This is a genomic window from Blautia ammoniilytica (assembly GCF_025566965.1).
Taxonomy (GTDB): domain Bacteria; phylum Bacillota; class Clostridia; order Lachnospirales; family Lachnospiraceae; genus Blautia_A; species Blautia_A ammoniilytica.
In genome coordinates this window covers 1-57,671 of sequence record NZ_JAOQJL010000019.1, presented here as the reverse complement: position 1 = coordinate 57,671, position 57,671 = coordinate 1, and the positions used below count along the sequence as shown (strand labels likewise).

Sequence of the window (57,671 nt, the reverse complement as noted above, 5' to 3'; positions counted from 1 at the left end):
ACAGTAACTGTGACCGAAGGACCATCCGGCGGCAGTGGAAACGGTGGTTCAGGAAATGGCAGCTCCGGCGGCTCAGGTTACAGCACCAATTCTCCCAAGACAGGGGATGCCAGCGATGCCGCTTTGTGGCAGACATTATTATTATTGGCTATGGGTGCGATCCTGCTCACTGCTATGAGAATTGTTAGAAAACAGAAAGAAATGTAAAACAACCCGCAGATATCATAGTTGGGGGCAAAAGCCCGCAACTATGTATGAAAGAAAGAGAAACCGCCTCGGCTGCTTCCAACAGATAGAGTTTGGATCAGCCTGGGCGGTTTTCTTAACTATAACTACAGTGAATTTTCATTTAACAAAAACTCATAAAGTCCGAGATGTAGAATTCCGTCTTCATCTGTCCAAGGCTTCATTGAGGTTTTGCTGATAATGATTTTTTTGAAAAAATCTTTTGTATTTTTTAAAGAGTGCTGGAAGATCCTTCCTAGAATATCAGAATGCAAAAGGCTTCTGCTTTGGTGTTGTAGAAAAAATCGATGATAAATATGTAACCTATGTAGCTGCCTATAAGCTGGGATCTCAGAGGGCTGCCAACAGTCGCCAGATCTGTGCGGTGCTTGGCCCATGTGCAGGAGGGGCGGCTTATTCCCCTGCCATTATGGATTTTATTTTCACGGTTAAAAATATCAGTCAGATGTATATTACAGATCCCAAGGTGATCAAGGAAGTGATCGGGGAAAACGTAACCATGGAGGAGTTGGGAGGCAGCCAGATCCACAGCCATGTGAATGGAAATGCGGATTTTGAATATGATTCAGAGGCAGAATGCCTGAAAGGGATCATCCGTCATGGCGCAAAGCTTTTATATGCTTTTGCAGAGGCAAGCGTGCCCAAAGGGAATATCAGGGGTATATTGACCATGTAATTTATCCGGAAGAGACAAGAAAAGCATTGTCCGACTGGCTTCGTACCAGCAGTCATGCAAACAGAATAGGGATGAGAAAGAAACATGGTGATATTCCTCTCTGATCCCTGCAAATCCGGTTAAATGCCCAGAAGAAGCTGTGCATTCCCATGAAGGATCTGTTTTTTTTCAGTAAGGGACAGTCCTGTAAAAGACATAAAGCGTTCAATATCTGCCCTCTGGTCTGTCCAGGGGGCATCGCTGCCGAACAGTACTTTGTCTGCGCCATGAAGATGAATCATGCGTACCAGCTGCTCCTCGGACATATGCTGAATAGAATAGGCGGTATCAAAATATACATTCTGACCGCACAGCTTGGCTTCAGCCTCGTCATAGTGTTCGTTGCTTCCCATATGGGCTAGCACCAGCTTTGGCGGGGCTGTTTCTTCTATTACATGTAGGACCATATCCGGGGAGCAGAACTGTTCTCCGGGAGTATAGGGATCCTCTCCTGTATGCACCTGCACGATCAGACCAAGTTCGGAAGCCGTATAGACGATCCGCAGATACCGGATATCGTCAAAGCATGTGTCCTGGTAATTAGGATGAAGCTTGATTCCGGAAAAGCCCTGGGCTGCGATCAAGTGGAGCAGATCTTTGTAATTATCCATAGCCGGGTGGATTCCTGCAAAAGAGATCAGTCTGGGATAGGTATTGTCCTGGCTTTCATTGATACTGGAAGCAAAGCGGATGATGGAATCAAACTGATGTGGATCTGTGATCACCGGCAGGATCACGCTTGTGTCTACCTTGGCCCTGTCCATGGAATCAAGAAGCCCCTGGATGGTACCGTCCATGCTGGGAGAGATATTTATAACAGAAGCAAGCTTGGGGATGGCGGCAGCAGCCACCTTATCCGGAAAAATATGGGTATGAAAATCTATGATCATGAGAACCTCCTGTAAGTTTAAAAGGTTGTATGAAAATACAACAGCTGAATCGACCATTTCCTATACACTCTAGCAAAAATCAGGCTTTCGTACAAGATAAAAAATGTGAAAAAATCAGCAATTCACAAGTACTCTTCTTTCCTTTGCCAACTGAGTATTGGATATCCGCAGAAAGTATGATACAATCAAACGGATTTCCCGGCAAAAATGCCGGATAATTAGGAAAAGGAGAGAAAAATGAAATCATTTAAGAAAATCCTGTCCAATATTTTTATTGACGGATTAAGCGGTATGGCGCTGGGACTTTTTTCCACGCTGATCATCGGTACCATTTTAAAACAGATCGGTGATCTGATGGGAGGAACCTATGGCCATTATCTTAGTGCCTTTGCAGTGATCGCACAGAGACTTACAGGTGCAGGCATTGGTATTGGAGTAGCTTATAAGTTTAAGGAATCCACCTATGTTCTTCTGTCTGCAGCAGCTGCAGGTATGATCGGTGCTTATGCTGCCAATATTCTGGCAGGTACATTTTTTTCAGAGCAGGGAGCCATAGTGCTGTCCGGCCCTGGAGAGCCTTTAGGTGCCTTTATTGCTGCTTATGTAGGAATTATGGTAGGACATCTGGTAGCAGGAAAGACTAAACTGGATCTTTTGATCACTCCTGCAGTGACCATTATATCCGGTGGTGCTGTTGGAATGCTGTTAGGGCCTAGTATCTCTCAGTTTATGAGCTGGATCGGAGGAATGATCAACTGGGGTACAGAGCAGCAGCCTATCCTTATGGGAATCGTGGTTTCTGTCCTTATGGGTATGGCTCTTACACTGCCCATCAGTTCTGCAGCCCTTGGGATCATTCTGGGATTGAACGGAGTAGCAGCAGGTGCAGCTACCGTAGGATGCTGCTGTCAGATGATCGGCTTTGCTGTAACCAGTTTTAAAGATAACGGAGTAGGTGGTCTGTTTGCCCAGGGCGTTGGTACGTCTATGCTGCAGATTCCCAATATTGTACGCAGACCTTTGATATGGCTGCCGCCTACATTGGCATCTGCTATTTTAGGACCGATTGCGATCATAGGGCCTTTTCATATGACGAATAATCCTACAGGCGCAGGAATGGGTACTTCCGGACTGGTAGGACAGATCATGACTTATCAGACTATGACTGCAGCAGAAGAGCCTTTGATGGTACTTCTGAAGATTCTTGTTTTCCATTTCATTCTTCCGGCAGTAGTTTCCTATGTGATCTATCGGGGCATGAAAAATATGGGCTATATTAAAGACGGTCAGATGAAGCTGCAGGTGTGATGCTTTTGATGTAACAGATGCCCTTGTCAGACCGGATAGAAATGTGTTAGTATTTTTATAGCGGAGGATAATTTACTACAGATTGCGGATATTAAACAAAAAGGAGAATTAAATGAGAGGATTATATTCGTCTAAGACGAAAATAAGACATCAGATCTTCACGGAAATTGCCCGCATGGCATATGAAGAAGACGGAATCGAAAATCTGGAAAAGCTTCCTTACAAGATCATTCCAGGCGAGATTGCCACATACAGGGACAGTATTTTCCTGGAGCGTGCAGTTGTAGGCGAACGTCTTCGTGTTGCCATGGGAATGTCCCTTCGGAGTATTTCAGAGCATGCCCCTATTTCTCAGGGGGTAGAGGCAAGTGTAATCGAGGAAAAGTATTATGAACCCCCGCTGATTAATGTGATCAAGTTTGCATGCAATTCCTGTGCAGAGAAGAAAGTGATGGTAACAGAAGGATGTCAGGGCTGCCTGGAACATCCCTGTGTGGAGGTCTGTCCCAAGAAGGCCATATCTATGGTGAAGGGCCATTCTTATATTGATCAGGCAAAGTGTATCAAATGTGGGAAATGCGTTAGTGCCTGCCCATACAATGCTATTATCAAGCAGGAACGCCCCTGTGCTGCAGCTTGTGGAATGGGAGCGATCCATTCAGATCAATATGGAAGGGCAGAGATCGATCAGGATAAGTGTGTGTCCTGCGGAATGTGTCTGGTAAGCTGTCCATTTAGTGCCATTGTTGATAAGGGTCAGATATACCAGACCATTATGGCGATCAAAAGTGGTAATCCGGTATATGCCATTGTTGCACCGGCAGTTGCAGGCCAGTTTGAAGGGCTTAAGGATACAAAGATCCGGGAAGCCTTTAAAGCACTTGGGTTTAAGAATGTGCGGGAAGTAGCCGTTGGTGCAGATTTGTGTGCCATTGAAGAAGCCAAAGATTTCATAGAAGAAGTTCCGGCAAAGATTCCGTTTATGGGAACCTCCTGTTGTCCAGCCTGGTCTGTGATGGCAAAGAAAATGTTCCCAAAGCAGGCTGACTGTATTTCCATGGCATTGACACCGATGGTACTGACAGCAAGGCTGATCAAGCAGGAAGAACCGGAATGCAAGATAGTTTTTGTGGGACCATGTGCTGCCAAGAAATTGGAAGCAAGCAGAAAATCCATCCGAAGCTATGTGGACTTTGTACTTACCTTTGAAGAGGTGGCTGGTATGTTTGAGGCAAAGGGCGTAGACTTTGATTCTCTGCCTGACGGAGAGCCTTTGGTACGTGCCAGTGCAGATGGAAGAGGCTTTGCTGCCAGCGGCGGTGTGGCAGCAGCAGTTGTGAATGCCATTCACCGTTTGGATCCGGAGCGAACCGTAAAGACTGCCAGTGCAGACGGTCTTGCAAATTGTAAAAAAATGATGCAGCTGGCCAAAATGGGCAAATATGATGGATATCTGCTAGAAGGTATGGCTTGTCCGGGAGGATGTATTGCAGGAGCCGGAACGATCCAGCCTTTGAAAACCTCTGCCTCTGCCCTCCAGAAAATGCAAAAGGAGGCTGTTTTCCAGGAATGCAGCGATACAGAGTTTGGTGATAAGCTTTCCTCTTTGGAAGAATTTCAGATTTAACTGTAAGAAATTCGGATAGGACAGATATTGACATATTACTTTTGTTAGTATATACTAACGAAAGAAACATAAGTCAGACTTTTAAGTGTCTGTTCAGGAAAAGGAGGAATTTCCATGGGAACAGTGATCGTAGGCGCTGTATTGGTTGTGATTGTAGGCCTGATCGTTCGCAGTATGATCAAGGATAAAAAGAATGGTAAAGGATGCGGCGGTGACTGTGGGCATTGCAGTGGCTGCCATTAAGGTATTCTGAATTAACTTCATAGTGTAAAATGTGAGATATATAGTTACTGTGAATGGTGTGATCAGTAACTATATATTTTTTATATGACAATAATATGAACGATACATTTTACATTTTGACAGAAGGCAGGTATTATATGAACTAATAGCTAAACAGCCTTTGCTCGACTTGAATTGGACAGGCTGTGTAAAACAAAAGAGGATGGAGATATATTTTTCATGGAAACAAAACACCACGAACATCATCACCTGTTTTCTGATGCTTCGGATGTACAGATGTCCGAAGCTTTTGTAAACAGTGCATTCCTGGCTCTTTCAGGAGGATTCCAGGATGCGTACACCTACAATGTGAGAGACGAAGTCTTTTCAAATGCGCAGACAGGAAATGTGGTGCTGCTTAGTCAGCATCTGCTTGCCGGTGACTGGGGGATTGCCCTTCGGTATCTGCTTCCGGTACTGTCCTTTGCATTAGGGGTTTTCTTTGCTGAGAAGATTCAGGGCAAATTTAAAAATGCCAGACGTCTTCACTGGAGACAGGGGATTCTGGCAGCAGAGATTGTGATCCTGTTTTTGGTTGGCTTCGTTCCATCTACGATGAATATGCTGGCTACCATACTGGTATCCTTTGCCTGTGCCATGCAGGTACAAACATTCCGGAAGATCCACGGATATTCTTATGCAAGTACCATGTGTATCGGTAATCTGCGAAGCGGTACAGCTGCCCTTTCAGCTTACTGGCGGCGCAAAGATCCTAAGAAGCTGGAACAGGCAGGTTATTATTTTGGAATTATTTTCCTGTTTGCCCTTGGCGCCGGAGTAGGCGGTAATCTGAGTATTGCCTATGGATATAAAATGATCTGGGTGTGCAGCGGCCTTCTGCTGATAAGCTTTTTCCTGATGTTTATTGAGCGGTTTAAGGCTTCTAATGATTAGGATCAAAATATAACAATGGTTATAATATGAGAACTGTAGCATAGGATTTTCCTGTGTTACAGTTTTTTTATGTAATTCACATGAAAAAAACACTAAAAACAACACAAATCCACAAAATACAACAGATATGATGTGTTGATTCTGTTGACATTTGCGGAATGATTCGATATAATAGAGGAAAATAAGGTGGGGAGGGAGTATCCTGCCACAGCGAAAAGACTTTGGAAAGCATCTGTGATTGCGGAGCATAGGCGCGGTCCTTTGGGAGAGGAGTAACATGGAGAAATATAATACAAGCGATATTCCAAAATCATCAAGGATTCCAAGACTGGTGGAGCATCTGTATGCAGAGATGCCAAAGATCGAATCAGCAAGAGCCAGACTTCTGACAGAATCCTATCAGCAGACAGAGGGAGAACCGATCATTCAAAGAAGAGCAAAGGCATTTGCACATATCCTGCATCACCTTCCCATCGTGATCCGTGAGGAAGAACTGATCGTAGGAAGCAGCACCCTTGCACCCAGAAGCTGCCAGACATTCCCGGAGTTTTCTTATCAATGGCTGGAGGATGAACTGGATACGGTTGCAGGCAGAAGTGCAGACCCCTTTTTCATAAAAGAAGAGACTAAGGAAGAACTGCGTCAGATCCATCAATATTGGAAGGGCAGGACCACCAGTGAGCTTGCCACTTCCTATATGGCACCGGAAGCCATCCGGGGGATTGAACACAATATTTTTACACCAGGGAATTATTTTTATAATGGTGTGGGGCATGTAACTGTTAAGTACTGGGAAGTTCTGAATATTGGCTTTGAGGGGATCATGGCAAAGGCAAAAGCAGAGTTGGCTCAGTGTAATGTGGGAGATGGTGACTATGCAAGAAAGTCCCGTTTTCTGGAGGCTGTGATCATAAGCTGTCAGGCTGCTATGGATTATGCTGCCAGGTATGCCGAACTGGCACAGCAGATGGCTGAAAAGTGCACGGATCCGGACAGGAAGCAAGAGCTTCTGGCTATTGCTGACAACTGCAGCAGGGTGCCTGCCAAAGGCGCAGAAAGCTTTTATCAGGCCTGTCAGTCTTTCTGGTTTGTACAGCTTCTGATTCAGATCGAATCCAGCGGACATTCTATTTCACCTGGAAGATTTGACCAGTACATGTATCCATATTATAAGAAGGACGTAGAAGCAGGAAAGATTACCAGGGAAGCTGCCCAGGAGCTGATCGATTGTATCTGGGTGAAGCTGAATGACCTGAATAAATGCAGAGATGCTGTATCTGCGGAAGGATTTGCAGGATACAGTTTGTTCCAGAATCTGATCGTAGGAGGTCAGAATAAAGATGGGGAGGATGTGACCAATGATCTGTCTTTTATGTGTATTCAGGCCTCCATGCATGTAAACCTGCCTCAGCCCTCATTGTCCATCCGGGTATGGAACGGTTCGCCCCATGATCTTCTGATCAAGGCAGCAGAGCTTACCAGGACAGGGATCGGTCTGCCAGCATATTATAATGATGAGGTGATCATCCCGGCACTGATGAACCGGGGATTAACTTTGGAAGATGCCAGGGAATATAACATCATCGGATGTGTGGAGCCACAGAAGGCGGGGAAGACAGAAGGATGGCATGATGCTGCATTCTTTAATATGTGCCGCCCGCTGGAGCTTGTTTTCTCCCAGGGTATGGACAAGGGAGAGATGGTGGGAGTTCCTACTAAGGACATCAGTGAGATGCACAGCTTTGAAGACTTTTATGATGCATATAAGCAACAGATGGATTACTGTATTTCCTTGATGGTGAATGCAGATAATGCAATTGATGTGGCTCATGGGGAGAGATGCCCGCTGCCATTTTTATCCAGTATGATCGATGACTGTATCAAAAAGGGCAAATCCACCCAGGAAGGTGGAGCTGTCTACAACTTTACCGGTCCTCAGGGATTTGGGATTGCTAATATGGCAGATTCTCTTTATGCTATCAGGAAGCTGGTATTTGAAGAGAAGCAGTTTACCCTTGGGGAATTAAAGGAGGCACTGATCTGGAATTACGGAAAAGGCCTGGATCAGCAGTCTGTACAGGATCTTGCCCAGGGCATACTGAAAGAAGCTGAAAATGCAGGCAGGCAGGTTGATGAAAAGATGACAGAAGCAGTGGTTCAGTCTGTGCTTTCCATGAAGCTTTCAAAGGAGAAGATCAGCCGGTACGAAGAGATCCGGAACAAGATCCTGGAAGTACCTAAGTTTGGAAATGATATTCCAGAAGTGGATTATTTTGCAAGAGATGTTGCTTATACATATACAAGGCCTATCCAGCAGTATAGCAACCCAAGAGGAGGCAGCTTCCATGCAGGTCTTTATCCTGTATCTGCCAATGTTCCGCTGGGAGGACAGACAGGAGCTACCCCGGACGGCAGATATGCCCATACACCGGTTGCTGACGGAGTTTCACCATCTGCAGGCAAGGATGTGAACGGTCCTACAGCAGCAGCTACTTCTGTATCCAGACTTGATCATTTTATTGTATCCAATGGTACATTATTTAATCAGAAATTCCATCCCTCTGCCTTGTCAGGAAGAGAGGGATTGGAGAAATTTGTGGCATTGATCCGTACCTTCTTTGACCAGAAGGGCATGCATATGCAGTTTAATGTAGTAAGCAGGGAAACACTTCTGGACGCACAGGCGCACCCGGAGAATTATAAGCATCTGGTGGTGCGTGTGGCAGGATACAGCGCTTTGTTTACCACATTGTCCAGATCTTTGCAGGATGATATCATAAGAAGGACAGAGCAGGGATTCTGAGAAACAGGAGAACATAATGGATTACTTGAAAACAACAGGCAGGATTTTTGATGTACAAAGATATTCCATTCATGACGGGCCAGGGATCCGCACCATTCTTTTTCTGAAGGGGTGCATCCTGCGGTGCAGGTGGTGCTGTAATCCGGAATCCCAGGAGTTTGCCATTCAGAAGATGATCGTGCAGGGGGAAGAGAAGATCATCGGCAGGGATGTGACAGTGGAAGAAATGCTTCAGGTAGTGGAAAAGGATCGGGCATACTATTACCGTTCAGGCGGCGGGATGACTCTTTCCGGAGGGGAATGCCTGTGCCAGCCTGAGTTTGCCAGGGATCTGCTTCGCGGTGCAAAGGAAAGAGGAATCCATACGGCTATAGAAAGTATGGCAGGCATGCCCTGGGAGAATATCCAGATGGTGTTGCCCTATCTGGATCTGTACCTGATGGATATCAAGCACACCAATCCTGAAAAGCATAAGGCTTTTACCGGAAGATCTAATGAACGAATGCTGGAAAATGCAAGAAAAACAGCACTTTCCGGGATGACCCGCCTGGTGATACGGGTGCCTGTGATCCCTGGGTTTAATGATACTGTGGAAGAGATCCAGGGGATTGCCAGATTTGCAGCAACTCTTCCAGGGGTGGATAAGATTCATTTGCTGCCTTACCACAGGCTGGGACAGGATAAATACACTGGTCTTGGTCGTGAATATTTGCTGGACGGGGTTCTGCCCCCATCAGCGGAACATATGGAAACATTAAAAAAGGCAGTCCATGCAGTATGTGGCCTGGACTGCCAGATCGGAGGATGATCCTGCATTTTGCAGGATCATTTTTGGCAGTGATGATTATGCGGTGATGATCGTGCGGACATCTGTTTCATGCAGGATCATTCTTTTAATGCGGCGATCATTTTGCGTACAGCAATACTTTGGGGCCGCGTGCTGTCCCGTACCAGATAAACATCCCTGGCTGGGATCTCTTCTGCCAGGGGGATCTGGATCACCTGACCACGGCGCAGGGCATCCTGGGCAAGCATTTCCGGGAAAAAGCCAATGCCAAGATTATGCATGATCATAGGCAGGATCTGGTCAGTGGCAGATGCTTCCATATCCGGCTGGAAAGGAAGGCCCCGCTGGAGGAAAAGCTCCATATAGGTTTCCCTGGTGGAAGTCCGTCCCCCAAGAGAAATAAAGGGATAATCCCGAAGATCCTGCAGGTGCAGGGGTGTATTGGCTGCCTGGGCGAATTTAGGACCTCCCAGAAGAATTTCCTTAAAAGATACAAGGAGGGTTTTCTGGAGAGGCTTTTTTGTGTGGGCAGGGCTGGAAACCACTGCAAAATCCACAAGTCCGTTTTCCAGGGCAGTAAGAGCTTCCGGGGTAGAGTGACTGGCAATCCGTAGACGTACATGAGGATATTTTTTGTGAAAGGATTCCAGCTTATCTAAAAGCAGAAGACGTAGGGCTGTCTCACTGGCACCAATGGAAATCAGGCCGCTTTCCAGACCACGATCCTTTTCCAGTTCCTTTTCGCCAAGGGAAATCTGCTCATAAGCTACGGAAATATGTTCATACAGACGTTTGCCCTCAGGGGTAAGGGAAACTCCACGGTGAGTGCGGACGAACAGCTTACAGTTCAGTTCGCGCTCCAGGATATTCATGCAGCGGGTAATGTTGGGCTGATTATTATTCAGGATTTCTGCTGCTTTGGTAAAGCTTTTGTACTGGCAGACAAAATAGAAAATGCGGTAATAATCAAAGTTGACCAAGATTCACGACTCCTTCTGGCTGCACCTGTTTGTGGCAGCCATTCTTTTTATCATCATTTTGCAGGTTTTTGACCGGGATGTCAAGGAAAATACCATAACTGCAGCGTTCTTTCACTTGTCTTTTCTTGTGCTAAAGTGTAGAAATGAGAAAAGTTACTTGATTAAAGCAAAAAAGGGTGCTATAATTTCTGCATATTTTATGGATGGATGTTCTATCCGTAGTAAAGAGCAATACTTTCCTAACAGACATAGTAGAGAGCTTATGAAGTAGAACGGAATTGATTTGGTCTTTGAAAAAAGAAGTTTTCGGAGACTTTTTTTGTTTTATTTGCAAGAATGGTGTGTCAGGGGAAAAGAAAACAAGGAGGAAAAATGGGCAAATATTTTGTAAAAAGGCTTGGAATGGCAATACTGACCATCTTTCTGGTGGCATGTCTTACCTTCCTTTTAATGAATGCTGTGCCAGGAAGTCCCTGGCTCAGTGAGAAAACGCCGTCGGAAACAACTCTTGCGGCACTGAATGCAAAATACGGTCTTGATAAACCGGTTTACGTTCAGCTTTATATGTATCTTAAGAATATTCTTCATGGTGATTTTGGTGTATCTTTGAAAATGCAGAAGAACCGTGCGGTTCTTAGTATTATCACAGAGATGTTCCCGGTATCAGCAAAGGTTGGAGCCATTGCTTTGTGCTGGGCAGTGCTGGTAGGTATACCCATTGGCTGTCTTGCTGCTTTTAAACGAGGCAAATTCACAGATAGTGTGCTTCGCATTATTTGTACTCTCGGCATCTCTATGCCCAGCTTTGTTGTAGCATCTGTACTTCTGGTTACACTTACAGGAACAAACGCTTTCAGTCTGTTTCCTTCAATCTTTGATGCTTCCCAGGGATGGAGGGCATATGTACTTCCCTGCTTTGCACTTGGATTTTACCCTATGTGTTATACTGCAAGACAGACCAGATCAGCCATGCTGGATTCATTCAGCCAGGAATATATCAAGACGGCAAGGGCAAAGGGCCTTAAAAATAATAAGATCATTTTCAAACATGCCCTTAGAAATGCCCTGATTCCGGTTATTACATATCTGGGGCCGCAGGTAGCATTTACCCTGTGCGGCGGCTTTGTAGTGGAAAGCGTTTTCTCCATTCCGGGACTTGGACGTTATTTTGTACAGTCCATCCAGAACCGTGATTACCCAGTGATCATGGGTACAACGATTTTCCTTGCAGCATTTATTATTTTGATGAACCTTGTGGTAGACCTTCTTTATAAAGTAGCTGACCCAAGGATCAGCCTTACGAAAGGAGGAGAATGATCGTGGCAGAACAAAAGAAGAAAATGAAGCGCTGTCCTGTCAGTATGCAGCCGGATATTGAGAATTTGTTAAACGATCTTTCCCCGGATGATTTCTCAAAGGCATCAAAAGAAGAAAAGGATGACTTTATTCAGGATCGTAAAAGCGTATCCTACTGGAAGGATGCATGGCGCAGACTGAAAAAGAATGTGGTAGCCATGGTAGCCCTTGGTGTGATCGTTTTGCTGTTTTTATTTGCTTTTTTGGGGCCGGTTCTGGTTCCATATGGCTATGACGAATTTAACAAAGGCGCAGAGAACCTGTATCCTTATCACTATACTCTGGAAGACCAGCAGAAGCTGGATGCAGAGATTGCCTCAAGAACAAAGACAGATGTGGTTGATGTGGATGAGATGATTGCCAAGGCTAAAGAAGAGGCTGAAGCCAAGGGAGAGAAATTCACCAAAAAGGACGAAGCTGTGATCCGTGCCCAGGCAAAGGTTGCTGCTAAAAAGGGAAACTCCTCAGGCAGTGACAGTGAAGAAGAGATCGATCAGGATGCACTCCGTAAGGAACTTGGCATCAAAAAGCATCTGTTTGGTTATTCCCAAAAAGAACTGGAGCGTAAGGCTTCCGGAGAAAAAGTTTTTCCACATGTATTTGGAACTGATATGTATGGCCGTGACATTTTGGTACGTGTTATGTACGGAGCCAGAGTATCCATGTCCGTAGGTGTGTTTGCAGCACTTCTTGTGCTGGTGATCGGTGCAGTTTATGGTGCAATTTCCGGCTACTGCGGCGGCAAGGTGGATGCTGTGATGCAGCGTATTGTAGAACTGATCTATGCAGTACCTGAGATGCTGGTGGTACTTCTGATCGCCACAGCTATGAAACCAATCCTTACAGAATATGTAAATTCAGCAGGCAACAGTCCTATGAAGTCCTTTGTGTCTGTATTGGGACCAAACCTGATTTCCATGTTTATCGCTTTCGGTATGCTGTACTGGGTAACAATGAGCCGTATTATCCGTGGCCAGGTACTGCAGCTGAAGCAGCAGGAATACGTAACAGCAGCAAGGGCACTGGGAGCATCCGGCGGCCGTATTATCCGTCGTCATCTTCTTCCCAACTGTATCGGGCAGATCGTTGTTACCACCTGTCTGCAGATTCCATCTGCTATTTTCCTGGAATCCTTTTTGTCCTACCTTGGAGTAGGTGTGTCCGCACCGCTTCCAAGTCTTGGTTCCATGGCAACAGATGCCCTTGGCGGCATGTATACATATACCTATCGTCTGATCGTGCCTTCTGTGATCCTTAGTGTGATGATCCTTGCTTTCAACCTGTTTGGTGACGGCCTGCGTGATGCTTTGGATCCTAAGCTGAAGAAATAAGAAAGGAGGAGAACAATGTCTGAAAAGAAAGAAAAATTATTGGAAGTAAAAGACCTGAAAGTCTCCTTCTTTACACCAGCCGGTGAGGTTAAGGCAGTAGGAGGCATTTCCTATGATCTGGATTATGGTGAGGTCATGGGAGTGGTTGGAGAGTCCGGATCCGGAAAAAGCCAGGAGGCTTATTCCATTATTGGTCTTCTTCAGTCACCAGGTAAGGTTGTTGGCGGAAGCATTACTTTTGAAGGACAGGACATGCTTGCCCTTACAAAGAAAGAAATGCAGGAATATCGTGGGAATAAAATCGCCATGATCTTCCAGAACCCTATGACAAGCCTGAATCCTGTTTATACAGTAGGGAATCAGCTTGTGGAGGCCCTGCGTGCTCATGACAGCAAGATCAGCAGGAAAGAAGCTGAACAAAGAGCTATGGAAATGATGGAAATGGTTGGTATCAACAATGTACAGAAGCGTATGAATCAATATCCTCATGAGTTTTCAGGAGGTATGCGCCAGAGGGTTATGATCGCCATGGGCCTGATCTGTCATCCACAGCTTTTGATCGCAGATGAACCTACCACAGCCCTGGATGTGACCATTCAGGCGCAGATCCTGGATCTGATGAAATCCCTTCAGAAGAAGACGGGCATGGGTATTATTTTTATCACCCATAACTTGGGAGTTGTTGCAGATATCTGTGATAAGGTATCTGTTATGTATGCAGGAAAGATTGTTGAGCAGGGGCCTGTAGATGATATTTTCTATGAGCCTGCCCATCCATATACCAAAGGACTTCTCCGTTCCATGCCACGTGTGGATGCCCAGAGCTATGAGAGACTGATCCCCATCGAGGGAACACCGGTGGATATGCTGAATCCTCCGGAAGGATGTCCTTTTGCACCACGTTGTGAGAAATGTATGAAAATCTGTCTGAAGAAAATGCCTCCTTACGTGGAAATCAGCGACAAACACCGTTCTGCATGCTGGCTGTGTGTAGAAGATCTGATGAACAAGGAGGAGAATTAAAATGGCAGAAGATAAGAAACTCCTTGAAATACAAAATTTACGTAAATATTTTCCTATCAAGGGAGTGAAAGGTCCTGGGGTGCAGGCTGTACAGGATGTTTCCCTTTTCATCAAAAAAGGAGAGACGCTGGGTCTGGTAGGAGAGTCCGGATGTGGGAAAACTACTCTTGGAAGAACCATTCTCAGACTGTATGAGCCTACAGGCGGAAAGATCATTTATGACGGACAGGCGATTTATGATAATCCTCTTGGGCCGGACGGACAGCCTCTTGGCAAAGCCAAATCTGTGAATATGCTGCCTTACCGCAGAAAGATGCAGATCATTTTTCAGGATCCATCCGCATCTCTTGATCCTCGTATGACAGTAGGAGAGATCATCGGGGAAGCAATCGATATCCATAAGCTTGCAGCAAATAAGAAAGACCGTGCAGACATGATCAAGGAGCTGCTTGCACAGGTTGGATTAAATACAGAGCATGCAAACCGTTATCCTCATGAGTTTTCAGGCGGACAGCAGCAGCGTGTGGGAATTGCCCGTGCATTGGCTGTTAAGCCGGAGTTTATCGTATGTGATGAGCCGATCTCCGCACTGGATGTTTCTATTCAGTCTCAGATCGTAAATATGCTGGAGGACATGCAGCAGCAGATGGGACTTACTTATCTGTTTATTGCCCATGACCTTTCTGTTGTACGTCATATTTCCAACAGGATCGGTGTTATGTACCTGGGCTCTCTGGTAGAGCTGGGTGAAAGCTATGAACTGAACCGTCATCCCATTCATCCATACACACAGACATTGTTATCAGCAGTGCCGGTGCCGGATCCAAAGCTTAGCCGTACCAAGAAAAGGATCATTCTTGAGGGAGATGTGCCAAGTCCAATGAATCCGCCAAGCGGATGCCGCTTCCATACCAGATGTCCATATGCTACGGAAAAGTGTAAGGTGGAAGTCCCTGTATTCCGGGAGCATGAGCCGGGGCACTGGGCTGCATGCCATATGCTGGACAAATAAGGTATAGAGGATGAATACCATGGATTGCTATGTTGCTGTGCTCTTGCAATCCTGCAAATAGGTTATTGTAGGGAGAGATCCCTCTTTAATAAATGTGTTGTTTCTCATGCAGCACAAAAAAGAAAAAAGGAGGAAAAGTAATGAGAAAGGCAAGAAAAATTATGTCTCTGGCCCTGTCAGCAGCTATGGTTGTAGGCATGGCCGCTACCACACCGGTAATGGCTGAGGATGCTGCTGCATCTGAGGACGGATATAATCTGTCTCTTTGCATCGCTTCTGAGCCTATGTCCATCGACCCTGCATTAAACAGTGCAGTAGATGGTGCGATCATGTGTAATCACATGTTTGAAGGTCTGGTCAAATGGGTGGATGACGGCGACGGAAATGCAGTAACTGCACCTGGACAGGCAGAATCCTGGGAGAAGACAGCAAACGATGATGGTACAGTAACTTATACACTGACACTTCGTGACGGTATTAAATGGTCAGACGGACAGGACGTAACAGCAGGTGACTTTGTATATTCCTGGCAGCGTCTTGCAAATCCTGAGACAGCAGCAGATTACTGCTACATGATCGATATGGTACAGGGCTATGATACAATTGCTGATGGTAGTGCAGAGCCTGACACACTTGGTATCAAAGCAATTGATGACAAAACACTTCAGATCGATCTGAGCTATGACTGCCCGTATTTCGAGGAGATCATGGCATTCCCGGCAACATTCCCTGTTCGCCAGGATAAAGTTGATGGAAATGATGACTGGACATATGATGTAGATTCTTATGTCAGCAATGGACCATACAAGATGAAAGAGTGGTCACACAATGCTTACATCCTGATGGAGAAAAACGAGAACTACTATGATTATGAGAATCTTGGACCGGATACCATCAAATTTGCACTTCTTGATGACAACAATGCTATGCTGAAAGGCTACAACAATGGCGAGCTTGATTTCATCGAGAATCTGCCGGTAGATGAGATTCCAACATATCTTGCTGATGGACAGCTTAACATTGCTGATTATATTGGAACATACTATGTATGCTTCAACACAGAGGACGAGATTTTCTCAGATCCTAACATCCGTAAAGCTTTCTCTCTTGCAATCGATCGTAACTATATCGTAGAGAATGTTTCCCAGGCTGGTGAGGTTCCGGCTGACGGATATGTTCCATCCGGTGTATATGATGCAGCAGGCCCTGGAAATGATGATTTCCGTACAGTAGGTGGTTCTTACTACAGTGTTGCAGATGAGGATTATGAGAAGAACTGTGAAGAGGCTCGCCAGATCCTTGCAGATGCTGGTTATCCTAACGGCGAAGGCTTCCCCACTGTTGAGTATCTGTACAACACATCTGACAACCACAAGAAGATCGGTGAGGCTCTTCAGAACATGTGGCAGGAGCAGCTGGGCGTTACTGTTAAACTGAACAATCAGGACTGGAACGTATTCCTGGAGAACAGAAAACAGGGTAACTACCAGATCGCCCGTAACGGCTGGATCGCAGACTACAATGATCCTTGCTCCTTCCTGGATATGTGGTACACTGGCGGCGGAAACAACGATGCTCAGTATTCCAACCCGGATTACGATGCAAAGATTGATGAAGCAAAAGCTACTTCCGTACAGGAAGATCGTATGAAAGCATTCCATGAGGCTGAGGATATCCTGATCGATCAGGACAGCGTACTTGCTCCGATTTATTTCTATACACAGCCATACATGCTGAAAGAGAATATTCAGGGTATGTACTACACACCACTTGGATACTTCTTCTTCGGTTATACATCAAAAACAGCAGAGTAAATTTTCTTGTAGGAAATCTGCTTTGTAAGCCTTTGGCAGGGGCAGTTCTATCACAGAAATGTGGCAGGGCTGTCCCTGTTTTTTTGCTTCGCATTGACCCGGATTAAGAGGCATGGTATACTTTCTTTAACACGAGAAAGGATGGTAATGAATATGGACGTATTAGATCAGCAGAAGGCTGTGCGGAAAGCTGCAACCGGCAGGATGTGCCTGTTATTCGGCGGTGGATTCCTTTTGTTTACAGCCATTACATCGACTTTGCTGTACGGGATCAATTTTCTGGTGATCGCCTCTAAGGCAGCCGCAGGAACCAAGGAATATGTGGAGATTCTTGAAAAGACAAACATGCAGGTTCCGTTTCTCAGGCTGGTTGGTATATTGTTTGTGATTATGGCAGTTGTGGAGGTTTTTGCCGGGATCAGCAGTGTACGGTACAGTAACCGGGTAGACAAGGCGACTACGATGATCCGGATTGCTCTTGTACTTTTGGTAGTGGAGGCCTTGATGGAAGTCTTTCTTTGTTTCTCCAAGCTGATGAGTCTGGGGATGCTTTTTACAGCAATTGGGATCCCACTGTTTATTTTATGGGGAGCATGGGGCTTTCGGAAGCTTTCTAAGGAAGATCCTAAGCGTGTCTATGCAGTGGATATGAAGAAAAGACAGCAGGCAAGAAGACAGGCAGCAGCCCAGCCGGCGGCACCAAAGAAAAGCCTGCGTGAACGTGCTATGATGCAGGCAGATTACACACAGGATACATCAGAAGAGATCCAGCCGGAAGGCGAAAAGGAGCCTCAGGCAGATGCTGTGCAGACATCAGAAGGGATACAGTCAGACGGCGAAGCAAAACAGGAAGTGCATGATGCTGCAGAGGCTGATAAAACAAAACAGGGAGAAGAGTAATTATGAGAGCGTATGAGCGTTTTTTGAAGTATATCAGGGTGTATACCACAAGTGATGATAACAGTGAGACAATACCTTCCACTCAGAGACAGTTTGATCTGGGAAATGAGTTGGCACAAGAAATGAAAGCGCTTGGGATCAGCAATGTGCGTATAGATGACAAATGCTATGTGTATGGTGAAATCCCTGCTACAAAGGGTTATGAGGATGCACCAGGGATCGGGTTTATTGCCCATATGGATACAGCACCGGATTTTTCCGGAGAAGGTGTGAATCCTCAGATCATCGAGAATTATGATGGCAGCAGGGTAGCACTGGGAAATAGCGGACTTTTCCTGGATCCGGCTGATTTTCCACACCTTTCTTCCCTGAAAGGCAGAACACTGATCACCACAGATGGTACCACGCTCCTTGGCGGAGATGACAAGGCAGGGATCGCAGAGATCATGACTCTGGCAGAGATCCTTCTGAAAGAGGATATCCCCCATGGAAAGATCTGCATTGGTTTTACTCCGGATGAAGAGATCGGCAGAGGTGCTGATTGTTTTGATATAGAGAATTTCGGCGCTGATTTTGCCTATACCGTAGATGGCGGTGTGGAGAACGAACTGGAATACGAGAACTTCAATGCTGCAGGTGCAGAGGTACAGATCAAGGGCTTTCCAGTGCATCCTGGCAGCAGCAAAAATACCCTGGTGAATGCAGTGCAGGTAGCGGTAGAATTTCATAATATGCTTCCTGCAGGAGAGACACCAAGGTATACAGAAGAGTATGAAGGCTTTTATCATCTTTGCGACCTGAACGGGGATATTGCACAGGCAAGTATGGCTTACATTATTCGTGACCATGACAGCCATCTGTTTGAAGCAAGGATTTCTACCATGAAGCATATTGCAAAGCTTCTTAATGAAAAATACGGTGCAGGTACAGTCACATTGACCATTAAGGAGCAGTACCGGAACATGAAAGAAAAAATTGAGCCATGTATGCATCTGATCGAGAATGCAAAGCTGGCAGCCCAGGAAGCAGGTCTGTCACCTGTAACAGTACCTATCCGTGGCGGCACAGACGGGGCAAGGCTGTCTTACATGGGTCTTCCCTGCCCAAATCTTGGCACCGGCGGCTATGCAGCCCATGGTCCCTGTGAGCATATTACGGTAGAGGGCATGGATCTGGTGGTGGAGATCCTGAAAGGGATCGTGAAGCGGTATGCAGAGCCTGTGAAATAATAGGATAAGAACCATTGTGATCTGGCAGTTGTTCAGCAGCATGTAACAGAGAATGTGTTGGGTAACTGTGTGATAATTTTTTATCACAATGGTTCTTTTTTGTAAAAATTTAAAGTGTAAAAGCACCCTATCTGTTTAAAAATATATAGAAATGGACACATGTTGGAAAAAATGATCTTGAATTCTTAATTTAATACAATATGCTTAAAAATTAACGATAAAAAATGTGCAACATGCTGATATTCTTGAAATACAAAAAAAAAACTTGTTAAAATATTATCATTATGGTATCTTAGTAATGCGGAACTGAACTAAATTCTATTTATGCGGAGAAGAGGGAATATGCCTGTATTTGAATGAAAATATTGGTAGAGCAGAAGATGAAAGTTGTGGTTCTGTTTTTTTATTCAGATAATTGTTAAAAAAAAGACGAGAGGAAGAAGGAAGGAACAGGTTATGAGTAGCAAAATTACTATTATTGGTGCAGGTAGCGTAGGTTCTACCATCGCTTATACTTTGGCAAGTGAGGCGATTGCGTCTGAAATCGTTATGATTGATATTAACAAGGAAAAGGTAGAAGGTGAAGTGATGGATATCCTTCAGGGTACCTGTTTTAGAAGTCCGATTTCCATGATCGCAGGAGAATATGAAGATGCTAGGGACTCTGACATTGTAATTATTACATCCGGGATTGCCAGAAAGCCGGGACAGACCAGGATCGAGCTTACACAGACGAATGTAAATATTATGAAAGACATTGCTCCAAAGATCGCAAAGGAAGCTCCAAATGCTATTTACATTATCGTAAGCAATCCGGTAGATATTATGACTTATGTATTTACCAAGATCTCCGGTATTCCGGAGAAACAGGTGATCGGTTCCGGTACACTGCTGGATACAGCACGTCTTCGTTGCGGTATTTCTGAGCATTTCAAGGTAGCACAGGCAAATATCCATGCATATGTATTCGGTGAGCATGGGGATACTTCCTTTATTCCGTGGACAGGCGCTTATATCTCAGGAGTAAGTGTGGATGAATATTATGAGAATATGAAAGCACTTGGAAAAGAGATCCAGCCAATTGATAAAGAGGCAATGTTGAATTATGTCCAGAAGTCCGGCGGTCAGATCATTGCAAAGAAAGGGGCTACTTTCTATGCTGTATCTGTAACCGTATGCAAGCTGGTCAATCTGGTACTTGCAGCATCTGATACTATTACCACTGTTTCTTCCATGATGCATGGAGAGTATGGTATTGAAGACGTATGCTTAAGCACACTTACCTTGGTAGGACCTAATGGTATCCAGGGAAAAGTACCAATGCGTATGAATAAGAATGAAATTGAACAGTTGAGAAAGAGTGCTGACGCCCTGAAAAATGTTATTGCACAGATCAATCTGTAAAATTACGTATATATTGGGAGCCGCTTGCGGCTCCCCTATTATGTCCAAAATAGTCTTGATTTGATTTTAAAATACAAAATAACGTGTTGATTCCTATTAATTTCTGAATATACCAGCAGCCGGAAAACAAGATAAAAAGGTTGCTGTATATATAAATAGATTTGCTGAAAAAACGATAGAAAATGCTAAGAAACAAAGAAAGGATAGCAGGATTATGAAGTACAGTTATTATCCGGGATGTACCCTGAAAAACAAAGCAAAAGACCTGGATACCTATGCCAGGGCTTCTGCCAAGGCGCTTGGATTTGAACTGGAAGAAATCGAAGACTGGCAGTGCTGCGGCGGTGTTTATCCGCTGGGAAGCGATGAAATTGCCACAAAGCTTTCTTCTGTCCGTGCATTGGAGCAGGCCAGGGAAAAAGGCCAGGATCTGGTAACAGTCTGTTCCGCCTGTCATCATGTGATCAAAAGAGTCAATGACGACATGCAAAATGTGGAGGATATCCGCACCAGAGCCAACAATTACCTGAAATTTGAAACACCCTATGCAGGAGAAACAACCGTTCTCCATTACCTGGAAGTATTAAGAGACAGGGTAGGCTTTGATAAGATCAAAGAAAAGGTTGTAAATCCGTTAAAGGGCAGAAAAATAGGTGCTTATTATGGGTGCCTTTTGTTAAGACCCGGGAAAATACTGGGATTTGATAATCCGGAAAATCCTTCCATTATAGAAGATTTTATCCGTGCTATCGGTGGTGAGCCGGTGATCTATCCTTTCCGTAATGAATGCTGCGGTGGATATATTTCCCTGAAAGAAAAGGACATGGCACAGAATATGTGCAAAAAGATCATGGACAGTGCAGAAGGTTTTGGGGCAGAGATGCTGATCACAGCCTGTCCGCTTTGCATGTATAACCTGAAAAAGAACGGAAACGGAAAACTTCCTGTATACTATTTCACAGAGCTTCTTGCGGAAGCACTGGGCGTGAAAGAGGAGGTGGCAGAGTAATGAGTGCTTATACATATGGAAATACTGCAAATGCTGCAGAACGGATCAAAGAGATCTCAGGAGTAAATCCTCTGAAATGTATGAAATGCGGTAAATGCTCTGCAACCTGTCCGGCATTTAATGAGATGGATATCAAACCACATCAGTTTGTATCTTATGTACAGAATGGGGATATCGAGGCACTTGCCCAGTCAAAATCCCTGTGGAAATGTCTTTCCTGCTTTGCATGTGTGGAGCGTTGCCCAAGAGATGTAAAACCAGGAAAACTGATCGATGCTGCAAGACAGATCGTGATCAGGGAGAAGGGACAGAATTATCTGAAAGCAGATGAGATCCCGGAGCTTCTTGATGATGAAACGCCTCAGCAGCTGTTAGTCAGTGCATTCAGAAGATACAGGAGGTGAGAGACTGGTGCAGAGAATAGGTGTATTTGTATGTCACTGTGGTACCAATATCGCAGCCACAGTAGATGTAAAAAAAGTAGTTGAAATGGCAAAAATGGAGCCAGGAGTAGTCCATGCAGAGGATTATCAGTATATGTGCTCTGAAGCAGGACAGTCCAAGATCATTAATGCAATTAAAGAGAAACATCTGACAGGAGTTGTAGTATGTTCCTGTTCCCCACGTATGCATGAGGCTACTTTCCGCAAAGCAGCGGAAAAGGCAGGTCTGAATCCATACATGGTAGAGATCGCAAATATCCGTGAGCACTGCTCCTGGATCCACAAAGATATGGAGGAAGCAACCAAGAAAGCTGTGATTCTTGCAAGAGCAGCCATTGCAAAGGTTAATCTGGATGCGCCTCTTCAGCCAGGAGAGAGTCAGGTTACAAAAAGAGCCCTGGTGATCGGCGGTGGTATTGCCGGTATCCAGTCTGCACTTGATATTGCAGATGCAGGATATGAAGTGGATATTGTGGAAAAGCTTCCAAGTATTGGTGGAAGAATGTCCCAGCTGGACAAGACATTCCCAACCCTGGACTGCTCCGCATGTATCCTTACCCCTAAGATGGTAGAAGCTGCAGCTCATGAGAAGATCAATATCTATACATACAGCGAAGTTGAGAAGGTAAGCGGCTTTGTAGGAGATTTTACAGTAGATATCCGTAAAAAAGCCAGAAGCGTAGACATGAGCAAATGTACAGGCTGTGGTGTATGTTCCCAGAAATGTCCATCCAAGAAGATTCCTAACGAATTTAACCGTGGACTGAACAACCGTAGTGCCATTTATATTCCTTTTGCACAGGCCATTCCAAATGTACCTGTGATCGATCGTGAGAACTGTATTAAGTTCAAAACCGGCAAATGCGGTGCCTGCGCCAAGAACTGTGCAGCAGGAGCCATTGATTATGAACAGCAGGACGAGATCGTAACAAAGAAATACGGAGCCATTGTTGTGGCAACCGGCTTTGATGTGATCAAGCTTGATCAATATGATGAATATGCTTACAGCCAGAGCAAGGATGTGATCACTTCCCTGGAGCTGGAGCGTTTGATGAATGCAGCAGGACCTACAAAGGGTCATCTGGAGCGCCTTTCCGATGGAAAAGCACCGAAGAATATTGTGTTTGTACAGTGTGTGGGAAGCCGCTGCTCTGATAACAGAGGAAAAAGCTACTGCTCCAAGATCTGCTGTATGTATACAGCAAAGCATGCAATGCTGATCAGAGATAAATACCCGGATACGAATGTGACCGTATTTTATATTGATGTACGTACTCCTGGAAAGAACTTTGATGAGTTCTACAGAAGAGCTGTAGAAGAGTATGGAGTAAATTATATTAAAGGCCAGGTTGGCAAGGTCATTCCTCAGCCGGACGGAACTTTAATGGTACAGGCATCAGACCTTCTGGACAATAAACAGATCCTGATGGAGGCAGATATGGTTGTGCTTGCAGCTGCCATTGAGCCAAATAAAGATGTACGTAAAATCGCAACCATGCTTACTGCAAGTATTGATACCAACAATTTCCTTACTGAAGCCCATGCAAAGCTTCGTCCTGTAGAATCACCAACCGCAGGTATCTTCCTGTCCGGAGTGTGCCAGGGACCAAAAGATATTCCGGAAACCGTTGCACAGGCTGGAGCAGCAGCAGTAAAAGCAATCGGATTACTGGCAAAAGACAAGCTGACTACAAACCCATGTACAGCAAAGGCAGATCCTCTTGCATGTAACGGATGTTCCCAGTGTATGAATGTATGCCCATATGGAGCTATTTCCTATGAGGATGTACAGGTGAATGACCATGGAGTACGTGAGACGAGGCGTGTGGCAGTTGTGAACAATGCACTTTGTCAGGGCTGTGGTGCATGTACAGTTACCTGTCCATCCGGAGCGATGGATCTTCAGGGATTCTCCAACAGACAGATCATAGCGGAGGTAGATGCAATATGTCGATAGAAGCAAAAGAAGAATTCAGGCCTAAAATCGTAGCGTTCTGCTGCAACTGGTGCAGTTATGCAGGTGCAGACCTGGCAGGAAGCAGCCGTCTGGTTTATCCGGCAGATGTAAAGATCATCCGTGTTCCATGTTCCTGCCGTGTGAATCCTATGTTTATCCTCCGTGCTTTTGAAAAAGGGGCAGACGGAGTGATCCTTTGTGGATGTCATCCGGGAGACTGCCATTATACAACCGGAAACTATTATGCAAGAAGAAGAATGACACTTTTGTTCTCCATGCTTGATTTTATTGGTGTGGAAAATGGACGTACCCGTGTGGAATGGGTATCTGCAGCAGAAGGTGTTAAGTTCTCCCAGACCATGAATGAGTTTGTGGAGAAGATCCATTCTCTTGGCAAGAATGTAAGATTGGAGGATATAAGATGCAGGAACTGATTAGCCGTGCAAAAGAGCTGCTGGCAGATAATACGGTAGCCCGTGTTCTTGGCTGGAGAGCCGGAGACCTGCCTTACAATCCTGAAGCAGCATATTTTGAAACACCGGAAAGCCTGGATGAATTCGTTTACGATGGCTTTTGCGGAGCAAATTTAAGCAAGATGATGATCGAAGCTTCCAAGCTGGAAGGAAAAACCCTTGTCTGTCTGAAGCCGTGTGACACATACAGCTTTAATCAGCTGATTAAAGAGCACAGGGTAGACCGTGAAAAAGCCTATATTATCGGTGTAGGCTGTAAAGGTAAGCTGGATGTGGAAAAGCTTCGCAAAATGGGAATCAAGGGAATCCAGAAAATCACCGGAGCAAAGCTTACTGATGATTGCGAGAACCTTGAAATTGAAACAATTTATGGCAGCAAAACTGTTTCCTATAAAGATGCAATGCTGGAAAGATGCCATGTATGTAAGGGCAAAGAGCATATGATCTATGATGAGATCATCGGTGAGTCCAAGGATACAAAAGATGCTGACCGCTTTGCAGAAGTGGAACGGATCGAAGCAATGTCTCCAAAGGAAAGATTTGAATTCTTCCAGAAAGAACTGAGTAAATGTATCCGCTGCAATGCCTGCCGCAATGCTTGTCCTGCATGCAGCTGCCGCAGATGCGTATTTGACAGTACCAAATTTGACAGTGCCCAGAAAGCAAATGTGGATGATTTTGAAGAAAAGATGTTCCACATCATCCGTGCATTCCATGTAGCAGGAAGATGCACAGACTGTGGAGAGTGCAGCCGTGTCTGCCCACAGGGAATTCCTCTTCATCTTTTCAACCGTAAATTCATCAAAGACATCGATCAGTTCTATGGAGAATATCAGGCAGGTGCAGATGCTGAATCAAAAGGTCCGCTTACCAGCTTTACATTTGAGGATGTGGAGCCTGGCATTGTGGCAGAAAGGGGATAATGTATGTATAAGATAAAAAAAGAAAATCTGAAGGCATTATTCCAGATGATTTCTGAAAAACAGGATCTGATCCTTCCTGTAAAAAAAGCAGAGCAAACAAATTTTGCACTGTGGACTGAAGATGCAGATGTGGATCTTACAACCCTGAAAACTGTAAAATCAGGAAAAGATGCTTTTTTCCCACAAAGCGAAACTTTATATACATGTGTACGTGATGGCAAGAAGCTGTCTGTAGAGCCGGAAGCATTAAGAGAGCATCCGTTTGTAGTATTTGGAATGAAAGCCTGTGATGTAAAAGGTGTGGAGGTTCTGGATAAAGTATTTCTGTCTGATCCGGTAGACACTTTTTATGCAGCAAGGCGTGAGCATGGGACTATTGTTGCCATGGCCTGCCATGAGCCGGAAGAGTCCTGTTTCTGCAAGGTTTTCGGTACAGATGCAGCAGATCCGGTGGCAGATGTAGCTGTCTGGATGATTGGTGAAGAGCTTTTCTGGAAAGCTGTTACAGAAAAAGGAAATGCTCTTACAGAAAGCGTGAAGGAGCTTCTTCAGGATGCTGATGCAGCAGATGAGGAGGCAGTTTCTAAGGAAAAAGAAGCAATCCGTACCATTATTGAAAAACTTCCCTATACACACCTTTCCCTGGAGGGTTGGGATGGAAATGCTACAGAAGAAAAATTCAATTCTCCTGTATGGAATGAACTGTATAAACCATGTCTGGCATGTGGTACCTGCACCTTTGTATGTCCTACCTGCCAGTGCTATGACATTAAAGACTATGATACAGGCCATGGCGTAAAGCGTTATCGCTGCTGGGATTCCTGCATGTATTCTGATTTTACGCTGATGGCAGGTGGTAATAACCGTACAACACAGCTGCAGAGATTCCGCCAGAGATTTATGCATAAGCTGGTTTATTTCCCGGCAAACAACGATGGCATGTATTCCTGTGTAGGATGTGGACGTTGTGTGGAGAAATGTCCGGAAGCATTAAATATTGTAAAGGTGATCAAAGCCTTTGAAAAGCAGGGAGGAGAAAAAGCATGAGTGAATGTACCTGCCATAAAAACTACAAACTGGATACTCTGATTCCAAAGGTAGGAGTTATCACCAGTATTAACGAGGAAACTCCGGATGTGAAAACCTTTTGTGTGAATGCACCGGATGGAGGAAAGCTTTTTGAACATATGCCCGGACAGTGTGCAATGCTTTGTGCACCTGGAGTCAGCGAAGGAATGTTTTCCATCACATCTTCCCCTACCAATAAAGAATATCAGGAATTCAGTATTAAAAGATGCGGAGAACTGACATCTTATCTGCACAGTCTGCAGGTTGGAGATGAGATCACAGTGCGTGGGCCTTATGGAAATCATTTCCCGGTAGAGGATAAGCTGAAAGGAAAGAATCTTCTGTTTATCGCCGGAGGTATTGGTCTGGCGCCTCTTCGTTCTGTGATCAATTATGTGCTGGACAATCGTGAGGATTATGGAACTGTGGATATTCTGTACGGTTCCCGATCCGCAGATGACCTGGTTAAGCTGAAAGAGATCCAGAATGTATGGATGAAAGCAAAAGATGTAAATGTATATCTTACCATTGACCGTGAGCAGGAGGGCTGGGACGGACATGTAGGCTTTGTTCCTAGCTATCTGAAAGAAATCGGATTTGATACAAATAAAGTTGCATTGGTGTGCGGACCGCCGATCATGATCAAGTTTGTTCTTCAGGGATTGGAAGAACTAGGCTTTTCAAGATCACAGGTTTATACCACACTGGAACTTCGTATGAAATGCGGAATCGGTAAGTGCGGACGCTGCAATATTGGTTCCAAATATGTGTGCAAGGACGGACCGGTGTTCCGGCTGGATGAGATCGATCAGTTACCTGATGAGTACTAAAGAAGCACTGCGATTACCTACTATAAGAAAGGATCAAACAACATGGAAAATATGGTAAATGTATATTTCTTTGGAAAAAAATACACAGTACCTGCTGATCTTACGATCATGACCGCTATGGAATATGCAGGTTATACCTTAAAAAGAGGCTGCGGCTGCCGTCATGGCTTCTGCGGCGCCTGTGCAACCATGTACAGGATCAAAGGAAAAAATGAACTGAAGACCTGCCTGGCCTGTCAGACACAGGTACAGGAAGGTATGTATGTGGCAAGCATCCCATTCTTCCCAACAGACAAGAGAACCTATGAGATTGATGAGATCCGTCCGGAACAGCGTATTATGATGGAACTTTATCCGGAAATCTACAGCTGTATCGGATGTAATGCCTGCACAAAAGCCTGCACACAGAACCTGAATGTTATGCAGTATATCGCTTATGCACAGCGCGGAGAATTTGAGAAATGTGCAGAAGAGTCCTTTGACTGTATCGCATGCGGCTGCTGTACTGTGCGTTGTCCTGCAGAGATTTCCCATCCAATGGTTGGTCTTCTGGCAAGACGTCTTACCGGAAAATATATTGCACCAAAGAGTGAGCATCTGGCGAAACGTGTAGAAGAGATCCATGAAGGGGCATATGATGAACTGATCGAACAGATCATGCAGAAGCCTATTACAGAAATGGAAGAACTTTACAACCACAGAGAGATTGAGAAATAAGGAGGAAGAGCCATGTTTACACCAGAAATGATGGAATCCGTGAAAAAAGTGGAGGCAACAAGACCTTCACGAATTGGCATGGAACCTAGAAGAATGACAGCTGAAGAGAAGGACACTCTTTTGAAGGCTTTTCATCCGGATTACAGGGAAGAGGCGTTTGCTGAGATTAAGATCGGACCGAATAAAGGCCAGAAAGCTCCAAAAGAGCTGACACATCTTCTCCATTCCAACAGTCGTCTGCTGACAGATAAAGTAGATCTTGATAAAGTAGATTATGACGTAGATGTGCTTGTGATCGGCGGCGGCGGTGCAGGATCTTCAGCAGCAATTGAAGCTCACGAAGCCGGAGCAAAGGTTATGATCGTTACAAAGCTGCGTATCGGTGATGCTAATACCATGATGGCAGAGGGCGGTATCCAGGCAGCTGACAAAGCAAATGATTCACCGGTACAGCATTATCTGGATGCTTTCGGCGGCGGACATTTTGCTGCAAGACCGGAACTTTTGAAAAAACTGGTTATGGAAGCACCGGATGCCATTCAGTGGCTGAATGATCTTGGTGTTATGTTTGATAAAGATGCAGAAGGAAATATGATGACCACCCACGGCGGCGGAACCTCCAGAAAGAGAATGCATGCATGCAAGGATTATTCAGGAGCAGAGATCATGCGTACCCTTCGCGATGAAGTGATCAACCGTCAGATCCCGGTTGTGGAATTTACTTCAGCAGTAGAGCTGATCAAAGATGACAAGGGACAGGTTGCAGGTGCAGTTCTTCTGAATATGGAGACAGGAGATTATATGGTAGCCCGTGCAAAGACTGTGATCATTGCTACAGGTGGTGCAGGACGTATGCATTATCAGGGCTTCCCAACATCCAACCATTATGGAGCAACTGCGGACGGACTTGTACTTGGATACCGTGCCGGAGCACCGCTTTTGTATCAGGATACCATTCAGTATCATCCTACAGGTGTTGCTTATCCGTCACAGATCTTTGGTGCACTTGTTACTGAGAAGGTACGTTCTATTGGTGCTATGCTTGTAAACGCAGACGGTGAAGCATTTATGCATCCGCTGGAAACCCGTGACGTAGCTGCTGCATCCATTATCCGTGAGTGTACAGAAAGAGGAAAGGGAGTAAAAACCCCAATCGGAACCGGTGTATGGCTGGATACTCCGATGATCGAGGAAATGAGCGGTGCAGGTACCATTGAAAAGAGAATCCCTGCAATGCTTCGTATGTACATGAACTACGGAATTGATATGAGAAAGCTTCCGATCCTTGTATATCCTACTCTTCATTATCAGAACGGCGGTCTGGAGATCGGCGGAGACGGATTTACAAAGGTGATCCCAAACCTGCTTGTTGCAGGAGAGGCAGTTGGAGGAATCCACGGACGTAACCGTCTGATGGGTAATTCTCTTCTGGATGTGATCGTATTTGGCCGTGACGCAGGAAAGGCTGCAGCTGCAAGGGTAAAAGAGATCACTCTTGGAAAGATGAATCTTGATCATGTGCAGGCTTATGCCCAGGAACTGGAAAAAGCAGGACTTCATTCTGAGGACGTTTCTCCGCTGCTTCTTCCAAAGTATGCAAGACATGAAGGAACTGTTGACAGTTTTGATAAATAGTAACTATTCAGCAGGCAGTATCTTTGGTGAGTACTGAACAGTTATGATAAATAAAAATCAGGAGAGTGAGTAGTATGCGTGAGATTTTAGCAAGCCAGATCACAGACGTAGTGGAAAAACTTTGCATACAGGCAAATGAGCATCTTCCGGAAGATGTAAAGTGTGCCATCAAAAATTGCCGTGCATGTGAAGACGGAGAGATTGCAAAAGGTGTTTTGGATGATATCATCCAGAACTATGAGATTGCTGACAGTGAATGTGTGCCGATCTGCCAGGATACAGGAATGGCATGTGTGTTCCTGGAAATAGGTCAGGATGTACATATCACAGGCGGAGATCTTCGTGAGGCAGTAGATGAAGGTGTGCGCAGAGGCTATACTAATGGATATCTGAGAAAATCTGTTGTAAAGGATCCTGTCCGCAGAGGAAACACAGGAGACAATACACCGGCTATGCTTTACACAGAGATCGTACCTGGTGAAAACATTAAGATCACGGTAGGCCCGAAAGGCTTTGGAAGTGAGAATATGAGCATGATCCGTATGTTCAAGCCTTCAGCCGGACTTCAGGGAATCAAGGATTTCATCCTGGAAGCAGTTGAGACTGCAGGTCCTAACCCATGTCCGCCAATGGTGGTTGGTGTAGGTATCGGAGGTACCTTTGATAAATGTGCTCTTCTTGCAAAAAAAGCACTGATGCGCCCTATCGATACTGAAAACCCGGATCCATTCTATGCTGATCTTGAAAAAGAAATGCTGGAAAAGGTGAATAAACTGGGAATCGGACCACAGGGCTTTGGTGGAAAAACCACAGCGATCGGTCTGAACATTGAGACAATGCCAACTCATATTGCCGGAATGCCTTGTGCAGTAAATATCAACTGCCATGTGACCCGTCATAAAACGGAGGTGATCTAAATGGAGAGAAGACATATTACACTGCCTCTTACTGAGGAACTGGCCAAAACACTTCATGCCGGAGATCAGGTACTGCTTACAGGAACTATTTATACATCCAGGGATGCAGGACACAAAAGAATGTGCGAAGCACTGGCAAAGGGAGAAAAGCTTCCCTTTGATCCGACGGATGCCACCATTTATTATGTGGGACCTACTCCTGCAAAACCAGGAAAAGTGATCGGCTCTGCAGGCCCTACCACCAGCGGACGTATGGATGCTTATGCACCCACTATGATGTCTGTTGGAGCAAGAGGAATGATCGGAAAAGGTGCCCGTCTTCCGGAGGTTGTGGATGCAATGAAGAAATACTCCGGTGTTTATTTTGGAGCCATCGGCGGTGCAGGTGCACTTCTTGCCAGATGTATCAAGAAGGCAGAACTGATCGCGTATGAGGATCTGGGCGCAGAGGCTCTCAGAAAGCTTTACGTAGAGGATATGCCGCTGGTAGTTATTATTGACAGCGAAGGCAATAACCTTTATGAAGAAGGCCGTGCCAAATATCTGAAGGAGCACGAATAATCTGTGATGCAGGAAAGTGTCTGCAATTAGAAAAGAAGGGACTGTCTGGGAATAGGCAGCCCTTTCTTTTTAACTTTATTTATGTAAATGCAGGTAAAAGTCTGGCAGTGAATTGGGAAATCGAATTGATCACAGAGGCGTCTCCGTACTTGCGGTTTTCATAAAAAGCGTAATAACTCCCATAAAGAAGGTAGGACAACATAATGTTCAGCTGGGGATCCTTGCGATAATCAGGATAGACAGAGAAAACAAGGGCTTTCAGGGCAGATTCCATTTTCTGAACAAGGAACTTGCTGCGGCTTCCGGAAAAAAGGGTACGGATCAGGGTATCTTTAGCCATATATCCCATAAAGATTTCTTTTGTAAAATCAGCAGGATTTTGGAGCAGATTTTCAGGATGGTTGAAATTCTCCATAATCGAATCCACCAGTTCTGTTTCCAGTTGATCAGAAAGATCATAGATATCCTTATAATGGGCGTAAAAAGTGGATTTATTGATCCGGGCTTTTTCACATAATTCTTTCACTGTGATCCGTTCTACTTCCTTGCGTGACCGGATTTCAATAAAAGCATTGATAATGCTTTGTTTTGTTTTTTCAATACGTATATCCATAAAGCAGCCTCCCGACGATTTTTTAAATTGGTTGGATAACCTACATTTCTTTCGGATTGTTGGTGGATAAAAAATCATTTTTATTATACACTAAAATCGAAAAAAAACAACTGGTGTCGGTTTTAATGGAGGAATATATGGATTTTTATAATTTTTATATCGGGAAAGAATTTCAGGCATATGAATTTCTTGGAGCACATGTGTGGGAAAAGGGTGTCACTTTCCGTACATTTGCCCCGGCTGCCAATCGTGTAAGTGTGATCGGTGAGTTTAATGGATGGACAGAAACACCTATGAACCGTATTTATGATGGCAATTTCTGGGAATGCGATATTCCGGGAGTGACATCAGGGCAGATGTACAAATACCGGATTTACAAAAATGATGGTTCTTTTATAGATCACGCAGATCCTTATGCATTTTATTCTGAATTACGCCCAGGAACAGCTTCTGTTACCTGGACATCTAAAGACTACAGATTTCATGATAAAGAGTGGCAGAAAAACGGCAAGGACAGAAAGAATAAACCAGTTAATATTTATGAAATGCATTTTGGATCCTGGAAATGCCCGGAAGAAGGCTCTGGTGAAAGATGGTACACCTATCGGGAGATGGCAGGTCTTATTATTCCTTATCTGAAGAAAAACGGATATAATTATATAGAGGTAATGCCTCTTTGTGAATACCCCTGTGATGAATCCTGGGGATATCAGGGAACCGGGTATTTCAGTCCTACTTCACGTTACGGAAAGCCGGAAGATCTGAAGTATTTTATTGACCAGTGCCACAAAAATGAGATTGGTGTGATCCTGGATTTTGTGCCGGTTCATTTTGCTGTTAATGATTATGCACTGGCTAATTATGATGGAACTGCTTTATATGAATATCCTAATATTGCAGTAGGACGCAATGAATGGGGGAGCTGTAATTTTATGCATTCCAGAGGAGAGGTTTGCAGCTTTTTACAGTCCTGTGCTCTTTATTGGCTGCAGGAATTTCATTTTGACGGACTGCGTATGGATGCTGTTGGCAATCTGATCTACTGGCAGGGAGATAGTAATCGCGGGGAGAATTTATCAGCTCTGAAGTTTTTGAAGACCATGAATCAGGGGCTGAAGGAACGGTTACCGGATGTTATGCTGTTTGCAGAGGATTCCACACCTTACCAAGGAGTAACGAAGGCTGTTTCTGAAGGCGGACTTGGCTTTGATTACAAATGGGATCTGGGATGGATGAATGATACACTTTCTTATTTTCAGTCTTCTCCGGAGCAGCGTAAGGAGCAGTATCATAAGCTGACATTTTCCATGATGTATTTCTATAATGAAAAGTATCTTCTTCCGCTGTCTCATGATGAAGTGGTCCATGGGAAAGCAACCATCGCACAGAAGATGAATGGAGGATATGACGGGAAATTCCCACAGGCAAGGGCCTTTTATATGTATATGTATGCACATCCCGGTCTGAAATTGAATTTTATGGGAAATGAACTAGCTCAGCTAAAAGAATGGAGCGAGGTAGGAGATCTGGACTGGATGCTATTGGACTTTCCTATCCATGAGAAGTTCCACAGATTTATGAAGGAACTGAATCATTGCTATTTGGAACATCCGGCACTGTACAGGCATGACTTTGAAAATAAAGGGTTCCAATGGATCGACTGTCATCAAGAAGAGAAATGCGTATATGTTTTTGAGCGCAGAAGCGAAGAAGAAACAATCCTGGCATTGTTTAATTTCTCTGATCAGACCCAGGAATATCAGATTCGGCTTGAAGAGGAATATGATCTTCTGATGGCAAGTGATATGGAAGTTTATGGCGGCAACAGGAAATATACTAAGAAAGACAAGATTCTCCCAGCAGGGGAAAATGCATTAAAATTATCACCGTTTTCTGCTGTTTTCTACGAGAAAAAAGCAAATCAGGAATAACAGAATAAAAATAGGGTGTCCATCCTGTATAACCACAGGCAATGGGCACCCTTTTGTTTGAGAAAATTATTGCATTTCCGGAGCAAGATGCTTCTTGATCGCTTCAAAACTTTCCTGACTGATCACATGCTCGATCCGGCATGCGTCTGAAGTAGCTGTATCAGGATCTACTCCAAGGCGGATCAGCCATGCAGAAAGAAACTGATGACGCTCATAAATCATATCAGCAATCTGTTGACCGGATGGAGTAAGGTAGATATACCCTTCCGGAGTCACCGTAATGTGATTCTTCTCACGGAGGTTCTTCATGGCAACGCTGACGCTGGACTTCTTAAAGCCCAGTTCTTCTGCGATGTCTACAGAACGCACAACAGGTTTTTTCTTACTGAGAATCAGTATGGTTTCCAGATAATTCTCTGCAGATTCATTGGATTTCATAATGTTTCACCTCAATCTCATATAGCTTTGATACCCCTGGTACAGCGAATGTTAAGGAATCGTGAAGATGGGGTATTTTCTGATGCAGACAGTTGGAACTGCACTTATTTCGTATTTTATTCAGTATACCATACTTCGTGAAGTTCAGCAAATTGTTTTTATGGGTCAGCGGAGCAATAATTTATCCCCCCTGGGGGCTTGCAGAATCCACACCACTTTGCTAACATTTTAACAGATTTTGTGGAAAAGATTGAAATAAGAAATTAAAAATTGATAGAAGAAACAGTTGGAAGAGACTTGCGGAGGAAATACAGTTGACAGAACTGATGAAAGAAATTAAGGATTACTGGAATACACGGACAGAAGGATATTCAGAGGTAAATGAAAAAGAGCTTCTTGGCACACAAAAAGAAGCCTGGCTTATGCTTCTGAAAAATAAATTTCCACAGAAAGCCAGGGAAAGCCTGCGGATCCTGGATATTGGCACAGGCCCAGGTTTTTTTCCTGTGATCCTGGCAGGCGAAGGTTATTATGTGGATGCTGTGGATTACACAGAAGGAATGTTGGAAAAGGCTAAAGAGAATGTGGAAAAGTATCTTGGAAATAAGAAGGATCATGTGTCATTTTATCGGATGGATGCCCAGGATCTGGACTTTCAGGATAATACTTTTGATGTGGTGATCACCAGGAATCTGACCTGGAATCTGCCGGATCCGGTAAAGGCTTATCGGGAGTGGATCCGTGTGCTTTGTCCCGGTGGACAGCTTTTGAATTTTGACGCCAATTGGTACGGATATCTGTATGATGAGGAGAAACGGCTGGCCTATGATAAGGACAGGGAAAATGTAGAAAAGGAAAACCTGGATGACCATTATCTCTGTACAGATATTGATCGCATGGAAGAGATTGCCAGACAGGTTCCATTGTCCGGGAAGCAGCGTCCGTCATGGGATGAAAAGGTGCTGACAGAGCTTCATGCTTCTGTTACAGTTGACACCGATGTATGGAACAGGGTGTGGAGTACAGAAGAAAAACTGAATTATGGATCAACGCCTATGTTCATGATACAGGCTGTAAAACAAGAACTATGGGAAGGTTATACATTAGGTGATCTGACAGTGCAGCCAGGGCATCGGGCACATGGCTTTTTAACCCTTGGCAATGGAGAATTTTCTCTGCCGATAACGGTGATCCGTGGGAAAAATCCGGGAAAGACTGTATTGATCACAGCTGGGATCCATCCAGGAGAATATGTGGGAATCCAGTCTGCTGTAGAACTGGCAGAGGATCTGAATGCAGAGAAAATGTCCGGTACAGTGATCCTTGTAAAAGTGGTTTGCCGAGAGGCTTTTGAGGCCAGAAAAGGCAGTGCAGATATGGCAGAGAGTGGAAATCTGAACCGCCTTTTTCCTGGAAAAAGAGAAGGAAAAAAACTGGAGAGGCTGGCTTTTGCAGTGGTTAAGGAACTGCAGGAAAAGGCAGATTACTATATTGATCTGCATAGCGGAGACGATTATGAGGAACTGGCTTCTTATGTATATTATGCAGGACGTGCAGATGCAAGAACTGTGGAAATTTCCAGACATATGGCTCAGCAGGTGGATGTGCCTTACATGGTACAGTCAGATGTAGTTTCCGGTAGCGCTTACAATTATGCTGCCTCCCAGGGGATTCCAAGTGTGCTTCTGGAAAGAGGGGGCATGGGATGCTGGGATGCAGAAGAGGTGCGTTCCATGAAGCGGGATGTACGCACCATTTTGCGGTATCTTGGAATTTATGATGGACATAAAAGTTATCGCAAGTATTATCCTTTGGAAGTGAAAAATGTTCAGTACCAGGATGCCTCATACAATGTTTTATGGTATCCGGAAAAAAAAGCAGGAGACCTGTTTGAATCCGGTGATGTACTTGGATATGTACGGGATTATGAAGGAAAAGAACTGGAATGCTGTGTGGCCTACAGTGATGGAGTGATCCTGTATCAGACACGTTCCCTGCAGGTGCTGCAGGATGGCCCCATGATCACTTACGGACAGATTAGTTACGAAAATGATGATAGGAAGGAAAGGATCACCAATTACTGGACAAAACGCAGTGACAGCTTCCTGAAGCAGCGCAGAGATGAACTTCACAGTCCCCTTGCATCAAGATGGATGAATGAAATCCATAAATGCATGCAGGAAAAGGGCAGCAAATTGAAAATCCTGGATGTAGGCTGTGGGGCAGGTTTTTTCTCCGTACTTCTTGCAAAGGAAGGACACATGGTAACCGGTATTGACCTGACTCCAAACATGATCGAAGGTGCCAGAAGTCTTGCAAAAGAAGAAGGAGTGAACTGTACGTTCCAGGTAATGGATGCAGAGACACTGAACTTTGAGGATAACTGTTTTGACATGGTGATTTCAAGAAATCTGACCTGGACGCTTCCCAATGCGTCAAAGGCATATGGAGAGTGGATGCGGGTTTTGAAAAAAGGCGGTTTTATGTTAAACTTTGATGCAAATTACGGATTGGAAGACAGTACAGATACTTCTTCGCTTCCTAAGATGCACGCACACAATATGCTGGGAAGCGATATGATGCGGGAATGTGATGAGATTAAGCATCAGCTTCCCATCAGTTCATGCAGCCGACCGGCCTGGGATCTGCAGACACTGGAAACTTTAGGCGTAAAAAGAATCTACGTGGATTTGGGCATCAGCAGCAGGATTTATTGTGAAAAGGATGAATTTTATAATCCTACACCAATGTTTTTATTGTGGACTGAAAAGTAACCAGCAGGGATAAGGGAGAAAGATATCCAATCCTGTTCTCACAAAATATATGGAGAAATTTATGGATTTAAAGCAGTTACAATATTTTAAAGTATGTGCACAGACGGGATCGTTTAGTGATGCGGCCAAAATTTTGTATTCTACACAGCCAAGTGTAAGTAAAGTGATCAAAGGCCTGGAGGATGCCCTTGGAATCCAGCTGTTTGAACGGATACCCAGAGGTATTCGATTAACACCAGTGGGGAAAAAGGTATATCAATATGCCTGCAAGATCACAAATGAAATGGATGCCCTGGAAAAGATGGCTTCCCATGGGATGACAAAATGGATCAGAATCTCCATGAATCCCAGTTCCTGGTTCGCAAATCAGTTCGTGGATTTTTATAATAAAACCAGTGAACGGGGATACCATTTCCAGATTACCGCAGCAGGAGTAAGAGGCGTTATGGAACGTGTCCGGGATTATATGGATGATATAGGCTTTGTCTATATATTAAGTCATCAAATGGGTGATTTTTTGCATGAACTTGGTAAAAATAAAATGGAGTTTGTCATAATGCAGGAAACAGATACCATTTTATATCCAGGGCAAAATACAGATCTTTATCGTTTAAAGAGAGACAGGATCTTACCAGATGATTTGGAAAAGATGCGGTTCATACAAAATTATCAGGATGAATTTTTTGATATAGGAGCAGTTGAAGACAGCCGCTTTAAATGGAAGAATATGGATATTTCTGTTTTAACCAACAGCGATTATATTATGGAAAAGATGCTGAAGAACAGTAATGTTTCCAATATAAGCGGAAGTTATCTTTCTGAAAATAAAACCGGAACTATGTTAGGAATACCACTGGATCCGGGAAAAAGCAGGGTATGTTTTGGGTATGTGATCCATAAAGATGAGGAGCCGGAAGAATGCATACAGGAATTTCTGGATTTTCTTACCAGTCGATTATCTGAATGATCTATTCAAAAATAAAGGAGCATCTATGACAAAATACATTTTAAAAAGACTGCTTCAATTGATCCCGATTCTTATAGGGATTACCTTTTTATCCTTTGCGATGATGCGTTTGGCAGGTGGGGATGCAGTTACCTATATGTATGAAAATGCGGGCTCAGCGGTTTCACAGGAAGTGATTGATGCCACCAGGAAGGAATATGGACTGGATCAGCCCTTTCTTGTCCAATATGGAAAATGGTTCTGCGGAATGATTACCGGAGATATGGGAAAAAGCTATGTATCCAAAAGGGATGTATACGATACGTTTATCGAGAAGCTTCCGGCAACCATTGTGCTTACTGTATCCTCAGTAATTCTTACAATGCTGATTGCGATTCCGCTGGGAATCTATTCTGCAGTAAGACATAACCGATGGGTTGATTATTTGATCCGCTTTTTTAGTTTTATTGGAAATTCTATGCCTAATTTCTTTGCGGCACTGGTGTTGATGTATTTGTTTTCTATTAAGCTTGGCTGGCTGCCTGTCATTACAACGGATAATATGGCCTTGAGCCTGGTTTTGCCAACACTGACGCTTGCGATTTCCATGGCATCCAAATATACAAGACAGGTGCGTACAACGGTTCTGGAAGAGCTGAATAAAGATTATGTGACAGGAGCCAGGGCACGGGGCGTAAGAGGAAGTGTTATTATCTGGAAAAATGTTATGAAATCCTCCATGCTTACGATCATCACACTGCTGGCACTGTCAATAGGAAGCCTGTTAGGCGGAACCACGATCGTGGAGACTATTTTTATGTGGGATGGGGTAGGGAAGATGGCAGTAGATGCCATTACAATGCGAGATTATCCCATTATTCAGGCCTATGTGGCATGGATGGCGATCATATATGTGGTGGTCAATCTGATCACAGATATTTTATATCATTATCTGGATCCCCGGGTGCGGCTGGGAGGTGACAGAACATGAAACAGACTGAAAAAAGTGTTATAGTCCCTGCAAAGAAAGGAAAGAAAAATCATATTAAAGGAAAGCTGTATTTCTTTATTTTTCTTACCTTACTGTTGCTGCTGGCAGCTGCATTTGCAAAGTACATTTGTCCATATGATCCATATGCACAGGATCTTTTACAGGCACAGAAGCCACCCAGTCTGGCCCATATTATGGGGACCGACCGTTATGGGAGGGATATGTTCTCAAGAGTGCTTGTAGGAAGCACCACCAGTATTTATGCAACACTTTTGCTTGTTTGTATTGTTACGGTGGCAGGAACTGTGGTCGGTATGATCTGTGGATGGATCGGAGGACTTGCGGATACCATTCTGATGCGCATCTCGGACCTGTTTCTTGCATTTCCAAGCCTTGTTTTTGCCCTTGCTGTTGCAGGGGTGCTGGGAGGCGGGATCCAGAATGCTGTGATCGCACTGGCAGTGATCGGATGGCCTAAATATGCCAGACTTGCAAGAGGACTTACACTGACTCAAAAGGATATGCCCTATTTAATGGCTGTAAAATTATCTGGAAGTGGTACCTGCAAGATCATGTTCAAACATATACTTCCTAATATATTTGGCTCCATTCTGATCACTTCCGTTCTGGATATTGGAACAATGATGATGGAGCTTGCTGGATTGTCTTTTCTTGGACTAGGGGTGCAGCCTCCAATGGCGGAATGGGGAAATATGATCAATGACGGCAGAAGTATGCTGCAGATCTCACCATGGATGGTGCTGGCTCCCGGACTGGCAATTTTTATTACAGTAATGATCTTTAACCTTCTGGGAGATACATTAAGAGATTATATGGATCCAAAACAAAGAGAGAAAGGACAATAAGAGGATGAAGAAGAAAATATTGGGTGCAGTTTTCACAGGAGCAATGCTTATTGCTGCCACAGCTTCAAGTGTGTATGCAGATGGAGAAAAAAGCTTTGTGTATGGCACAACCGGCTATAGTGAAGAAATGGGAGATGCAGGCTTGAACCCTCATGATAATTATTCAGGCTGGAGTGCCATCCGTTATGGTGTAGGTGAAACACTTTTTAAGTATAACGACAACATGGAGATTGAGCCATGGCTGGCTACAGACTATGAATTTGTAGATGACTTAACTGTAAAAATAACTCTTCGCGACGGAGTGAAGTTTTCCAGCGGTCGGGCTATGGATGCCCAGGCAGTAAAGGAGTGTCTGGAAGATCTGATCAGTGTTCATGACCGTGCACCATATGATCTTAAAATTGATCATATAGAAGCAGAAGGACAGACACTGACGATTTACACAACAGAACCCTGTCCTGCAATCATCAATTATCTTGGAGATCCATATGGGGCCATTATTGATATGGAATATGGTATTCAGGGCGAAGGAGGATCTGCAAATGTAGCAGGAACAGGTCCTTACATTGCTACGAATGTAACACCAACCCAGATCGATCTGACTAAGAATGAAAACTACTGGGGCGGTGATGTAAAAGTTGATAAAATCACAGTGAAATCTTTTGCTGATGGAAGTGCCCTGACAGCTGCATTACAGACCGGAGATATCCAGGGGACCTATGGCCTTCAGTATGATAATTATGTTTTATTTGATCAGAATCCAGAGTATACCATTCATTCCTGTGCCACCAGCAGATGCTTCTTTGGGCAGTTTAATATGGATTCAGAGCTGATGCAGGACCAGAATATCCGTAAGGCTGTTGAAATGGGAATTGACAAAGAAGGTTTCTGCTCAGTCATTATGGGAGGCCGGGGTATTCCGGCAAAAGGAGCATTTCCAAGCAGCTTTTCCTATGGAAATGATGCAGTGGATGCAGTGTCCTATGATCCGGAGGAAGCCAAAAAGCTGTTGGAGGAATCAGGCTGGAAGGATACAGATGGTGATGGATATGCAGATAAAGATGGACAGAAGCTGACCATCAACTGGCTTACTTATCCTACTCGTTTGGAACAGCCAAAGCTGGCAGAGTATGCACAGGCTACCTTAAAAGAAATCGGCATTGACCTGCAGGTGAATAATACGTCAGACCACAGAACTTATGCAGAAAACGGAGATTTCGATGTATATGTAAGCTCTGTCACCACGGCTCCTACCGGTGATCCGGAATATTTCTTTACCAGTACAGTAACTGGTGCTAAAAATTATGGGAATTATCAGAACGAAGAGGTAACAAAGCTGACAGATCAGCTGCATCAGACCTTTGACAAAGAAAAAAGAGGTGAACTGGCAGTGAAGCTGCAGCAGCAGATCCTGGATGATGATGCATTCTTCTTTGTATCACATTTGAATATGGGGATCGTAACAAAATCTAATGTGACAGGACTGGAAGCTCATCCATGTGATTATTATGAGATTACTGCAGACCTGGATATTAATTAAGTGTTAAGAGGGAATTTGAATGGATTCATTGCTTCGTATAGAACATGTAACAGTTTCATATGAAGGTGAAGAAGTGATACAGGATATCAGCTTTGACCTGAAACCAGGAGAGATTCTTGGGATTGTTGGAGAATCAGGAAGTGGCAAAAGTACAGTCATAAAGGCAATTACAGGAATTCTGGGACAGGAAGGAATAGTAACAAAAGGAAATATCTGGTATAAGGATCACGATCTTACTGAAATGAATGAAAAACAGCTGTGCAGATATCGGGGAAAAGAAATCGGTATGGTATTTCAGGACTGCAAATCTGCATTATGTCCTGTGCGCAAGGTTGGAGCACAGGTGTATGAAGCAGTGACAGAACATGAGAAAGCCAGCAAAAAAGAGATTCGATGCCGAGCCAAGGAGATTATGGAAAAAATCGGCTTGCATGACAGTGAACGTGTGCTGGAAAGCTATCCATTCCAGCTGTCTGGCGGAATGAACCAGCGTGTTGGAATCTGTATCGCTATGATCATGCAGCCAAAGGTGCTCCTTGCGGATGAGCCTACCAGTGCACTTGATGTGACAGTACAAAAGCAGGTTGTTGAAGAATTGCTGTTGCTGCGCAAGGAGTACCATACGTCTATGATTATAGTCACACATAACATAGGTGTAGTAAGAAAAATGGCAGATAAGGTGCTGGTGCTGAAAGATGGACAGGTCAGAGATTATGGAGAAACAAAAAAGGTCCTTGAGCATTCTAAGGATAGCTACACCAGGGAACTTATGGACTCTGTGCTTCATTTGAATCACAGAAAGATTCCGGAGGCAGGGTGAAATGGCAGAAACTGTTTTAAAGGCTGAACATTTAAGTAAAAGCTTCATATCTGGCAATAAGCGATTCACTGCAGTGGATGATGTGAGTTTCAATCTGAAACAAGGAGAATGTCTGGGAATTGTTGGTGAATCAGGCTCAGGAAAAAGCACCATTGCAAAAATGATCACCTGTCTGGAGGATGTGGCACGGGGACAGATATTTTTACGCAATCAGGAAATTACAAAGGCTAAAGGAAAGGCATTGCGTAACATATATCAGGATATTCAGATGGTATTTCAAAATCCTGCAGAATCCTTTGACCCAAGACATACCTTGGGAGACGGGATTGGAGAAAGTCTGCGTAATATGGGGATGAATCGCAAAGAAACAAAAGAGAGAGTGGAGCAGCTTTTGGAAAAATGCGGGCTTGATAAGGAATTCTCACAGCGATATCCCCATCAGGTCAGTGGAGGTCAGTGCCAGAGGGCAGCCATTGCCAGAGCACTGGCTGTAAAGCCGTCCATCCTGATTTGCGATGAAGCTACCAGTGCCTTGGATGTGACTGTGCAGAAGCAGATACTGGAACTGCTGATAGAACTAAAACACAATGAGAACCTGACAGTTCTTTTTATCAGCCATGATCTTGCACTGGTGCAGGCATTTTGCGATCATGTTATGGTCCTGAACGGCGGAAAGATGGTGGAATATGGGACAACAGAGCAGGTGATCGATCATCCTAAAACCGATTACACCAGGACATTGATCGAATCTGTATTATAAAAAATATGCAGTAGTTCAGTTACCAGTCAAAATACATCAGCTGGGAGATGACTCCCACCTCTATAGGTGGTGAGAAACAAGCTGGTATCAGTGGTGGGAGTCAATCCCCCAGCTGATATAGCCTCCGGCAGGATTGCAGAGGTGCGCAGGAGAAGTATGCCATGCAATTGCATGACGCGCACCTCGCAGCAAGAATGCCGAGGCATTCTTGAATTTGTGATTTTTAAGGTGTTTCCGGATTCTGGTAGAAGCCCTCTGTAAAGTGGATAAACTGCTTTACATGGCTTTTCAGTATCCGGTTTTTATTATATACAATATAAAAGGTACGCACAGATGATACTTTATCCAAAGGAAAAAGCAGCAGCTGTCTGGAATCTGCCAGATCCCTGGCAGAGCGGTAGGAAAGAACAGAAATCCCGATGCCCTGCACAATGGATCTTCGCACAGCTTCCAGATCATTCATCCGTGCCACAATATTCAGAGAAGACTGGCTGATTCCCTGGCTCTCCAGGTAACGGTCCAGCTCTTTTTTTGTTCCGGAACCTTTTTCCCGCATGATAAAGGGCTGGTCCAGAAAATCGGCAAGCTGTGCACCTTGCTCCTGCATTTTAAGAAAATAGGGGGTTACAGGGGTGGCCAGTACCAGTTTGTCATAACAAAAAGGAATAAACTGACAATCCTTGTCCTCACTTTTACTGCCTACAAGGCCCAGGTCTATACTGCCATCCAGTACCCGCATGATCACTCCCTGGCTGTGGGATTGACAGGCATGAAAGTAGACGTTAGGGGACTGGCTGCTGAAAGCACCCAGAAGCTCCGGCAGAAGGTAGGAGGAGGGGATAGTGGAAACACCAAGGTCTATGATCTTTTTATCATTGCCAGTAAATTCATCCACCAAAGTGTTGCGCATATTCAGTATATTTACCGCACAGTCATAAAGCTGCTGCCCCCGTGCTGTAACCGTAAGCTTTTTGGTAGTCCGAAGGATCAGCTTGGAGTTCAGCTCCTGTTCCAGGGAACGGATGTGAGAACTAATGGTTGGCTGGGTAAGATAAAGATGTTTGGCAGCCTCCGAAAAGCTATTATATTCCACTACTGCCACAAAGGCTTCCAGTTGTTTGAATTCCATAGGTGTCCTTTCCGGGAAGCCTTAAAGATCAAGGATCTCTTTCAGCGCCCTTATGCAGAAGTCAATTTCATTATTAGTGTTTTGGGGACCAAAGGAAAAGCGGATGGTGCCGGCCGGGTATGTGCCCAGTGTTTTGTGGGCGTTTGGTGCACAGTGAAGCCCCACTCTTGTCATGATATGATAGTCATGATCAAGATGCCATGCCACAGAAGCCATATCTTCATCCAAAGTCTGGATGGAAACTACAGCACTTCGCATGGACAGATCCTTTCTTCCAATGATACGGATATGCTTTTCAGAAGGATCCAGTTCCATAAGCTTTTCAAGAAAATATCCGGTAAGAGAAAGCTCCTTTGTACGGATCTGCTCCATGGATAGAGGAGTCAGCTCCTTAAGTGCTGCGTGCAGGCCGAAAATACCGGGAAGATTAGGAGTTCCAGGCTCGAACCGATCCGGCAGAAAAGAAGGAACCTCTTCTGTATGGGAAACACTGCCTGTGCCTCCGGAAATTAAAGGCTCCATCTGATCTGCCAACTGTCCGGATATAAGAAAACCACCGGTACCCTGTGGACCGCGAAGACCTTTATGTCCTGTAAAAGCAAGACCGTCTATGTGTAATTGCTCCATATCCAGTGGAAAGATACCTGCTGTCTGGGCAGTATCTGCCAGGAAGAATAGATGATGCCTGTGGCAGATATCACCAAGCTCTGCCAGAGGCATGTGGGTGCCACATACATTAGAAGCATGTAAAGTAATGATAGCTTTTGTGGAAGGCCTGATCATAGCTTCTGCCTGTTCAAGGATCATGGTGCCATCCCTGCGGCAGGGGATCCGGTCAAAGGAAATGCCATCTCTGGAAAGCTGGACAAGTGGACGCATCACTGCATTATGCTCCATGGAAGATACAAGTACATGATCACCTGGCCGCAGCAGTCCCTTTAAAAGCATGTTCAGGCTTTGGGTGATATTGCCTGTTAAGATCACATTTTTTGTCAGTGGAAAGTGAAAAAGCTGTGCCAGAAGCTTTCTGGTATTAAAAACTGTTTCTTCTGCTGCATAAGCATCTTCATAGCAGCCTCTGTTCACATTCGTTCCCAGGCTAGTAAGATAGGCATACATTGCCTTGGCAACTCCAGGGGCTTTGGGAAAAGAGGTACTTGCCTGATCGAAATAAATTCTGTCTGTCATGATAGAAACCTGACTTTCTGTTAATTTTACCAACTACTCAGCAGGTTATAGGAAACATACTTAGCAGATATGGTGTTGATACATAACTGTTTAGTGATGTAACAGTTACCTGCTGAATCATTCTTGTAATTAGTGTACCACAATATATTGATAAAATCTATAAATCGGCAAAAAACACTTTAATAATTAATTGGAATAAAAATAGGCTTAATGATAAAATTTCTGTATATTCAGGTAGGGAGGAAAGAGTAGTATGAATGATTCAACCACGAAAAAAGAAACTATCCTGATCATTGCGGCAGGACTTATTATCGGAGCCATTGCTGTAGGGCTGGTTTTCTTTGGTAATCCTGCAAACATGGGTTTCTGTATTGCCTGCTTTATCAGAGATACCACAGGAGCACTGGGATTCCATTCAGCAGCAGCAGTACAGTACATACGTCCAGAGATCGTAGGGCTTGTACTGGGGGCATTTATCCTGGCTTTGGTTACAAAGGAATTTAAGCCAAGAGGCGGCTCTGCACCAGTGACAAGATTTGTCATTGCTATGTTTGTTATGATCGGATGCCTGATGTTCCTTGGATGTCCTTTCCGTATGATCCTGCGTCTGGCAGGCGGAGATTTCAATGCTTTATTTGGAATCCTTGGATTTGTAGGCGGAATCCTTCTGGGTGTTGTTTTCCTGAAAAAAGGATATACTCTGAAGCGTTCTTATTCCATGCAGAAAACAGAAGGAACGATTTTTACGGTGCTGCAGCTGGTGATCCTTGCACTTCTGGTAGCTGCACCTGCATTTATCCATTTTACAGAAACGGATGGAGGCCCTGGGGCAAAGCACGCTGCAATCGGGATCTCTCTTGTGGCCGGACTGGTGGTAGGTGCACTGGCACAGAGAACAAGACTTTGTATGGTAGGCGGTATCCGTGATGTAGTGCTGTTTGGAGAATGGAAGCTTCTTAGTGGATTCCTGGCTATTCTTGTAGCTGCATTTATTGGAAATGCAATCCTGGGATTCTGGAATCCTGGATTTGCAGGACAGCCCATTGCACATACCGACGGACTTTGGAATGCATTGGGAATGGCACTGGCAGGTTTCGGCTGTGTCCTTCTTGGCGGGTGTCCTATGCGTCAGCTGGTACTGGCAGGAGAAGGAAATACAGATTCTGCAGTTGCTGTGATCGGGCTGGCAGCAGGTGCTGCTATTGCACATAATTTTGGCCTGGCATCTTCCGCAGAAGGCCCTACAGCAAATGGCAAAGCAGCAGTATTAGTGGGAATTGTAGTACTGTTGGTGATTGCAGCTTGTAATTCCATAAGAAAGAAAGGAGCAGCCTGAAATGAGAACTGTTGATGCAAGAGGGCTTTCCTGCCCGGAACCGGTGATCCTGACCAAAAAGGCACTGGAGGCAGGAGAAAGCATGTACCAGATCCTGGTGGATAATCCTACGGCAAAGGAAAATGTGACACGGTTTGCAACCCATCAGGGATATAAGGTATCTTACAAAGAAGAGAGTGAGGATTATATCCTTACACTGAAAAAATGAAGGAAGCGTATATAGCTACTTTTTATTCCCATTTTGGAGCCATGGCATTCCACAAGCAGTGTAAAGAAGCCGGATTTGAAAGCCGGATCATGCCGGTGCCAAGGACATTAAGCTCTTCCTGCGGAACCTGCGTGTGGTTCAAAGGAGACCCCAGGCAGGCTTGCAGCTGGGGGATGGAAGAACTGGAGCAGATGGTGAAATGTGTAAACAAGGGTGGCTATGAAAAGATCATGTAAATGAAAAACAAGGATAGCTATAAGATGATGATAGCTATGAGAAAATCAAGTGATGTGAATAAAAAACAAGGGTTACTGCGAACAAAGTGAACAGTGATAAGCAGGGCAGAGTGCATAAAAGATGTACCTGCCCTGTCTTTTTTTTGCGTGCGGATTATGGTATGATAAAAAATACATAAAAAGCACATATAAAGCAGAAAGAGGCAGGGTGTATGAAGTTTTTTCATTTATCAGATCTGCATATAGGTTTGAAGCTGCAGAATCGGGATCTGCGTCAGGATCAGGAGTATATTTTCGGGAAAATTGCAGAATACGCACAGAAGGAAAAACCTGATGCGATTGTGATCGCCGGGGATATCTACGATAAGGCAGTGCCATCTGCGGAGGCAGTGGAAGTGTTTGACCGTTTTATCCAGGGGCTTGCACAGGCAGCACCGGAGACTGTAGTTATGATGATCAGCGGTAATCATGACAGTGCATCCAGAGTGAACTGCTTCCGGTCTGTACTTGCAAGACAGAAGCTGTACATGATCGGGCAGCCACCGCAAAGAGAAGGGGAGTATATAGAGAAAGTAAGCCTTCATGATTCCTGGGGAAAAGTGAATTTTTACCTGCTTCCTTTTGTAAAGCCATCCACTGTGAAGGCTATCACCGGCAGTGATGAAAATGGCAATAATCTTTCCTATGATGAGACTGTGCGTAGGTTGATCCAGAGGGAGAGTATCAGGGAAGAAGAACGTAACGTGATCGTCAGCCATCAGTTTTACCTGCCATCCGGCACCAGGGCAGAAGATATTCCGAGAATGGATTCGGAAATCCGTACAGTGGGTAATATTGACGAAGTCCAAAGCAGTGTGCTTGAGCCGTTTGATTATGCGGCCCTTGGCCATATCCATAAGCCAATGAAGGTGGGCAGTGAGGTAATACGATACTGTGGGACTCCTTTTCCAACATCTGTCAGCGAGGCAGGCCAGCGAAAAGGGATCCTGCAGGTAGAAATGGGCGCAAAAGGAGATGTATGTGTGAGCGTGCTTCCGCTTGAGCCCTTGCATCAGATACGGGTGATACGGGGAACATTGGAAGAAGTGGTAAATCAAAGCTGTGAGGATTATGTAACAGTGATCCTTAACGATAAGGCAGATCTGGATATTATGGATATGCAGGACAGGCTTCGCTGCGCTTTTCCCGGACTTCTTGAGATACGACGTGAGAATCTGCGTACAGCAGATTACAGCAGAGAAGTAAATGGAGAGATTCAGAAAGATCCTTTTGAACTGTGCTGTTCTTTTCTGAAGGATATGGATGAGCAGGAAAGAGAGCTTCTGAAAGATGTGATCAACTGCGTAAAGGAGGCACACTGATATGCGGCCTATAAAACTGACCATGCAGGCCTTTGGTTCTTACAGGGACAGGACGATACTGGATTTTACAAAGGCTGATCAGAATCTGTTTCTGATCACCGGAGACACAGGCGCCGGGAAAACCACGATTTTTGATGCCATTGTTTTTGCACTTTATGGAGAAGCAAGTTCCGGTGTAAATAAGAAAAACGGCACAGAATTGCAAAGCCAGTATGCAGATCCTTCCGTTGAGCCTTATGTGGAATTTGAATTTTCTGCCAGATACGGCGGAGAAAGAGAAATATATGTGGTGCGTCGTAATCCTCGTCATTTCAGACCCAATAAAAGAGGACAGGGGCAGATTGAGGAAAAGGAAAAAGTATCTTTATTTATGCCAGACGGGCGGGAATATCCTCAGAAGGAAGCGAATGCCAGACTGGTAGAAATTCTGGGACTGACTAAAAGCCAGTTTATGCAGGTGGCAATGATCGCACAGGGAGAGTTTATGGAGCTTCTGCGGGCGAAGTCTGATACCAAAAAAGAGATTTTCCGGAAGCTGTTTCATACGCAGATCTTTCAGGATATTGTGGAAGAACTGGGAAAAAGAAAAAAGGAAAAACTGTCTGAGATCGGACGGATCCGTACGGTCTGCCAGACCGAAACTTCCCATCTGGTGATTCCGGAAGCAGATCCGGATATAGAAGAGATCAGTTTATTAAAGAAGCGGATCTTGGAGTCTGAACGGCTGTCTGTAGTTGACATGGAAAATCTGCTGGCAAAGTTGGAAGGATTGTGCAGCAGACTGAGAAAAGAAAAAGAGAGTCTGGAAAAGCAGGTGGAAGAAAAGAACCGTATCTATCTGAAAAAAAGGGATGAGCTAAATCTGGCAGATTCCCTGTGCCACCAGTTTGTACAGCTTGATGAGGCCAGGAGAGTACTGGCAGAGTGTGAAGAGGATCAGGAGCGGATGCAGCTTCTTACAATACAGATCCGGCAGATCAGGGATGCACAGGAGCTGCATGGGACATACCAAAGGTATGAAGATCAGAAGAAGCAGGTAGAAAATACAAGAACCCTTATCAAGCATTATCAGGAAGAATTGCCTGAGATGAAAAAGGCCTGTGAGCAGGCTGCCGGAAGCGAGGAGAAGGCAAGGGAGCAGCAAAAGGAAGTACAGGAGATTTTTGCAAAGGTTTCCCAACAGGTGGAGGCTTCCCTGGAAATATTCAGGAAGATGGCTGCGCTTCAAAAGGAAATCAAAGAAAAAGAGCAGGAATCCAGACTGGCAGGCCAGACTCTTGAAAATGCCCAGACCAGTCTTAAAGAGTTGGAGACCAGACTTGGTTTATGGAAAGAGCAGGGAGAAAGACTGTCGGTTACGGACAGACAAAGAGCTTTATGGCAGGCAAAACAGGAGAATATGCTCCGGTTCCAGAAGGAACTCTCCCAGCTGTGGCAGCTGGCCAAAGATACTGTGGAACAGAAAAAGCAGGCAGAAAAAGCTCAGATGGATTATCAGAAAGCACGGAATCTATATGATGTGAAAAACCAGGAGTACACAGTGAAAAGGACTGCATTTTTAGATGCACAGGCAGGCTTTCTTGCAAAGGAACAGCTTCGTCCGGGACAGCCCTGTCCTGTGTGTGGATCTTTGGAGCATCCATCTCCCTGCCAGATCCCGCTGGAACATCAGACCCTCACAAGAGAAGGGCTTCAGAAGCTGGGAGAGGAGCTTACGGTTTTACAGGAGGATCAGGAGAAAAAGGCTGGACAGGCCGGCACAGGAAAGAAGCTGCTTGAAGAAAAACAGGGATATTTCAAAAAGGAAGCGGACAGGCTTTGGCTGCAGATGAAACAGGCGGAGTTTGGACAAGAGGAGAATATACCAGTTCCTGGCGGATGGAAGGAACTGCTGAATTATCTGAAGGATTTTTCCATCCGATGGAATGCAGATGTGGAGAAAGAAAATTTCCGTCTGGAGCAGGCCGAAAAGGAACTGGCAGGAATACAGAAAAGCCTGAAGGATGGGGAAAAACAGAAAGAGGATCTGCAGAAGACCAGTGAAGATGCTCTTTTGCTGGTAACAAAATGCAGTAATTTTCTTGCGGGAAAACAGGCTGCCTTACAGCAGCTGGAGCAAAGCAAAGGCTATTCTTCAAAGGAAGAGGCATTACAGGCTTTGGCTCAGATGAAAGAGAAAAAGACAAATGCAGAGAAGACCTGGAAAAAGACAAGGGAAGAACTGGATCAGATCAAAGCAAATGTAGAAAAGATGGAGGCTCTTCTTACGAAATGTGAAGAAGAACTGCCTGTTCTGGAAAAAGACACTGCTTTGGGAAAACAGATATTTGAGAAAAAGCTTCAGGAAAAAGGTCTGACCCTGCAGCAGATGAAAGAACTGCTTTTGTACGACAATCAGCAGCTGGAGCAATTCCAGAACCAGGTGGAGGCTTATAAGGAAAGAAAGCTGGATGCAGCCAACAGGCAAAAACAGGCTGTGGAATTCATAAATGGCAGAGAAAGACCAGACATGGAAAGACTTTCAGAGGAAGTGAAAACAACCCTGGAGGAGCTGGAAGAGCTGCAGGATCATCTGACCAGGATCAAAGAAATCCATAAGGCAGATAGGGACTGCCTGGATGCCTTATCTCCAAAGATGGAGGAACGGGCAAGGATCATGGAGGAGCACAGAAGGCTGGAAGAGATGTACAATATGCTGGCAGGGAAAGTATCCGGAGCCAGAATGGATATTGAAACCTACGTACAAAGATATTATCTGCAGCAGATCCTGTATGCAGCCAATCAAAGATTTGAAGAAATGTCTGCCGGACAGTTTCAGCTGCGTTTGTGCGAACTGGAACGTGCAGGTGAGGGGAAAAACAGAGGGCTGGACCTGATGGTGTATTCTGCAGTTACCGGGAAGGTACGGGAAGTGCGTACCCTTTCCGGAGGAGAGTCCTTTATGGCAGCTTTGTCCCTGGCCCTTGGAATGGCAGATCAGATCCAGGCTTCTTCTGCATCTGTGGATCTGGATATGATGTTTATTGATGAAGGCTTTGGCTCCCTTGATGAACATTCCAGAGATCAGGCAGTGCGTGTGCTGAAGGATATGGCATCTGGTTCCAGGCTGATCGGAATTATTTCTCATGTAACAGAGCTGAAGCAGGAAATGGAAGACCAGCTGATCGTAACAAAAGATGAAAATGGCAGCCATATCCGCTGGCAGATCAGCTAATGGGAGGAAGAAAATGTCAAATTATGATGATGTGACAGAGAACTGGAGACAAAAGTTTCTAAAGGAAATGGATCAGGAGAAAATAATAAATAAGTTCAGGCTTTGCGCAGATGACAATTATATTTATATTATCTATTTTAATCATGAATACAGGGTGGGCAGGAAAACCGGAAAGATCCAAAGAAGGGAGGAACCGGACAGAGAGGTTGGTTTTAATACCCAAATGGTGATTTATAATACTTTTTATTATGCTGTGGAAAATCCCTGTGCCTCAGGAGAACTGGTTCCTTTCAGGCTGGTAAAGAGGGTGTATCCTTTTGAAAAGGCATATCGGGAGACGGTGATCCAGACACTTCAGACTGTTTTTTCAGGACATGTGGAAGAACTGAAAAAGGCATGTGAAGATCTGGGCGGTACCAGGCTTCCCCAGGGAGATGCAGGGTATGTGCTGCCTGTTTTTCCTTTTCTTAATATAGCTGTCCTGTTTTGGGATGGGGATGAAGAGTTTGATCCACAGGCAAATATGCTGTTTGATTCTGAAATAACTCAATTTATGCATGAAGAAGATGTTGTATGTGTGGCAGCAGATGTTGTAAAATATCTGTCGGAGGCAGCTGGCCTGAAAGAAAAAAGAATATTTGGATGATAAGGAGAGGGAAATGAAACAGAAAACAGGAAAAAGATTTTTATTATGTGCTGTAATGCTTCTGGCTGTAATGCTTTTGGCTGTACCTACCCAGGCAGCAGCCAGATACAAAAAGCAGTGGAAAAAGCAGAACCAGAACATATATTATTACAACGAAAAGGGTAAAAAGCTTACCGGGCTTTCCAAGATCGGTAAAAAGACTTTTTATTTTGACCAAAAAGGAGCACAGCATGTAGGCTGGCAGAAGATCGGCAATGATTATTATTACTTCAATATTGCCAGAGGTTCCAAAGGGAGTATGGTTAAATCTGCAAGGGTGAGCGGAATCACCATCGACCGTACAGGAAAGGCAAAAAAGGACAGTGCAAGCCTTAGAAGACTTCGTATCCTGTTTGCAGCCAATCAGACAGTGGAGCGTATCACAAAGCCGCTGATGCCAAAGAAAGAAAAGCTGAAGATCTGTTTTGAATATGCAAAGAAGAATTTCGGATATTTCAGCTGGAGAGGCTTTTCTCCAAGAAATGGCTGGGAGATGGATTTTGCTGAAGACATGTTTTTCAGAGGAAAAGGCAACTGCTTTTCTTATGGAGCTGCTTTTGCATTTATGGCAAGTGCTGTAGGATATAAAGAGGTATACGCTATTTCATCAGGAGGCCATGGATGGGCTGAGGTGAATGGTAAGGTGTATGATCCGGACTGGGCACTGGCAAGCTCTGTAGATACATATTTTGCAATGCCTTATTCTTTAAGCGGACGCCAGGGCAGACCAAATTATCTGCCTAACCGGGCTTATGTATCTAAGATATGATATGGTACCAGGGGGAACAATCCGATGAAGAATGAAAGCTTCAAAAAAGGAATCAAAGACGGAATACCCATTGGTCTTGGGTATTTGGCAGTTTCATTTACATTTGGAATGATGTCAGTGTCTTCCGGCCTTAGCATATGGCAGGCTGTACTGATTTCCTTGACCAATCTTACATCAGCAGGCCAGTTTGCAGGCCTGGATATTATTGTGGCAGGCGGATCATACTGGGAAATGGCATTGACTCAGCTGGTGATCAATCTGCGATATTGTCTTATGTCTTTTTCTCTGTCACAGAAAATGCGAAGAGATGAGCCATGGGCACACAGATATCTGGTGGCATTTGGCATTACAGACGAGATCTTTGGTGTAAGTGCCAGCCAGGAGGGAAAGGTGAGTGCTTTTTATAATTATGGTGCCATGTGCATGGCAATTCCGGGCTGGACTCTTGGAACGCTTCTGGGAGCCATATCAGGAAGCCTGCTCCCGGATTTTATCATGAGCGCACTTGGGGTGGCTATCTATGGAATGTTTCTGGCAGTGATCATTCCGCCGGCAAAGAAGAACAAGGCAGTGCTTTTGGTGGTTGTGGCTGCTATGGCAGTCAGCACACTATTTGCAGTTGTACCAGGATTAAATAAAGTTTCATCCGGTTTTGTGATCATCATCACCACGTTAGTGACAGCAGGCGGAGCTGCTTATTTGTGTCCGGTGAAGGAGGATGAAGTACATGAGTCATAATGTATACATATATATTCTGGTAATGGCAGGTGTGACCTATCTGATCAGAGTTCTGCCCATTACATTGGCAAAAAAAGAAATTGTAAATCCATATATCAAATCATTTCTTTATTACGTGCCTTACGCATGCCTGGCTGCAATGACATTTCCGGCCATCCTGTCTGCTACTGCCAGCAGGATCTCAGCAGTGGCAGGGTTTGGTGCAGCACTGATCGCTGCATATAAAGAGAAAAGCCTTCTCACCGTTGCACTGATCGCCTGTGGGGCTGTCTTTATGGTGGAACGGATCATGGCTTTTCTGTAAAATGTTCATATGCTTTATTAATGTACCACCCTGGGATCAATGATCCCGGGGTATTTTATTCTCCAAGGAAGGAAAGATCGATCTGGCCATCAAAAACAGTTACTGCAGGACCTGTCATATAAACCAGGTTTTCGCTTCTGTTCCAGAAGATCTGAAGATCGCCGCCAAGCAGCTTCACAGTGACCGGGGTATCTGGTGAAACGTGGCCGTTTAAGATGGAAGCAACGGCTACTGCACAGGCGCCTGTACCACAGGCCAGTGTCTCGCCGGAACCCCGCTCCCATACGCGCATCTTTACAGTATGCTTATCTAGTACCTGTACAAATTCTGTGTTTATCCGATCAGGGAAATTCACATGGTTTTCAAAGGATGGACCGATCTTGGCAAGATCCAGGCTGTCTGTATCTTCTACATATACAATGGCATGAGGGTTTCCCATGGAAACAGCTGTGTAATGATATTCCTGTCCATCTACCTGGATAGGCGCATCGATCACTTGCTCCGTATCTGCAACTACAGGGATCTGTGTGGCCTGGAGGATGGGAGATCCCATATTTACACGGATCAGGCTGGCTTTGCCATCTTTGACTGTAAGATCCACATATTTTATGCCGCTTTTCGTAGCAATGGAGATGCTGGTTTTATTTACGATTCCATGATCGAATACATATTTGGCAACACAACGGATTCCGTTGCCGCACATAGCACCTTGTGAGCCGTCCAGATTGTACATGTCCATTTCACAGTCTGCCACCTGGGATGGGCGGATCAGGATCAGACCGTCCGAACCTATGCCGAAATGTCGGTCGCTGACAAATCTGGCAACTGCAGATGGATCCTTTACCGTTTCTTCAAAACAATTAATATATACATAATCATTGCCAATTCCCTGCATTTTTGTAAACTTCATATTATCAAGCCTCCTTATAGGTGTTATTTGGTCTGGAAAGTTATGCTATCCATAATAAAGGAAAAATGTTATAAAAGTGTGAACGAAAAGAAATACTGCTATAAAAATTGTTATAAAAAACTGCATGTTTATTCAAGTCTACTCTTGCATTTTAAGAAATTCATGGTAGAATTATAAAATAAAAATGAAAGAATATACAGGCTTTATGCATACAATGCCTGAAGAGGAGGAAAAGGTTATGAAAAATTCAAAAAAGTTTGCTGCTCTGGCACTGAGTACAGCAATGACCGTATCCATGGCAGCCAGCGTATCTGCTGCTGTAGAATCCAAGGATGATCTTCCGGGAGCTACCATCGGTGTTCAGCTTGGTACAACAGGAGATCTGGATGCTTCTGAATATGAGAGTGAGGGTTCTACTGTAGAGCGTTACAGCAAAGGAAGTGAAGCTGTTCAGGCATTAAAGGCAGGACAGATTGACTGCGTGATCATTGATTCCCAGCCGGCACAGAAGTTTGTTGAGAACAATGATGATCTGAAGATCCTGGACGACCCGTTTGTGGAAGAAGAGTATGCGATCTGCGTAAAGAAAGGAAATACTGACCTTCTGGACAAGATGAACGGTGCCCTGAAAGAGTTAAAAGATGAGGGTGTGATCGATGATATCATGGCGAACTACATTGGCGATGAGATCGGTGAGCATCCTTACGAGTCCCCAGAGGATGTGGATCGTTCCAATGGTACACTTGTAATGGCTACCAATGCAGAGTTTGAGCCGTATGAGTATCATGATGGCGACGACATCGTTGGTATTGATGCTGATATTGCACAGGCAATCTGTGATAAGCTTGGCTACGAGCTTCAGATCGAGGACATGGAGTTTGATTCCATTCTTGCAGCTGTGAATTCTGGAAAAGCAGATTTTGGCGCAGCAGGCATGACTGTTACTGATGATCGTAAAGAGAATGTTGACTTTACAGATACCTATGCAAATGCAAGCCAGGTAATCATTGTAAAGAAATAATGTGTAATAGGATTTTGGTGTTTTGACACCAAAGGCATAAATAATACGTAACAGAATATAAGAATTATACCGTAAACTACAGAGCTGTTGACATATGGATTGCCAACAGCTCTTTTCAAGGAAAACAGGAAGAATTATGTGGGAAAATATTAAACATGGATTTTATCTGAATTTTATTAAAGAAAACAGATATCAGTGGCTGCTGGACGGATTAAAAACAACGCTGGAGATCACAGTTTTCGCAGTGATCATTGGCGTGATCATCGGCTTTATTGTGGCAATCATCCGTTCTGCACATGACAAGAATGGAAAATTCAGGTTTTTGAATGGGATCTGTCGTGTATACCTTACCGTGATCCGTGGTACGCCTACCATGATCCAGCTGCTGATTATGAACTTTGTTATTTTTGGCTCAGTAACTGTGAATAAGATCATTGTGGGCGGTCTTGCTTTTGGTATTAATTCCGGCGCTTATGTGGCAGAGATCGTCCGTTCAGGAATCATGTCCATTGATCAGGGGCAGACAGAGGCTGGACGCAGCCTGGGACTGAATTTCTCCCAGACAATGCGCATGATCATCATCCCTCAGGCTTTTAAAAATGTACTGCCTGCACTGGTTAATGAATTTATCGTTTTGATCAAGGAAACTTCAGTGGTGGGTTACATCGGTATGATGGATTTGACAAAGGGCGCAATGCTGATCCAGAGCCGTACTTATGATCCTACCTGGCCGCTGTTTGCAGCAGCTGCCATTTATCTGGCACTTGTAATGACTCTTACTTACTTTATGAATAAACTGGAGAGGAGGCTGCGTACGAATGAGCGTGGATAAATCAAAAGTCCTGATCCAGGTACAGGAGCTTCAAAAAGCTTTTGGTGCCAATGTGGTCCTGAATGGGATCAGCACAGATATTTGTCAGGGAGAGGTAGTAGCGATCATCGGGCCTTCCGGTTCCGGTAAATCTACATTTCTCCGTTCTCTGAATCTTCTGGAAGAGCCTACCGGAGGTAAAATCCTGTTTGAAGGTACAGATATTACAGATCCTAAGGTGGATATTAACCGTCACAGACAGAAAATCGGGATGGTGTTCCAGCAGTTCAATCTGTTTCCTCACAAAACAGTAAAGGAAAACATCATGCTTGCTCCGGTTGCATTAAAGCTGATGACAAAGGAAGAGGCTTCTAAAAAGGCTGATGACCTGCTGGCAAGGGTTGGTCTTCCAGACAAGGCCAATGCTTATCCGGACATGCTTTCCGGCGGACAGAAGCAGCGTATTGCCATTGCACGTTCCCTTGCAATGAATCCGGATGTGATGCTTTTTGATGAGCCTACGTCAGCACTTGACCCGGAGATGGTTGGAGAAGTTCTGGAATTGATGAAAGAGCTGGCAGAAAGTGGCATGACTATGGTAGTTGTCACCCATGAGATGGGATTTGCAAGGGAAGTGGCAACAAGAGTGGTATTTATTGATGATGGGAAAATCCAGGAAGAAAATATCCCTGAAGAATTTTTTAAAAATCCCAAGAATCCAAGACTTAAGGAATTCCTTTCCAAGGTATTGTGAAAAAAGAATATTGGGAAGGACTGCAGGAGCGAAAAGCAGGGAGCAATCTGTGAAATCATAATTTGTATAAAGAAGGAGCTGTCGGTAAATAACGTTTTTTAGAGTTGACAGCACCAAACAAAAATATCCTGACAGTTACAGAACTTTCTGGCTCTGCAACTTGTTCAGGATATTTTTATTTTGATAAATACTTT

Annotated in this window: 54 protein-coding genes (1 of these 54 running past the window's edge); 47 read left to right on the top strand and 7 right to left on the bottom strand. The window is 44.5% G+C overall.

The genetic code is table 11. The features are described from left to right. A protein-coding gene (locus OCV61_RS10750; RefSeq protein ID WP_262582802.1) for a DUF7601 domain-containing protein crosses the window boundary here: on the top strand, positions 1–207 show its final stretch. Its footprint begins 4,068 nt before the window's first position; 207 of the gene's 4,275 nt are visible here — the last part of the coding sequence; its start codon lies beyond the left edge, outside the window; its stop codon occupies positions 205–207. A 241-nt stretch (positions 208–448) separates the two neighbouring features. Then, a complete protein-coding gene (locus OCV61_RS10745; RefSeq protein ID WP_158421808.1) occupies positions 449–922 on the top strand; it encodes a carboxyl transferase domain-containing protein in 474 nt (157 codons plus the stop codon). Between the two features lie 119 nt (positions 923–1,041). On the opposite strand, the gene OCV61_RS10740 is transcribed toward OCV61_RS10745, so the two are convergent. Then, complete coding sequence (locus tag OCV61_RS10740) at positions 1,042–1,851, bottom strand: amidohydrolase family protein (RefSeq protein WP_262582800.1); 810 nt, start codon at positions 1,849–1,851, stop codon at positions 1,042–1,044. 237 nt (positions 1,852–2,088) lie between these two features. Here OCV61_RS10740 and OCV61_RS10735 point away from each other — a divergent pair, with 237 nt between their 5' ends. The 6 genes from OCV61_RS10735 (at position 2,089) to OCV61_RS10710 (ending at position 9,573) form a co-directional block, all read left to right on the top strand. Further along, a complete protein-coding gene (locus OCV61_RS10735) occupies positions 2,089–3,159 on the top strand; it encodes a PTS sugar transporter subunit IIC (RefSeq protein ID WP_158421806.1) in 1,071 nt (356 codons plus the stop codon). Positions 3,160–3,271: 112 nt separating this feature from the next. Continuing rightward, complete coding sequence (locus OCV61_RS10730; protein ID WP_158421805.1) at positions 3,272–4,786, top strand: 4Fe-4S dicluster domain-containing protein; 1,515 nt, start codon at positions 3,272–3,274, stop codon at positions 4,784–4,786. A gap of 114 nt (positions 4,787–4,900) precedes the next feature. Beyond that, positions 4,901–5,029 carry a FeoB-associated Cys-rich membrane protein gene (locus OCV61_RS10725; protein ID WP_158421804.1) on the top strand — a complete coding sequence of 43 codons (129 nt, stop codon included), beginning with the start codon at positions 4,901–4,903 and terminating at the stop codon, positions 5,027–5,029. 219 nt (positions 5,030–5,248) lie between these two features. Next, positions 5,249–5,962 (top strand): YoaK family protein, encoded by a 714-nt coding sequence (locus tag OCV61_RS10720; RefSeq protein ID WP_262582798.1) that lies wholly within the window; start codon positions 5,249–5,251, stop codon positions 5,960–5,962. A 277-nt stretch (positions 5,963–6,239) separates the two neighbouring features. Then, a complete protein-coding gene (locus OCV61_RS10715) occupies positions 6,240–8,765 on the top strand; it encodes a glycyl radical protein (protein WP_158421803.1) in 2,526 nt (841 codons plus the stop codon). A 16-nt stretch (positions 8,766–8,781) separates the two neighbouring features. Continuing rightward, positions 8,782–9,573, top strand: coding sequence for a glycyl-radical enzyme activating protein (locus OCV61_RS10710; protein WP_262582797.1), 792 nt, complete (start codon positions 8,782–8,784; stop codon positions 9,571–9,573). Between the two features lie 77 nt (positions 9,574–9,650). On the opposite strand, the gene OCV61_RS10705 is transcribed toward OCV61_RS10710, so the two are convergent. Continuing rightward, on the bottom strand, positions 9,651–10,532 hold the full coding sequence (locus tag OCV61_RS10705) for a LysR family transcriptional regulator (RefSeq protein WP_158421801.1): 882 nt from the start codon (positions 10,530–10,532) through the stop codon (positions 9,651–9,653). Between the two features lie 372 nt (positions 10,533–10,904). Between OCV61_RS10705 and OCV61_RS10700 the strand changes: the two genes are divergently transcribed. From OCV61_RS10700 to OCV61_RS10610, 19 genes are all read left to right on the top strand, one after another. Then, positions 10,905–11,849 (top strand): ABC transporter permease, encoded by a 945-nt coding sequence (locus tag OCV61_RS10700; RefSeq protein WP_158421800.1) that lies wholly within the window; start codon positions 10,905–10,907, stop codon positions 11,847–11,849. 2 nt (positions 11,850–11,851) lie between these two features. Beyond that, on the top strand, positions 11,852–13,219 hold the full coding sequence (locus tag OCV61_RS10695; protein ID WP_158421799.1) for an ABC transporter permease: 1,368 nt from the start codon (positions 11,852–11,854) through the stop codon (positions 13,217–13,219). 15 nt (positions 13,220–13,234) lie between these two features. Continuing rightward, on the top strand, positions 13,235–14,242 hold the full coding sequence (locus tag OCV61_RS10690) for an ABC transporter ATP-binding protein (protein WP_158421798.1): 1,008 nt from the start codon (positions 13,235–13,237) through the stop codon (positions 14,240–14,242). A 1-nt stretch (position 14,243) separates the two neighbouring features. Further along, positions 14,244–15,254 (top strand): ABC transporter ATP-binding protein, encoded by a 1,011-nt coding sequence (locus OCV61_RS10685; RefSeq protein WP_158421797.1) that lies wholly within the window; start codon positions 14,244–14,246, stop codon positions 15,252–15,254. Positions 15,255–15,394: 140 nt separating this feature from the next. Next, the gene (locus tag OCV61_RS10680; protein ID WP_158421796.1) at positions 15,395–17,068 is read left to right on the top strand and encodes a peptide ABC transporter substrate-binding protein; all 1,674 of its coding nucleotides are present in this window, start codon (positions 15,395–15,397) and stop codon (positions 17,066–17,068) included. A gap of 153 nt (positions 17,069–17,221) precedes the next feature. After that, positions 17,222–17,968: a hypothetical protein gene (locus tag OCV61_RS10675; RefSeq protein ID WP_158421795.1), complete on the top strand. Its 747-nt coding sequence runs from the start codon at positions 17,222–17,224 to the stop codon at positions 17,966–17,968. 2 nt (positions 17,969–17,970) lie between these two features. Next, positions 17,971–19,197, top strand: coding sequence for a peptidase T (gene pepT / locus OCV61_RS10670; RefSeq protein ID WP_158421794.1), 1,227 nt, complete (start codon positions 17,971–17,973; stop codon positions 19,195–19,197). 456 nt (positions 19,198–19,653) lie between these two features. Beyond that, a complete protein-coding gene (locus OCV61_RS10665; protein WP_158421793.1) occupies positions 19,654–20,601 on the top strand; it encodes an L-lactate dehydrogenase in 948 nt (315 codons plus the stop codon). A 214-nt stretch (positions 20,602–20,815) separates the two neighbouring features. After that, a complete protein-coding gene (locus OCV61_RS10660; protein WP_158421792.1) occupies positions 20,816–21,610 on the top strand; it encodes a CoB--CoM heterodisulfide reductase iron-sulfur subunit B family protein in 795 nt (264 codons plus the stop codon). Beyond that, complete coding sequence (locus tag OCV61_RS10655; protein WP_158421791.1) at positions 21,610–22,014, top strand: 4Fe-4S dicluster domain-containing protein; 405 nt, start codon at positions 21,610–21,612, stop codon at positions 22,012–22,014. Before OCV61_RS10660 ends, OCV61_RS10655 begins: the two co-directional genes overlap by 1 nt. Positions 22,015–22,021: 7 nt before the next feature. Beyond that, positions 22,022–24,010, top strand: coding sequence for a CoB--CoM heterodisulfide reductase iron-sulfur subunit A family protein (locus OCV61_RS10650; protein WP_158421790.1), 1,989 nt, complete (start codon positions 22,022–22,024; stop codon positions 24,008–24,010). Further along, positions 24,001–24,444 (top strand): hydrogenase iron-sulfur subunit, encoded by a 444-nt coding sequence (locus tag OCV61_RS10645; protein ID WP_158421789.1) that lies wholly within the window; start codon positions 24,001–24,003, stop codon positions 24,442–24,444. Before OCV61_RS10650 ends, OCV61_RS10645 begins: the two co-directional genes overlap by 10 nt. Beyond that, the gene (locus tag OCV61_RS10640) at positions 24,432–25,406 is read left to right on the top strand and encodes a 4Fe-4S dicluster domain-containing protein (protein ID WP_158421788.1); all 975 of its coding nucleotides are present in this window, start codon (positions 24,432–24,434) and stop codon (positions 25,404–25,406) included. Before OCV61_RS10645 ends, OCV61_RS10640 begins: the two co-directional genes overlap by 13 nt. A 3-nt stretch (positions 25,407–25,409) precedes the next feature. Then, a complete protein-coding gene (locus OCV61_RS10635) occupies positions 25,410–26,453 on the top strand; it encodes a 4Fe-4S dicluster domain-containing protein (RefSeq protein WP_158421787.1) in 1,044 nt (347 codons plus the stop codon). Continuing rightward, positions 26,450–27,304: an FAD/NAD(P)-binding protein gene (locus tag OCV61_RS10630; protein ID WP_158421786.1), complete on the top strand. Its 855-nt coding sequence runs from the start codon at positions 26,450–26,452 to the stop codon at positions 27,302–27,304. The genes OCV61_RS10635 and OCV61_RS10630 overlap by 4 nt, the downstream gene beginning before the upstream one ends. A gap of 42 nt (positions 27,305–27,346) precedes the next feature. Beyond that, entirely contained in the window at positions 27,347–28,021 is a 675-nt protein-coding gene (locus OCV61_RS10625) for a 2Fe-2S iron-sulfur cluster-binding protein (RefSeq protein WP_158421785.1), read from the top strand. A 12-nt stretch (positions 28,022–28,033) separates the two neighbouring features. Further along, complete coding sequence (locus tag OCV61_RS10620) at positions 28,034–29,656, top strand: FAD-dependent oxidoreductase (RefSeq protein WP_158421784.1); 1,623 nt, start codon at positions 28,034–28,036, stop codon at positions 29,654–29,656. A gap of 74 nt (positions 29,657–29,730) precedes the next feature. Further along, a complete protein-coding gene (locus tag OCV61_RS10615) occupies positions 29,731–30,573 on the top strand; it encodes a fumarate hydratase (protein WP_158421783.1) in 843 nt (280 codons plus the stop codon). Further along, entirely contained in the window at positions 30,574–31,134 is a 561-nt protein-coding gene (locus OCV61_RS10610) for a Fe-S-containing hydro-lyase (RefSeq protein ID WP_158421782.1), read from the top strand. It begins immediately after the preceding gene. 79 nt (positions 31,135–31,213) lie between these two features. On the opposite strand, the gene OCV61_RS10605 is transcribed toward OCV61_RS10610, so the two are convergent. Beyond that, a complete protein-coding gene (locus tag OCV61_RS10605; protein WP_158421781.1) occupies positions 31,214–31,747 on the bottom strand; it encodes a TetR/AcrR family transcriptional regulator in 534 nt (177 codons plus the stop codon). 137 nt (positions 31,748–31,884) lie between these two features. On the opposite strand from OCV61_RS10605, the gene glgB reads away from it, so the two are divergent. Continuing rightward, entirely contained in the window at positions 31,885–33,678 is a 1,794-nt protein-coding gene (glgB, locus tag OCV61_RS10600; RefSeq protein ID WP_158421780.1) for a 1,4-alpha-glucan branching protein GlgB, read from the top strand. 66 nt (positions 33,679–33,744) lie between these two features. Here glgB and OCV61_RS10595 read toward each other — a convergent pair whose 3' ends face one another. After that, the gene (locus tag OCV61_RS10595) at positions 33,745–34,116 is read right to left on the bottom strand and encodes a metal-dependent transcriptional regulator (protein WP_158421779.1); all 372 of its coding nucleotides are present in this window, start codon (positions 34,114–34,116) and stop codon (positions 33,745–33,747) included. 314 nt (positions 34,117–34,430) lie between these two features. Here OCV61_RS10595 and OCV61_RS10590 point away from each other — a divergent pair, with 314 nt between their 5' ends. The 7 genes from OCV61_RS10590 to OCV61_RS10560 all read left to right on the top strand — a co-directional run bounded on the left by OCV61_RS10590 (position 34,431) and on the right by OCV61_RS10560 (position 42,813). Next, entirely contained in the window at positions 34,431–36,890 is a 2,460-nt protein-coding gene (locus tag OCV61_RS10590; RefSeq protein WP_158421778.1) for a methyltransferase domain-containing protein, read from the top strand. A 61-nt stretch (positions 36,891–36,951) separates the two neighbouring features. Continuing rightward, positions 36,952–37,857 carry a LysR family transcriptional regulator gene (locus tag OCV61_RS10585; protein ID WP_158421820.1) on the top strand — a complete coding sequence of 302 codons (906 nt, stop codon included), beginning with the start codon at positions 36,952–36,954 and terminating at the stop codon, positions 37,855–37,857. A gap of 25 nt (positions 37,858–37,882) precedes the next feature. Next, positions 37,883–38,827 carry a nickel ABC transporter permease gene (nikB, locus tag OCV61_RS10580; protein WP_158421777.1) on the top strand — a complete coding sequence of 315 codons (945 nt, stop codon included), beginning with the start codon at positions 37,883–37,885 and terminating at the stop codon, positions 38,825–38,827. Then, complete coding sequence (gene nikC / locus OCV61_RS10575) at positions 38,824–39,693, top strand: nickel transporter permease (protein ID WP_158421776.1); 870 nt, start codon at positions 38,824–38,826, stop codon at positions 39,691–39,693. The genes nikB and nikC overlap by 4 nt, the downstream gene beginning before the upstream one ends. Before the next feature lie 4 nt (positions 39,694–39,697). Next, positions 39,698–41,233, top strand: a complete 1,536-nt coding sequence (locus OCV61_RS10570; protein ID WP_158421775.1) for an ABC transporter substrate-binding protein — start codon at positions 39,698–39,700, stop codon at positions 41,231–41,233. Positions 41,234–41,252: 19 nt separating this feature from the next. Beyond that, positions 41,253–42,053 (top strand): ABC transporter ATP-binding protein, encoded by an 801-nt coding sequence (locus tag OCV61_RS10565; protein WP_158421774.1) that lies wholly within the window; start codon positions 41,253–41,255, stop codon positions 42,051–42,053. A 1-nt stretch (position 42,054) separates the two neighbouring features. After that, entirely contained in the window at positions 42,055–42,813 is a 759-nt protein-coding gene (locus tag OCV61_RS10560) for an ABC transporter ATP-binding protein (protein WP_158421773.1), read from the top strand. 223 nt (positions 42,814–43,036) lie between these two features. On the opposite strand, the gene OCV61_RS10555 is transcribed toward OCV61_RS10560, so the two are convergent. Further along, positions 43,037–43,942 (bottom strand): selenium metabolism-associated LysR family transcriptional regulator, encoded by a 906-nt coding sequence (locus OCV61_RS10555; RefSeq protein WP_158421772.1) that lies wholly within the window; start codon positions 43,940–43,942, stop codon positions 43,037–43,039. Between the two features lie 21 nt (positions 43,943–43,963). Further along, on the bottom strand, positions 43,964–45,130 hold the full coding sequence (locus OCV61_RS10550; protein WP_158421771.1) for an aminotransferase class V-fold PLP-dependent enzyme: 1,167 nt from the start codon (positions 45,128–45,130) through the stop codon (positions 43,964–43,966). 253 nt (positions 45,131–45,383) lie between these two features. Between OCV61_RS10550 and yedE the strand changes: the two genes are divergently transcribed. From yedE to OCV61_RS10505, 9 genes are all read left to right on the top strand, one after another. Next, the gene (gene yedE / locus OCV61_RS10545; RefSeq protein ID WP_158421770.1) at positions 45,384–46,466 is read left to right on the top strand and encodes a YedE family putative selenium transporter; all 1,083 of its coding nucleotides are present in this window, start codon (positions 45,384–45,386) and stop codon (positions 46,464–46,466) included. A 1-nt stretch (position 46,467) separates the two neighbouring features. After that, entirely contained in the window at positions 46,468–46,674 is a 207-nt protein-coding gene (locus OCV61_RS10540; protein WP_158421769.1) for a sulfurtransferase TusA family protein, read from the top strand. After that, positions 46,671–46,910 carry a putative Se/S carrier protein gene (locus OCV61_RS10535; RefSeq protein ID WP_158421768.1) on the top strand — a complete coding sequence of 80 codons (240 nt, stop codon included), beginning with the start codon at positions 46,671–46,673 and terminating at the stop codon, positions 46,908–46,910. The genes OCV61_RS10540 and OCV61_RS10535 overlap by 4 nt, the downstream gene beginning before the upstream one ends. 212 nt (positions 46,911–47,122) lie before the next feature. Continuing rightward, positions 47,123–48,271: an exonuclease SbcCD subunit D gene (locus OCV61_RS10530; RefSeq protein WP_158421767.1), complete on the top strand. Its 1,149-nt coding sequence runs from the start codon at positions 47,123–47,125 to the stop codon at positions 48,269–48,271. A 1-nt stretch (position 48,272) separates the two neighbouring features. Continuing rightward, positions 48,273–51,485, top strand: coding sequence for an AAA family ATPase (locus tag OCV61_RS10525; protein ID WP_158421766.1), 3,213 nt, complete (start codon positions 48,273–48,275; stop codon positions 51,483–51,485). 13 nt (positions 51,486–51,498) lie between these two features. Beyond that, positions 51,499–52,131 (top strand): DUF3786 domain-containing protein, encoded by a 633-nt coding sequence (locus OCV61_RS10520; RefSeq protein WP_262582796.1) that lies wholly within the window; start codon positions 51,499–51,501, stop codon positions 52,129–52,131. A gap of 13 nt (positions 52,132–52,144) precedes the next feature. Continuing rightward, a complete protein-coding gene (locus tag OCV61_RS10515) occupies positions 52,145–52,939 on the top strand; it encodes a transglutaminase-like domain-containing protein (RefSeq protein ID WP_158421764.1) in 795 nt (264 codons plus the stop codon). A 24-nt stretch (positions 52,940–52,963) separates the two neighbouring features. Then, a complete protein-coding gene (locus OCV61_RS10510) occupies positions 52,964–53,677 on the top strand; it encodes an AzlC family ABC transporter permease (RefSeq protein ID WP_158421763.1) in 714 nt (237 codons plus the stop codon). Then, positions 53,667–53,981, top strand: a complete 315-nt coding sequence (locus tag OCV61_RS10505) for an AzlD domain-containing protein (protein ID WP_158421762.1) — start codon at positions 53,667–53,669, stop codon at positions 53,979–53,981. The genes OCV61_RS10510 and OCV61_RS10505 overlap by 11 nt, the downstream gene beginning before the upstream one ends. A 55-nt stretch (positions 53,982–54,036) precedes the next feature. Here OCV61_RS10505 and dapF read toward each other — a convergent pair whose 3' ends face one another. Beyond that, positions 54,037–54,891 carry a diaminopimelate epimerase gene (gene dapF / locus OCV61_RS10500; protein WP_158421761.1) on the bottom strand — a complete coding sequence of 285 codons (855 nt, stop codon included), beginning with the start codon at positions 54,889–54,891 and terminating at the stop codon, positions 54,037–54,039. A gap of 238 nt (positions 54,892–55,129) precedes the next feature. Between dapF and OCV61_RS10495 the strand changes: the two genes are divergently transcribed. From OCV61_RS10495 to OCV61_RS10485, 3 genes are all read left to right on the top strand, one after another. Continuing rightward, positions 55,130–55,912, top strand: a complete 783-nt coding sequence (locus tag OCV61_RS10495; RefSeq protein WP_158421760.1) for a transporter substrate-binding domain-containing protein — start codon at positions 55,130–55,132, stop codon at positions 55,910–55,912. Positions 55,913–56,048: 136 nt separating this feature from the next. After that, positions 56,049–56,744, top strand: coding sequence for an amino acid ABC transporter permease (locus tag OCV61_RS10490; RefSeq protein ID WP_158421759.1), 696 nt, complete (start codon positions 56,049–56,051; stop codon positions 56,742–56,744). After that, entirely contained in the window at positions 56,731–57,477 is a 747-nt protein-coding gene (locus OCV61_RS10485; protein WP_158421758.1) for an amino acid ABC transporter ATP-binding protein, read from the top strand. The genes OCV61_RS10490 and OCV61_RS10485 overlap by 14 nt, the downstream gene beginning before the upstream one ends. Positions 57,478–57,671 lie beyond the last annotated feature (194 nt).

Coding starts and splice junctions, on each gene's coding strand:
- glgB (WP_158421780.1), top strand. CDS start 31,885: ATGGATTTTTATAATTTTTATATCGGGAAAGAATTTCAGGCATATGAA.
- nikB (WP_158421777.1), top strand. CDS start 37,883: ATGACAAAATACATTTTAAAAAGACTGCTTCAATTGATCCCGATTCTT.
- OCV61_RS10685 (WP_158421797.1), top strand. CDS start 14,244: ATGGCAGAAGATAAGAAACTCCTTGAAATACAAAATTTACGTAAATAT.
- OCV61_RS10675 (WP_158421795.1), top strand. CDS start 17,222: ATGGACGTATTAGATCAGCAGAAGGCTGTGCGGAAAGCTGCAACCGGC.
- OCV61_RS10605 (WP_158421781.1), bottom strand. CDS start 31,747: ATGGATATACGTATTGAAAAAACAAAACAAAGCATTATCAATGCTTTT.
- OCV61_RS10730 (WP_158421805.1), top strand. CDS start 3,272: ATGAGAGGATTATATTCGTCTAAGACGAAAATAAGACATCAGATCTTC.
- OCV61_RS10700 (WP_158421800.1), top strand. CDS start 10,905: ATGGGCAAATATTTTGTAAAAAGGCTTGGAATGGCAATACTGACCATC.
- OCV61_RS10680 (WP_158421796.1), top strand. CDS start 15,395: ATGAGAAAGGCAAGAAAAATTATGTCTCTGGCCCTGTCAGCAGCTATG.
- OCV61_RS10550 (WP_158421771.1), bottom strand. CDS start 45,130: ATGACAGACAGAATTTATTTCGATCAGGCAAGTACCTCTTTTCCCAAA.
- OCV61_RS10525 (WP_158421766.1), top strand. CDS start 48,273: ATGCGGCCTATAAAACTGACCATGCAGGCCTTTGGTTCTTACAGGGAC.
- OCV61_RS10585 (WP_158421820.1), top strand. CDS start 36,952: ATGGATTTAAAGCAGTTACAATATTTTAAAGTATGTGCACAGACGGGA.
- OCV61_RS10645 (WP_158421789.1), top strand. CDS start 24,001: ATGTCGATAGAAGCAAAAGAAGAATTCAGGCCTAAAATCGTAGCGTTC.
- OCV61_RS10655 (WP_158421791.1), top strand. CDS start 21,610: ATGAGTGCTTATACATATGGAAATACTGCAAATGCTGCAGAACGGATC.
- OCV61_RS10725 (WP_158421804.1), top strand. CDS start 4,901: ATGGGAACAGTGATCGTAGGCGCTGTATTGGTTGTGATTGTAGGCCTG.
- OCV61_RS10535 (WP_158421768.1), top strand. CDS start 46,671: ATGAAGGAAGCGTATATAGCTACTTTTTATTCCCATTTTGGAGCCATG.
- OCV61_RS10615 (WP_158421783.1), top strand. CDS start 29,731: ATGCGTGAGATTTTAGCAAGCCAGATCACAGACGTAGTGGAAAAACTT.
- OCV61_RS10540 (WP_158421769.1), top strand. CDS start 46,468: ATGAGAACTGTTGATGCAAGAGGGCTTTCCTGCCCGGAACCGGTGATC.
- OCV61_RS10620 (WP_158421784.1), top strand. CDS start 28,034: ATGTTTACACCAGAAATGATGGAATCCGTGAAAAAAGTGGAGGCAACA.
- OCV61_RS10510 (WP_158421763.1), top strand. CDS start 52,964: ATGAAGAATGAAAGCTTCAAAAAAGGAATCAAAGACGGAATACCCATT.
- OCV61_RS10690 (WP_158421798.1), top strand. CDS start 13,235: ATGTCTGAAAAGAAAGAAAAATTATTGGAAGTAAAAGACCTGAAAGTC.
- OCV61_RS10485 (WP_158421758.1), top strand. CDS start 56,731: ATGAGCGTGGATAAATCAAAAGTCCTGATCCAGGTACAGGAGCTTCAA.
- OCV61_RS10625 (WP_158421785.1), top strand. CDS start 27,347: ATGGAAAATATGGTAAATGTATATTTCTTTGGAAAAAAATACACAGTA.
- OCV61_RS10715 (WP_158421803.1), top strand. CDS start 6,240: ATGGAGAAATATAATACAAGCGATATTCCAAAATCATCAAGGATTCCA.
- OCV61_RS10555 (WP_158421772.1), bottom strand. CDS start 43,942: ATGGAATTCAAACAACTGGAAGCCTTTGTGGCAGTAGTGGAATATAAT.
- OCV61_RS10630 (WP_158421786.1), top strand. CDS start 26,450: ATGAGTGAATGTACCTGCCATAAAAACTACAAACTGGATACTCTGATT.
- OCV61_RS10660 (WP_158421792.1), top strand. CDS start 20,816: ATGAAGTACAGTTATTATCCGGGATGTACCCTGAAAAACAAAGCAAAA.
- nikC (WP_158421776.1), top strand. CDS start 38,824: ATGAAACAGACTGAAAAAAGTGTTATAGTCCCTGCAAAGAAAGGAAAG.
- OCV61_RS10720 (WP_262582798.1), top strand. CDS start 5,249: ATGGAAACAAAACACCACGAACATCATCACCTGTTTTCTGATGCTTCG.
- OCV61_RS10595 (WP_158421779.1), bottom strand. CDS start 34,116: ATGAAATCCAATGAATCTGCAGAGAATTATCTGGAAACCATACTGATT.
- OCV61_RS10490 (WP_158421759.1), top strand. CDS start 56,049: ATGTGGGAAAATATTAAACATGGATTTTATCTGAATTTTATTAAAGAA.
- OCV61_RS10640 (WP_158421788.1), top strand. CDS start 24,432: ATGCAGGAACTGATTAGCCGTGCAAAAGAGCTGCTGGCAGATAATACG.
- OCV61_RS10740 (WP_262582800.1), bottom strand. CDS start 1,851: ATGATCATAGATTTTCATACCCATATTTTTCCGGATAAGGTGGCTGCT.
- OCV61_RS10505 (WP_158421762.1), top strand. CDS start 53,667: ATGAGTCATAATGTATACATATATATTCTGGTAATGGCAGGTGTGACC.
- OCV61_RS10495 (WP_158421760.1), top strand. CDS start 55,130: ATGAAAAATTCAAAAAAGTTTGCTGCTCTGGCACTGAGTACAGCAATG.
- OCV61_RS10530 (WP_158421767.1), top strand. CDS start 47,123: ATGAAGTTTTTTCATTTATCAGATCTGCATATAGGTTTGAAGCTGCAG.
- OCV61_RS10515 (WP_158421764.1), top strand. CDS start 52,145: ATGAAACAGAAAACAGGAAAAAGATTTTTATTATGTGCTGTAATGCTT.
- pepT (WP_158421794.1), top strand. CDS start 17,971: ATGAGAGCGTATGAGCGTTTTTTGAAGTATATCAGGGTGTATACCACA.
- OCV61_RS10560 (WP_158421773.1), top strand. CDS start 42,055: ATGGCAGAAACTGTTTTAAAGGCTGAACATTTAAGTAAAAGCTTCATA.
- OCV61_RS10565 (WP_158421774.1), top strand. CDS start 41,253: ATGGATTCATTGCTTCGTATAGAACATGTAACAGTTTCATATGAAGGT.
- OCV61_RS10735 (WP_158421806.1), top strand. CDS start 2,089: ATGAAATCATTTAAGAAAATCCTGTCCAATATTTTTATTGACGGATTA.
- dapF (WP_158421761.1), bottom strand. CDS start 54,891: ATGAAGTTTACAAAAATGCAGGGAATTGGCAATGATTATGTATATATT.
- OCV61_RS10520 (WP_262582796.1), top strand. CDS start 51,499: ATGTCAAATTATGATGATGTGACAGAGAACTGGAGACAAAAGTTTCTA.
- OCV61_RS10710 (WP_262582797.1), top strand. CDS start 8,782: ATGGATTACTTGAAAACAACAGGCAGGATTTTTGATGTACAAAGATAT.
- OCV61_RS10665 (WP_158421793.1), top strand. CDS start 19,654: ATGAGTAGCAAAATTACTATTATTGGTGCAGGTAGCGTAGGTTCTACC.
- OCV61_RS10635 (WP_158421787.1), top strand. CDS start 25,410: ATGTATAAGATAAAAAAAGAAAATCTGAAGGCATTATTCCAGATGATT.
- OCV61_RS10610 (WP_158421782.1), top strand. CDS start 30,574: ATGGAGAGAAGACATATTACACTGCCTCTTACTGAGGAACTGGCCAAA.
- OCV61_RS10570 (WP_158421775.1), top strand. CDS start 39,698: ATGAAGAAGAAAATATTGGGTGCAGTTTTCACAGGAGCAATGCTTATT.
- yedE (WP_158421770.1), top strand. CDS start 45,384: ATGAATGATTCAACCACGAAAAAAGAAACTATCCTGATCATTGCGGCA.